Origin of the sequence: Streptomyces sp. NPDC051563 (assembly GCF_044454225.1) — a bacterium.
Lineage (GTDB): Bacteria > Actinomycetota > Actinomycetes > Streptomycetales > Streptomycetaceae > Streptomyces.
The window spans coordinates 168,822-224,333 of the sequence record NZ_JBITDL010000001.1; the positions used below are offsets into that span (position 1 = coordinate 168,822).

At 70.1% G+C, this 55,512-nt stretch carries 53 protein-coding genes, 1 pseudogene and 1 riboswitch (2 of these 55 running past the window's edge); of the genes and pseudogenes, 25 read left to right on the forward strand and 29 right to left on the reverse strand.

The features are described 5' to 3' along the window. From ACIA8F_RS00815 to dnaA (ACIA8F_RS00840), 6 genes and pseudogenes are all read right to left on the reverse strand, one after another. Positions 1 to 516, reverse strand: partial view of a DUF721 domain-containing protein gene (locus ACIA8F_RS00815; RefSeq protein WP_399376016.1) — the 5' portion only. 36 nt of this gene lie to the left of the window's left edge; only the first 516 of its 552 coding nucleotides appear in the window; its start codon is at positions 514 to 516; its stop codon lies off the left edge, out of view. Continuing rightward, a complete protein-coding gene (recF, locus tag ACIA8F_RS00820) occupies positions 513 to 1,649 on the reverse strand; it encodes a DNA replication/repair protein RecF (protein WP_399376017.1) in 1,137 nt (378 codons plus the stop codon). Before recF ends, ACIA8F_RS00815 begins: the two co-directional genes overlap by 4 nt. Positions 1,650 to 1,773: 124 nt before the next feature. Further along, positions 1,774 to 2,649, reverse strand: a complete 876-nt coding sequence (gene gnd, locus ACIA8F_RS00825) for a phosphogluconate dehydrogenase (NAD(+)-dependent, decarboxylating) (protein ID WP_399376018.1) — start codon at positions 2,647 to 2,649, stop codon at positions 1,774 to 1,776. 295 nt (positions 2,650 to 2,944) lie between these two features. Next, positions 2,945 to 4,075 (reverse strand): DNA polymerase III subunit beta, encoded by a 1,131-nt coding sequence (gene dnaN / locus ACIA8F_RS00830; protein ID WP_243331110.1) that lies wholly within the window; start codon positions 4,073 to 4,075, stop codon positions 2,945 to 2,947. Between the two features lie 880 nt (positions 4,076 to 4,955). Continuing rightward, positions 4,956 to 6,194 (reverse strand): chromosomal replication initiator protein DnaA, encoded by a 1,239-nt coding sequence (dnaA, locus tag ACIA8F_RS00835; RefSeq protein ID WP_399376246.1) that lies wholly within the window; start codon positions 6,192 to 6,194, stop codon positions 4,956 to 4,958. Between the two features lie 35 nt (positions 6,195 to 6,229). Beyond that, a pseudogene (gene dnaA / locus ACIA8F_RS00840) lies at positions 6,230 to 6,758 on the reverse strand (chromosomal replication initiator protein DnaA); the annotation flags it as partial. A 363-nt stretch (positions 6,759 to 7,121) separates the two neighbouring features. Here dnaA (ACIA8F_RS00840) and rpmH point away from each other — a divergent pair. The 9 genes from rpmH to ACIA8F_RS00885 all read left to right on the forward strand — a co-directional run bounded on the left by rpmH (position 7,122) and on the right by ACIA8F_RS00885 (position 13,591). Continuing rightward, positions 7,122 to 7,259 carry a 50S ribosomal protein L34 gene (rpmH, locus tag ACIA8F_RS00845; protein WP_100597229.1) on the forward strand — a complete coding sequence of 46 codons (138 nt, stop codon included), beginning with the start codon at positions 7,122 to 7,124 and terminating at the stop codon, positions 7,257 to 7,259. A gap of 22 nt (positions 7,260 to 7,281) precedes the next feature. Next, positions 7,282 to 7,656, forward strand: coding sequence for a ribonuclease P protein component (rnpA, locus tag ACIA8F_RS00850; protein ID WP_250738642.1), 375 nt, complete (start codon positions 7,282 to 7,284; stop codon positions 7,654 to 7,656). Then, the gene (gene yidD / locus ACIA8F_RS00855) at positions 7,653 to 7,934 is read left to right on the forward strand and encodes a membrane protein insertion efficiency factor YidD (RefSeq protein ID WP_076043740.1); all 282 of its coding nucleotides are present in this window, start codon (positions 7,653 to 7,655) and stop codon (positions 7,932 to 7,934) included. The genes rnpA and yidD overlap by 4 nt, the downstream gene beginning before the upstream one ends. Before the next feature lie 3 nt (positions 7,935 to 7,937). Further along, entirely contained in the window at positions 7,938 to 9,044 is a 1,107-nt protein-coding gene (gene yidC / locus ACIA8F_RS00860; protein WP_399376020.1) for a membrane protein insertase YidC, read from the forward strand. 15 nt (positions 9,045 to 9,059) lie between these two features. Then, the gene (locus ACIA8F_RS00865; RefSeq protein ID WP_243331117.1) at positions 9,060 to 9,569 is read left to right on the forward strand and encodes a R3H domain-containing nucleic acid-binding protein; all 510 of its coding nucleotides are present in this window, start codon (positions 9,060 to 9,062) and stop codon (positions 9,567 to 9,569) included. A 95-nt stretch (positions 9,570 to 9,664) separates the two neighbouring features. Then, a complete protein-coding gene (gene rsmG, locus ACIA8F_RS00870; protein WP_399376021.1) occupies positions 9,665 to 10,426 on the forward strand; it encodes a 16S rRNA (guanine(527)-N(7))-methyltransferase RsmG in 762 nt (253 codons plus the stop codon). Between the two features lie 263 nt (positions 10,427 to 10,689). Then, complete coding sequence (locus ACIA8F_RS00875; RefSeq protein WP_399376022.1) at positions 10,690 to 11,781, forward strand: ParA family protein; 1,092 nt, start codon at positions 10,690 to 10,692, stop codon at positions 11,779 to 11,781. After that, on the forward strand, positions 11,778 to 12,872 hold the full coding sequence (locus tag ACIA8F_RS00880) for a ParB/RepB/Spo0J family partition protein (RefSeq protein WP_399376023.1): 1,095 nt from the start codon (positions 11,778 to 11,780) through the stop codon (positions 12,870 to 12,872). Before ACIA8F_RS00875 ends, ACIA8F_RS00880 begins: the two co-directional genes overlap by 4 nt. 101 nt (positions 12,873 to 12,973) lie before the next feature. Next, entirely contained in the window at positions 12,974 to 13,591 is a 618-nt protein-coding gene (locus ACIA8F_RS00885) for a GNAT family N-acetyltransferase (protein ID WP_399376024.1), read from the forward strand. A 105-nt stretch (positions 13,592 to 13,696) separates the two neighbouring features. Here ACIA8F_RS00885 and trxA read toward each other — a convergent pair whose 3' ends face one another. The 7 genes from trxA to ACIA8F_RS00920 form a co-directional block, all read right to left on the reverse strand. Then, positions 13,697 to 14,035: a thioredoxin gene (gene trxA / locus ACIA8F_RS00890; protein WP_399376025.1), complete on the reverse strand. Its 339-nt coding sequence runs from the start codon at positions 14,033 to 14,035 to the stop codon at positions 13,697 to 13,699. Between the two features lie 53 nt (positions 14,036 to 14,088). After that, complete coding sequence (gene trxB / locus ACIA8F_RS00895; RefSeq protein ID WP_399376027.1) at positions 14,089 to 15,048, reverse strand: thioredoxin-disulfide reductase; 960 nt, start codon at positions 15,046 to 15,048, stop codon at positions 14,089 to 14,091. A gap of 125 nt (positions 15,049 to 15,173) precedes the next feature. Next, positions 15,174 to 16,148: a hypothetical protein gene (locus ACIA8F_RS00900; protein ID WP_399376028.1), complete on the reverse strand. Its 975-nt coding sequence runs from the start codon at positions 16,146 to 16,148 to the stop codon at positions 15,174 to 15,176. Next, complete coding sequence (gene sigM, locus ACIA8F_RS00905) at positions 16,145 to 16,846, reverse strand: RNA polymerase sigma factor SigM (RefSeq protein WP_399376029.1); 702 nt, start codon at positions 16,844 to 16,846, stop codon at positions 16,145 to 16,147. Before sigM ends, ACIA8F_RS00900 begins: the two co-directional genes overlap by 4 nt. Positions 16,847 to 16,872: 26 nt before the next feature. Then, positions 16,873 to 18,597 carry a protein kinase family protein gene (locus ACIA8F_RS00910; protein WP_399376030.1) on the reverse strand — a complete coding sequence of 575 codons (1,725 nt, stop codon included), beginning with the start codon at positions 18,595 to 18,597 and terminating at the stop codon, positions 16,873 to 16,875. Positions 18,598 to 18,714: 117 nt separating this feature from the next. Next, positions 18,715 to 20,892 carry a murein biosynthesis integral membrane protein MurJ gene (gene murJ / locus ACIA8F_RS00915; RefSeq protein WP_399376032.1) on the reverse strand — a complete coding sequence of 726 codons (2,178 nt, stop codon included), beginning with the start codon at positions 20,890 to 20,892 and terminating at the stop codon, positions 18,715 to 18,717. Positions 20,893 to 20,938: 46 nt separating this feature from the next. Beyond that, positions 20,939 to 23,209, reverse strand: coding sequence for a DUF6049 family protein (locus tag ACIA8F_RS00920; protein WP_399376033.1), 2,271 nt, complete (start codon positions 23,207 to 23,209; stop codon positions 20,939 to 20,941). Between the two features lie 187 nt (positions 23,210 to 23,396). On the opposite strand from ACIA8F_RS00920, the gene ACIA8F_RS00925 reads away from it, so the two are divergent. Beyond that, positions 23,397 to 24,863: a CCA tRNA nucleotidyltransferase gene (locus ACIA8F_RS00925; protein WP_399376034.1), complete on the forward strand. Its 1,467-nt coding sequence runs from the start codon at positions 23,397 to 23,399 to the stop codon at positions 24,861 to 24,863. Positions 24,864 to 24,925: 62 nt separating this feature from the next. On the opposite strand, the gene ACIA8F_RS00930 is transcribed toward ACIA8F_RS00925, so the two are convergent. The 3 genes from ACIA8F_RS00930 to ACIA8F_RS00940 form a co-directional block, all read right to left on the reverse strand. Then, complete coding sequence (locus ACIA8F_RS00930; protein WP_399376035.1) at positions 24,926 to 26,206, reverse strand: MFS transporter; 1,281 nt, start codon at positions 26,204 to 26,206, stop codon at positions 24,926 to 24,928. A 105-nt stretch (positions 26,207 to 26,311) separates the two neighbouring features. Next, positions 26,312 to 27,394: an inositol-3-phosphate synthase gene (locus ACIA8F_RS00935; RefSeq protein WP_250738618.1), complete on the reverse strand. Its 1,083-nt coding sequence runs from the start codon at positions 27,392 to 27,394 to the stop codon at positions 26,312 to 26,314. Between the two features lie 49 nt (positions 27,395 to 27,443). After that, a complete protein-coding gene (locus tag ACIA8F_RS00940; protein ID WP_250738617.1) occupies positions 27,444 to 28,046 on the reverse strand; it encodes a PadR family transcriptional regulator in 603 nt (200 codons plus the stop codon). A gap of 275 nt (positions 28,047 to 28,321) precedes the next feature. Here ACIA8F_RS00940 and ACIA8F_RS00945 point away from each other — a divergent pair, with 275 nt between their 5' ends. Next, positions 28,322 to 30,868 (forward strand): transglycosylase domain-containing protein, encoded by a 2,547-nt coding sequence (locus ACIA8F_RS00945; RefSeq protein ID WP_399376036.1) that lies wholly within the window; start codon positions 28,322 to 28,324, stop codon positions 30,866 to 30,868. Between the two features lie 90 nt (positions 30,869 to 30,958). Next, positions 30,959 to 32,419 carry a glycosyltransferase family 87 protein gene (locus ACIA8F_RS00950; protein WP_399376037.1) on the forward strand — a complete coding sequence of 487 codons (1,461 nt, stop codon included), beginning with the start codon at positions 30,959 to 30,961 and terminating at the stop codon, positions 32,417 to 32,419. A gap of 1 nt (position 32,420) precedes the next feature. On the opposite strand, the gene ACIA8F_RS00955 is transcribed toward ACIA8F_RS00950, so the two are convergent. The 3 genes from ACIA8F_RS00955 to ACIA8F_RS00965 form a co-directional block, all read right to left on the reverse strand. Continuing rightward, positions 32,421 to 33,452, reverse strand: a complete 1,032-nt coding sequence (locus tag ACIA8F_RS00955) for an alanine racemase (RefSeq protein WP_399376038.1) — start codon at positions 33,450 to 33,452, stop codon at positions 32,421 to 32,423. A 66-nt stretch (positions 33,453 to 33,518) separates the two neighbouring features. Further along, on the reverse strand, positions 33,519 to 34,637 hold the full coding sequence (locus ACIA8F_RS00960; RefSeq protein ID WP_266879257.1) for a peptidoglycan bridge formation glycyltransferase FemA/FemB family protein: 1,119 nt from the start codon (positions 34,635 to 34,637) through the stop codon (positions 33,519 to 33,521). A gap of 128 nt (positions 34,638 to 34,765) precedes the next feature. Further along, positions 34,766 to 35,080, reverse strand: coding sequence for a hypothetical protein (locus tag ACIA8F_RS00965; RefSeq protein ID WP_383939955.1), 315 nt, complete (start codon positions 35,078 to 35,080; stop codon positions 34,766 to 34,768). Between the two features lie 250 nt (positions 35,081 to 35,330). Between ACIA8F_RS00965 and rpsF the strand changes: the two genes are divergently transcribed. The 4 genes from rpsF (at position 35,331) to rplI (ending at position 37,041) form a co-directional block, all read left to right on the forward strand. Continuing rightward, complete coding sequence (gene rpsF, locus ACIA8F_RS00970) at positions 35,331 to 35,621, forward strand: 30S ribosomal protein S6 (RefSeq protein WP_015034882.1); 291 nt, start codon at positions 35,331 to 35,333, stop codon at positions 35,619 to 35,621. 72 nt (positions 35,622 to 35,693) lie between these two features. Next, entirely contained in the window at positions 35,694 to 36,296 is a 603-nt protein-coding gene (locus tag ACIA8F_RS00975; protein ID WP_399376039.1) for a single-stranded DNA-binding protein, read from the forward strand. A 43-nt stretch (positions 36,297 to 36,339) separates the two neighbouring features. Then, entirely contained in the window at positions 36,340 to 36,576 is a 237-nt protein-coding gene (gene rpsR / locus ACIA8F_RS00980) for a 30S ribosomal protein S18 (RefSeq protein ID WP_005315025.1), read from the forward strand. An 18-nt stretch (positions 36,577 to 36,594) separates the two neighbouring features. Beyond that, positions 36,595 to 37,041, forward strand: coding sequence for a 50S ribosomal protein L9 (gene rplI / locus ACIA8F_RS00985; RefSeq protein ID WP_243331152.1), 447 nt, complete (start codon positions 36,595 to 36,597; stop codon positions 37,039 to 37,041). Positions 37,042 to 37,210: 169 nt separating this feature from the next. Here rplI and ACIA8F_RS00990 read toward each other — a convergent pair whose 3' ends face one another. Continuing rightward, positions 37,211 to 38,548, reverse strand: coding sequence for an MATE family efflux transporter (locus tag ACIA8F_RS00990; protein WP_399376040.1), 1,338 nt, complete (start codon positions 38,546 to 38,548; stop codon positions 37,211 to 37,213). A 452-nt stretch (positions 38,549 to 39,000) separates the two neighbouring features. On the opposite strand from ACIA8F_RS00990, the gene dnaB reads away from it, so the two are divergent. Further along, complete coding sequence (dnaB, locus tag ACIA8F_RS00995; protein ID WP_351371810.1) at positions 39,001 to 40,464, forward strand: replicative DNA helicase; 1,464 nt, start codon at positions 39,001 to 39,003, stop codon at positions 40,462 to 40,464. Positions 40,465 to 40,474: 10 nt separating this feature from the next. Then, entirely contained in the window at positions 40,475 to 41,860 is a 1,386-nt protein-coding gene (locus tag ACIA8F_RS01000; RefSeq protein ID WP_399376041.1) for a serine hydrolase domain-containing protein, read from the forward strand. A gap of 9 nt (positions 41,861 to 41,869) precedes the next feature. On the opposite strand, the gene ACIA8F_RS01005 is transcribed toward ACIA8F_RS01000, so the two are convergent. From ACIA8F_RS01005 to ACIA8F_RS01015, 3 genes are read right to left on the reverse strand one after another with little or no spacing between them, the layout of a single operon-like run. Beyond that, the gene (locus tag ACIA8F_RS01005; protein WP_399376042.1) at positions 41,870 to 43,045 is read right to left on the reverse strand and encodes a winged helix DNA-binding domain-containing protein; all 1,176 of its coding nucleotides are present in this window, start codon (positions 43,043 to 43,045) and stop codon (positions 41,870 to 41,872) included. A gap of 51 nt (positions 43,046 to 43,096) precedes the next feature. After that, the gene (locus tag ACIA8F_RS01010) at positions 43,097 to 43,561 is read right to left on the reverse strand and encodes a GNAT family N-acetyltransferase (RefSeq protein WP_399376043.1); all 465 of its coding nucleotides are present in this window, start codon (positions 43,559 to 43,561) and stop codon (positions 43,097 to 43,099) included. A gap of 17 nt (positions 43,562 to 43,578) precedes the next feature. Then, complete coding sequence (locus ACIA8F_RS01015; protein ID WP_399376045.1) at positions 43,579 to 44,466, reverse strand: GNAT family N-acetyltransferase; 888 nt, start codon at positions 44,464 to 44,466, stop codon at positions 43,579 to 43,581. Between the two features lie 124 nt (positions 44,467 to 44,590). Between ACIA8F_RS01015 and ACIA8F_RS01020 the strand changes: the two genes are divergently transcribed. Continuing rightward, the gene (locus tag ACIA8F_RS01020; RefSeq protein ID WP_399376046.1) at positions 44,591 to 45,241 is read left to right on the forward strand and encodes an HAD family hydrolase; all 651 of its coding nucleotides are present in this window, start codon (positions 44,591 to 44,593) and stop codon (positions 45,239 to 45,241) included. Positions 45,242 to 45,362: 121 nt separating this feature from the next. Continuing rightward, positions 45,363 to 46,649 carry a globin domain-containing protein gene (locus ACIA8F_RS01025; RefSeq protein ID WP_399376047.1) on the forward strand — a complete coding sequence of 429 codons (1,287 nt, stop codon included), beginning with the start codon at positions 45,363 to 45,365 and terminating at the stop codon, positions 46,647 to 46,649. Between the two features lie 29 nt (positions 46,650 to 46,678). Here ACIA8F_RS01025 and ACIA8F_RS01030 read toward each other — a convergent pair whose 3' ends face one another. From ACIA8F_RS01030 to ACIA8F_RS01045, 4 genes are all read right to left on the reverse strand, one after another. Then, the gene (locus tag ACIA8F_RS01030) at positions 46,679 to 47,158 is read right to left on the reverse strand and encodes an NUDIX domain-containing protein (RefSeq protein ID WP_399376048.1); all 480 of its coding nucleotides are present in this window, start codon (positions 47,156 to 47,158) and stop codon (positions 46,679 to 46,681) included. Positions 47,159 to 47,274: 116 nt separating this feature from the next. Continuing rightward, the gene (locus tag ACIA8F_RS01035) at positions 47,275 to 48,438 is read right to left on the reverse strand and encodes a cystathionine gamma-lyase (protein ID WP_399376049.1); all 1,164 of its coding nucleotides are present in this window, start codon (positions 48,436 to 48,438) and stop codon (positions 47,275 to 47,277) included. Further along, positions 48,435 to 48,926 carry a low molecular weight protein-tyrosine-phosphatase gene (locus ACIA8F_RS01040; protein WP_399376050.1) on the reverse strand — a complete coding sequence of 164 codons (492 nt, stop codon included), beginning with the start codon at positions 48,924 to 48,926 and terminating at the stop codon, positions 48,435 to 48,437. Before ACIA8F_RS01040 ends, ACIA8F_RS01035 begins: the two co-directional genes overlap by 4 nt. Positions 48,927 to 48,938: 12 nt before the next feature. Next, positions 48,939 to 49,322, reverse strand: coding sequence for a phage holin family protein (locus ACIA8F_RS01045; protein ID WP_399376051.1), 384 nt, complete (start codon positions 49,320 to 49,322; stop codon positions 48,939 to 48,941). A gap of 90 nt (positions 49,323 to 49,412) precedes the next feature. On the opposite strand from ACIA8F_RS01045, the gene ACIA8F_RS01050 reads away from it, so the two are divergent. The 4 genes from ACIA8F_RS01050 (at position 49,413) to ACIA8F_RS01065 (ending at position 51,688) form a co-directional block, all read left to right on the forward strand. Beyond that, positions 49,413 to 49,730, forward strand: a complete 318-nt coding sequence (locus ACIA8F_RS01050; protein ID WP_399376247.1) for a cupin domain-containing protein — start codon at positions 49,413 to 49,415, stop codon at positions 49,728 to 49,730. A 163-nt stretch (positions 49,731 to 49,893) separates the two neighbouring features. Next, positions 49,894 to 50,112, forward strand: a complete 219-nt coding sequence (locus tag ACIA8F_RS01055) for a DUF5326 family protein (RefSeq protein ID WP_243331368.1) — start codon at positions 49,894 to 49,896, stop codon at positions 50,110 to 50,112. A gap of 291 nt (positions 50,113 to 50,403) precedes the next feature. Continuing rightward, positions 50,404 to 51,141 (forward strand): IclR family transcriptional regulator, encoded by a 738-nt coding sequence (locus tag ACIA8F_RS01060; RefSeq protein WP_399376248.1) that lies wholly within the window; start codon positions 50,404 to 50,406, stop codon positions 51,139 to 51,141. A gap of 97 nt (positions 51,142 to 51,238) precedes the next feature. Further along, a complete protein-coding gene (locus tag ACIA8F_RS01065) occupies positions 51,239 to 51,688 on the forward strand; it encodes an SsgA family sporulation/cell division regulator (protein ID WP_399376053.1) in 450 nt (149 codons plus the stop codon). A gap of 180 nt (positions 51,689 to 51,868) precedes the next feature. On the opposite strand, the gene ACIA8F_RS01070 is transcribed toward ACIA8F_RS01065, so the two are convergent. Continuing rightward, positions 51,869 to 53,284 (reverse strand): YibE/F family protein, encoded by a 1,416-nt coding sequence (locus ACIA8F_RS01070; RefSeq protein WP_399376054.1) that lies wholly within the window; start codon positions 53,282 to 53,284, stop codon positions 51,869 to 51,871. 72 nt (positions 53,285 to 53,356) lie between these two features. Further along, a riboswitch (TPP riboswitch) is annotated at positions 53,357 to 53,501 on the forward strand. On the opposite strand from ACIA8F_RS01070, the gene thiC reads away from it, so the two are divergent. Further along, a complete protein-coding gene (gene thiC, locus ACIA8F_RS01075) occupies positions 53,496 to 55,283 on the forward strand; it encodes a phosphomethylpyrimidine synthase ThiC (RefSeq protein ID WP_399376055.1) in 1,788 nt (595 codons plus the stop codon). (Overlaps the previous riboswitch by 6 nt.) 70 nt (positions 55,284 to 55,353) lie before the next feature. Here the strand turns inward: thiC and ACIA8F_RS01080 are convergent, their stop codons facing one another. Beyond that, positions 55,354 to 55,512: the end of a glycosyltransferase gene (locus tag ACIA8F_RS01080; protein ID WP_399376056.1), read on the reverse strand. Its footprint extends 954 nt past the window's final position; only the last 159 of its 1,113 coding nucleotides appear in the window; its start codon lies beyond the right edge, outside the window; it ends in the stop codon at positions 55,354 to 55,356.

Below are 55,512 nucleotides of genomic sequence, written 5' to 3' on the forward strand. Positions count from 1 at the left end.
CGCCCGCAGGGGCCCGTACCGCTTCGGCCCGCCGCCCGGACCGTGCACCTTGATCAGCCGTACGGTGCCCTGCCCCAGATCGGCGTTGAGCCGCGCCACCAGCTGCGGGGCCAGCAGCTTCAGCTGCGCCGCCCACGCCGAGGAATCGCAGCGCACCACCAGCTCGCGGTCCTCGTACCGGTCCGGCACGCAGTGCGCCGCGATGTCCTGCCCGACGATCTCGGGCCAGCGCTCCATCACGCCCGCCACCGCCATCGGCATCTCCCAGCCGCGCTCCGTGCGCAGCCGGTCCAGGGCCGCCATCAGCGGCATCGGGTCCCGGCCGTCCGCACGGGCGCCCGAGCGCAGCCCCGGCTGGTGGCGGCCCTTCTTGTTCTGCGCCGCATTGCCGCGGGCCCGCGCCTGCTCGCGCGCCGCCGCCAGCGCCTGGCGGGCCAGGTCCACCCCGGAGGGCTCGGCCGCCCTGCGCGGCGGCTCCTGGGGTTCCTGCGGCGAGCCCTGCTCCCTGCCACTCACAGCCGGGTCACCTCCCCGCCGGACACCGCGAACCGGGTCCCGACCAGCACCCCGGGCACGTCGTCGTCCACCGCCGCCGTCACCAGCACCTGCTCCCCGGGCGCGACCAGCTCCGCGAGCCGCTCCCGGCGCCGGGAGTCCAGCTCCGCGAACACGTCGTCGAGGATCAGCACCGGCTCGCTCCCCTCGGAGCGCAGCAGCTCGTAGGAGGCCAGCCGCAGGGCCAGCGCGTAGGACCAGGACTCGCCGTGGCTCGCGTACCCCTTGGCCGGGAGCTCGCCGAGGCGCAGCACCACGTCGTCGCGGTGCGGGCCGACCAGGGTCACCCCGCGCTCGATCTCCTGCTTGCGGACCTCCGCGAGCGCGCCGAGGAGGACCTCGTACAGGGCCTCGCGGGTGCGGGCCTCGCCGCTGTCCACCTGCTCGCCGGCGGAGGACTTGTAGGCCACGCCGAGCGGGCCGCCGCCGGGCGCGAGCTGTTCGTACGCCTTGTCCGCCAGCGGCAGCAGGGTCGCGATCAGGTCGAGCCGGTGGGCGAGCAGCTCCGCGCCCGTGCGCGCCAGGTGCTGGTCCCACACGTCGAGCGTGGACATGTCCATGGAGCGGCCGCCGTGCCGGCGGGCCATCGCCGCCGACTTCAGCAGGGTGTTGCGCTGCTTGAGCACCCGCTCGTAGTCCGAGCGGACGGCCGACATCCGCGGCGAGCGGGCCGTGACGAGCTCGTCGAGGAACCGGCGCCGCTCCCCGGGGTCGCCCTTGACCAGGGCCAGGTCCTCGGGGGCGAACAGCACCGTGCGCACGATGCCCAGCACGTCCCGCGGCCTGACCTGCGAGGACCTGTTGATGCGGGCCCGGTTGGCGCGGCCCGGGTTCAGCTCCAGCTCCACGAGCTGCTGCCGCTCGCCCTGGGTGACCGCGGCCCGGATGACGGCGCGCTCGGCGCCCATCCGCACGAGCGGGGCGTCCGCGGAGACCCGGTGGCTGCCCAGGGTCGCGAGGTAGCCGATCGCCTCGACGAGATTGGTCTTGCCCTGCCCGTTGGGGCCCACGAAAGCGGTGACGCCCGGGTCGAGGGGAACCTCGGCCCGGGCGTACGAGCGGAAGTCGGCCAACGAGAGATGCGAAACGTGCATACGGCGCCGACCTCCCCCGGCTTCCTGCTGCTCTGCCGTGCTCCCGCTCCACAGGCTGTGCACATCGGACCGTGCACTTCGGGCTGTGCACATGTGCACGGTGGACCTGTGGAGCGGTTGTGGATTACTTCTTCTCGACCGCGTGGCCGCCGAACTGGTTGCGCAGCGCGGCGATCATCTTCATCTGCGGGGAGTCGTCCTGGCGGGACGCGAACCGCGCGAAGAGGGAAGCCGTGATCGCGGGCAGCGGCACGGCGTTGTCGATCGCGGCCTCGACCGTCCAGCGGCCCTCGCCGGAGTCCTGCGCGAAGCCGCGCAGCTGCTCCAGGTGCTCGTCCTCGTCCAGCGCGTTCACGGCCAGGTCCAGCAGCCAGGAACGGATGACCGTGCCCTCCTGCCAGGACCGGAACACCTCGCGGACGTCGGTGACCGAGTCGACCTTCTCCAGGAGCTCCCAGCCCTCGGCGTAGGCCTGCATCATGGCGTACTCGATGCCGTTGTGGACCATCTTCGCGAAGTGGCCGGCGCCGATCTTGCCGGCGTGCACGGCGCCGAACTCGCCCTCGGGCTTGAGGGCGTCGAAGATCGGCTGGACGGTCGCGACGTGGTCCTTGTCGCCGCCGTACATCAGCGCGTAGCCGTTCTCCAGGCCCCAGACGCCGCCCGAGACCCCGCAGTCCACGAAGCCGATGCCCTTGGCGGCCAGCTCGGCGCCGTGCTTCTCGTCGTCGGTCCAGCGCGAGTTGCCGCCGTCCACGACGATGTCGCCGGGCGAGAGCAGGCCGGCGAGCTCGTCCACGGTGGACTGCGTCGCCGCGCCGGCCGGGACCATGACCCACACCACGCGGGGGGCCTGCAGGCTGTCCACGAGTTCCGACAGGCTGTGGACATCGGCGAGGTCCGGGTTGCGGTCGTATCCGATGACGGTGTGGCCGCCGCGGCGGATGCGCTCGCGCATGTTGCCGCCCATCTTGCCGAGACCGACGAGACCAAGCTCCATCAGAGGTTCCTTAAGCGTTGTGGCCGTCTGTGCCGGGGTTCACCCCTGCCCGGGGGCATCCCCCCGTGCCGAGCCTACGCCGGGCCGTGTCGCCCGGCGCCACGGGCACTCCGGGTGTCGGCGCCGAGCGGCGGTGCGGGCCGCGCACGAGGCTCCGTAGAGGCTCCTGCACGGCCTCCGCACGGCCACCAGGGGGCCTCTACGGGGCTGCGCGGGCGGGGCTGCAACGCCCTCGGGCCCGGTCCCGCGGTAAGCGGGGCCGGGCCCGAGGGGGCCTGCCGCGTCGGGTCCGGCGTCAGCCGGAGAGGCGGACCGGCATGATCAGGTACTTGTACGCCTCGTCGGCCTCGGCGTCGACCGCCGGGCGGCCGCTGAGCAGCGCCGGCTTGGTGGACGTGGTGAAGCTCAGCTGCGCGGCCGGCGAGTCGATCGCGCTCAGCCCGTCCAGCAGGAAGGTCGGGTTGAAGGCGATCGAGATGTCGTCGCCCTCCAGCTTCGCGTCAACGCGCTCCACAGCCTGTGCGTCGTCGGAGGAGCCGGCCTCCAGGATCAGCACGCCCTGCTCGAAGCTGAGGCGGACCGGGGTGTTGCGCTCGGCGACCAGGGCCACGCGCTTGACGGCCTCGACGAACGGGGCGGTCTCGATCACGGCGACCGAGTTGAACTCCGTCGGGAAGAGCGTGCGGTACTTCGGCAGGTCGCCCTCGAGGAGACGGGTCGTGGTGCGGCGGCCGGCGCCCTCGAAGCCGATGAGCCCCTCGCCCTGGCCGGAGCCCGACAGCGCGATGGTGACCGTGTCGCCGCTGGTGAGCGACTTGGCGGTGTCCAGGAGGGTCTTGGCGGGCACCAGGGCCACGGCCGAGGCCTCGGGGTCCTCGGGCTTCCACAGGAACTCGCGGACCGCGAAGCGGTAGCGGTCGGTGGAGGCGAGGGTGACCTTGTCGCCCTCGATCTCGATGCGGACACCGGTCAGCACGGGCAGCGTGTCGTCGCGGCCTGCCGCGATGGCGACCTGGGCGGCGGCGGAGGCGAAGACCTCACCGGGCACGGTGCCGGTCGCGGTGGGCATCGTCGGCAGCGCCGGGTATTCCTCCACAGGCAGGGTGTGGAGTGTGAATCGCGAGGAGCCGCAGACCACGGTCGCCCGTACACCGTCTGTGGAAATCTCCACCGGGCGGTTGGGCAGGGCCCGGCAGATGTCGGCGAGCAGCCGGCCGGAGACCAGGACGGTGCCGTCCTCCTCGACGTCCGCCTCGACGGAGACGCGGGCCGAGACCTCGTAGTCGAAGCCGGAGAGGGACAGCTTGCCCTCCTCGGCCTTCAGCAGCAGGCCCGCGAGAACGGGCACCGGCGGCCGGGCCGGGAGGCTACGGGCAGCCCAGGCCACCGCCTCCGCGAGTACGTCGCGCTCCACCCGGATCTTCACCGGAAACCGCCTCCTGCTGTTGCTCGCTCGTCCTGCCGGCCTTCGTCGTCGGCTCGTCGATGCCTCGACCGATGCCGGGGACCAGTCTGACGTACGGCGCCGACAGTCGTCGCTGCTGGCGGTCAAGTCGGGAGCGAGGTGTCGGGGAGGGCGATCCACCGAGTTGTGCACAGGACCCGCTTGAAAACCGAAACCGGGCTAACTCTCTATGGGGGTAGTAGTAGGGCCTGTGGAAACGGTGGATAACAGTGTGTTCGCAGGTCAGGCGCCGTTTTTTATGCACACACCCTGTGGGCGACACCGGTGGACAACCAGGTGTCTCTGTGGAGAACGAAAACTTCTGCACAGGCCATCCCCAGATGACCCCGACTACTCCACAGGTGCGTCCCCAGGTTTTCCCGAGTACTCCACAACCCAAACGTCGACTTCGGTGTGACGGCTTTCACTCGGGGCGGTGACGGGGGGTTCCCGGTTGCCGAACAGTGGACAACGGTGTGGGGAAGTCGTCTGATCCTGTGCACAGGACCCGGGAAGCTGTGGACCGCCGGTGGACAACGCGGTGGACAGACCTGTGGATGAATATTTCGTCCACAGCCTGTGGACAGTCGTTGCGCACAATTCCACAGGGGCCTGACCAGCCCTGATGGGGCCTCACACCTGGGCCCTGTGGACAGTCTTGTGGGTTGGGGAACCCGTCCCCAGCCTGTGGACGGAAGAAAGTCGCCCAATCTGTGGATGAGTTGCCTCCCAGGGGGCGTATTCGAACAGACAAGGGGCGCACGCATGAAGAAGGGCGCCCCCGAAGTGACCCGGAAGCGCCCTCTCACGGCGTTTGGAGGGGCCTCGACGGCGCCCGTACGACACGTACACAGAGCCGGCGTCAGCCGTTCTTGATGCGGTTGGTGAGCTCGGTCACCTGGTTGTAGATGGAGCGGCGCTCCGCCATCAGGGCGCGGATCTTGCGGTCCGCGTGCATGACGGTGGTGTGGTCGCGGCCGCCGAACTGCGCCCCGATCTTGGGCAGCGACAGGTCCGTGAGCTCCCGGCACAGGTACATGGAGATCTGCCGGGCGGTGACCAGCACCCGGCTGCGCGAGGAGCCGCACAGGTCGTCCACGGTCAGCCCGAAGTAGTCGGCGGTGGCCGCCATGATGTCGGTGGCGGTGATCTCGGGGGAGCTGTCCTCGCCGCCCGGGATCAGGTTCTTCAGGACGTCCTCGGTCAGGCCGAGGTCCACCGGCTGCCGGTTCAGGCTCGCGAAGGCCGTGACCCGGATCAGCGCCCCCTCCAGCTCGCGGATGTTGCGCGAGATGCGGGAGGCGATGAACTCCAGCACCTCCGGCGGGGCGTTGAGCTGCTCCTGGACGGCCTTCTTGCGCAGGATCGCGATGCGGGTCTCCAGCTCGGGCGGCTGGACGTCGGTGATCAGACCCCACTCGAAGCGGTTGCGGAGCCGGTCCTCCAGGGTGGCGAGCTGCTTGGGCGGCCGGTCGGAGGAGAGCACGATCTGCTTGTTGGCGTTGTGGAGCGTATTGAAGGTGTGGAAGAACTCCTCTTGCGTCGACTCCTTGCTCGCCAGGAACTGGATGTCGTCGACGAGCAGGATGTCCATCTCGCGGTAGCGCTTGCGGAACGCGTCGCCCTTGCCGTCGCGGATCGAGTTGATGAACTCGTTGGTGAACTCCTCGGAGCTCACGTACCGCACGCGGGTGCCGGGGTAGAGGCTCCGCGCGTAGTGCCCGATGGCGTGCAGCAGGTGCGTCTTGCCGAGGCCCGACTCCCCGTAGATGAAGAGGGGGTTGTACGCCTTCGCCGGCGCCTCGGCGACGGCCACCGCGGCGGCGTGCGCGAAGCGGTTGGAGGCGCCGATGACGAAGGTGTCGAAGAGGTACTTGGGGTTCAGCCGGGCGGTCGGCTCGAGCGGTCCCGAGGTGGAACCGCCGGACGGTGCCGAGGGCGCGGGCCGGCTGGGGGCCGGGCGCGGGGCGGACTGCTGCTCGTACTGCTGCTGCTCGTACGGGCGGGAGGAGCGCTGCTGCTGGCCCTCGTACTGCTGCTGCTCGTACTTCTGCTGTTCGTAGGAGCCCTGGTCGTAGGAGGAGGGCTCGGACTGCTGCATGTAGCCGGGCTGCGGGGAGGCGTACGGGTCGCGCTCGGGGAAGCCGCCGAGGCGGGGCTGCTGCCAGCCGTAGTCGTCCTGCTGGCCGCCGCGGGGCCAGGCGCCGGGCTCGGAGCGCTGCTGCTGGTAGTCCGGGTAGGCGGGGCGGGCGCTGGGCAGCTGTTCGTCGCCGGGGCCGGGGCCGGTGTGGCCGCCGGGGCCCGTGTGACCCATCGGTCCGGTGTGCCCGCCGTACGGTTCGTAGCCGTCGCGGGAGGGAGAGGCGGACGGGGCCGGGGGCGAGGGCTCGCCGGCGGAGTCGTCGACCGTGATCGCGATCCGGATCGGGCGGCCGCACTCGCGGCTGAGGGCGTCGCTGATGAGCGGGGCGAGCCGGCCCTCGAGGATGCGCTTGCCGTACTCGTTGGGGACGGCGAGCAGGGCGGTGTCCGCGACCAGGGCCAGGGGCTGGCAGCGCTCGACCCACTGCTTGTCCTTGGGCTCGATGCTGTTCTGTCCCTCCCCGAGGAGCTCTTCGAGCACCCTTGGCCACACTGCGGCAAGATCGGCAGGTACGTCAGCCACAGAGCACGCTCTCTCAGAGGGGGTCCCACGAATGTGTGGTTCTTTGGGACGGTCGGGACAAAAAATCCAGGGTCAGGCAACGGTAGTCAGGCCAGCGGGTACGGTTCAAGTCGTTGTCCACAGCCTGTGCACAGTGTGCGGCACCGTCGGCTCGGTTTGACCGGATGGCGTAGCCGCGCGTACCGTAACGAGGTCGAGTTGTCGATGGCTGCTGCCGCCTGCCTACCGATGGGCGAAGATCACTGGTTGTGATCGTTTTGCGGTGCCACTCGGGCGTACACGCGAGAGTTCTCCTCGTGGGCGCACGGTGACAGCCAGGCGAGCGATGTCCCGCCATAACGATTTATTCTCTGGAGCCCCCGAGTGAGCAAGCGCACCTTCCAGCCGAACAACCGCCGTCGTGCCAAGACCCACGGCTTCCGTCTCCGGATGCGTACCCGTGCCGGCCGCGCCATCCTCGCGAACCGTCGTGGCAAGGGCCGCGCCGAACTCTCCGCGTAACTGACGGGCGGATCGTGACGTCGTGCTGTCTCCCGAAAATCGGCTGAGGCGGCGCGAGGACTTCGCGAGCGCGGTACGTCGAGGTCGCCGGGCCGGTCGCCCGCTCCTCGTCGTCCACCTACGTACAAGCGGTGCAACGGACCCGCACGAGCCGGGGGAGATCGATCCCTCGACGCGTGCGGGTTTCGTCGTCAGCAAGGCTGTCGGCATCGCCGTCGTACGCAACCGGGTCAAGCGCCGTTTGCGCCATCTCGTCCGCGAGCGGCTGTCTCAGCTGCCCGAAGGTAGCCTGATGGTGGTACGGGCTCTGCCCGGAGCGGGTGATGCCGGTCTCGACGAGCTGGCCCGGGACCTCGATGCCGCACTGCTGCGGCTCTTGGGAGGCGTGGCTCGATGAAGTACCCGCTGCTCGCATTGATCAAGCTGTACCAGTGGACGATCAGTCCGCTGCTCGGGCCGGTGTGCCGCTACTACCCCTCGTGTTCGCACTACGGGTACACGGCCATCGACCGGCATGGTGCGGTGAAGGGGACGGCTCTGACCGCCTGGCGGATCCTGCGGTGCAATCCGTGGTCCCCGGGCGGCGTGGACCACGTCCCACCCCGGAAACGCCCGCGTTGGCACGAGCAGCTGCGCAGTGCGTTGCGTAGATCTCGCAATGCTCAAGGAGCCTGATTAGTGGACACGATTGCCAGTCTGTTCAGCTTTATTACCACGCCTGTCTCGTGGATCATCGTCCAGTTCCACAAGGTGTACGGCGCCATGTTCGGCGCCGACAGTGGCTGGGCCTGGGGCCTGTCCATCGTCTCCCTGGTGATCTTGATCCGTATCTGCCTGATCCCGCTCTTCGTGAAGCAGATCAAGGCGACGCGCGGCATGCAGGCGATCCAGCCGAAGATGAAGGCGATCCAGGAGCGCTACAAGAACGACAAGCAGCGCCAGTCCGAAGAGATGATGAAGCTGTACAAGGAGACGGGTACCAACCCGCTCTCCTCGTGCCTTCCCATCCTGGCGCAGTCCCCGTTCTTCTTCGCGCTCTACCACGTGCTCGCCGGCATCGCCAACGGCACGCCGATCGGCAAGATCGACGGCCCGCTGCTGGAGAGCGCCCGTAACGCGCACATCTTCGGCGCCCCGCTGGCGTCCAAGTTCACGGACAGCGCCGACAAGGTCGCCACTCTGGGCGCCTCGATCACGGACGTGCGGATCGTTACCGCCGTCATGATCGTGATGATGTCGCTGTCGCAGTTCTACACGCAGCGCCAGCTGATGCAGAAGAACGTCGACCTCTCGGTCAAGACGCCGTTCATGCAGCAGCAGAAGATGCTGATGTACGTCTTCCCCCTGATCTTCGCGGTCATGGGCATCAACTTCCCCGTCGGCGTCCTCGTCTACTGGCTGACCACCAACCTGTGGACCATGGGCCAGCAGATGTTCGTGATCAACCGCAACCCCACGCCGGGCAGCCTGGCGCAGGACCAGTACCTGACGCGCCTGCTGAAGCAGATCACCACGCACGGCGAGCTCAAGAGCCGGGGCAAGAAGAAGATCGTCGCGGCGATCGTGGCCAAGGGCCCGGACCGCAACGACAACGAGCGCAAGTTCATCACCGGTCTGAGCAAGCAGGGCCTGGCCGCGCAGGCGGACGGCTCGGTGGCGAAGAGCGTCGAGGCGACCGTCGACTCGGATGCGGCCGGCGGTGGTGGCCAGAAGCGCCAGCAGCCCAAGCGGCAGTCGAAGTCGCAGCGTCAGACGCCCCCCAGCAAGCCCTCTCCCAAGAAGTAAGAAGGAGTCCCTCCCGTGACGGAAGGCACCACCACCGCCGCCGCTGAGAGTGGCGACACCCTGACCCGCCTCGAGCAGGAGGGTGAGATCGCGGCCGACTACCTCGAGGGTCTGCTGGACATCGCCGACCTGGACGGCGACATCGACATGGACGTCGAGGCGGACCGCGCCTCGGTCTCCATCGTCAGCGAGTCCGCGCGCGACCTGCAGAAGCTCGTGGGCCGCGACGGCGAGGTGCTGGAGGCTCTGCAGGAGCTCACCCGCCTCGCCGTGCACCGCGAGACCGGGGACCGCAGCCGGCTGATGCTGGACATCGGCGGCTTCCGGGCGAAGAAGCGCGAGGAGCTGACGGCCCTCGGCGCCAAGGCCGCGGAGGACGTGAAGACGTCCGGCGAGCCCCTCAAGCTGGACCCGATGACCCCCTTCGAGCGGAAGGTCGTCCACGACGCCGTGGCCGCCGCGGGTCTGCGCAGCGAGTCCGAGGGCGAGGAGCCGCAGCGCTTCGTCGTCGTACTTCCGGCCTGACCGGAAGCCTGTGTGTCCGGCCCCGCCTGTCTCGCAGGCGGGGCCGATCTTTGTCAGCCTGGCAGTGGCGACAGTGACGATGTGGGTTCACCACCATGCGGTACGGAAGGACGGTCCCCGTGACGGAGGCAGCTGAGCTTCCCCCGACGCCCGAAGAAGCGCCCCAGGCACCCGAAGAGGCGCGCGCGGTGTTCGGCGAGCATTTCCCGGAAGCTGTGCGGTACGCGGAGCTGCTGGCGGACGCGGGTGTCAAGCGGGGCCTGATCGGGCCGCGCGAGGTGCCGCGGCTCTGGGAGAGGCACCTGCTGAACTGCGCCGTGCTCTCGGAGGTGGTGCCCGAAGGCGTCACCGTGTGCGACGTGGGTTCGGGTGCCGGCCTCCCCGGCATTCCGCTGGCGCTGGTCCGCCGGGACCTGAAGATCACCCTGCTGGAGCCGCTGCTGCGCCGCACGAACTTCCTCCAGGAGGTCGTGGAGCTGCTGGGGCTCGACCACGTGACGGTGGTGCGCGGGCGGGCCGAGGAAGTCCTCGGCAAGCTCCAGCCGGTGCATGTGGTGACGGCGCGGGCGGTGGCCCCGCTCGACCGGCTCGCGGGATGGGGCGTGCCCCTGCTGCGTCCGTACGGCGAGATGCTGGCGCTGAAGGGCGACACCGCCGACGAGGAGCTGGTGGCGGCGAAGGCCGCACTGACCAAGCTCGGTGTGGTGAAGACCTCGGTGCTGCACGTGGGCGAGGGGATCGTGGACCCGCTCTCCACCGTGGTCCGGGTCGAGGTCGGGGAGAGCCCCGGTGGGGTGCGGTTCGCGGCGAAGCGGGCCAAGGCCGCCCGTACGAGCCGCACGCGCCGGCGGCGCTGAGCCCGCGCGGGCAGCGTTCGCAGGCTTACCGCAGGGGTGTTGAGCCCTATAGGTATGGATTTCGGAGTGTCGTAGCGGCCGGATGACTCCGTCCGGGCATCGTGTTTCACGTGAAACGTCGCTCTCTGCTGCACGGAATCATCAGCCGCGGTCGTGCGGCCACGTCCCCCCGTCTCCGCAAGGGCGAAGGGGGGACGGAGTTGTCCACATCGGTGGATTCATCCACAGGAGTACGGGCCCCGCTGGTTCGCGACCCCGGTGACATGGCAGGCTCTGTTCATCGCGAGCCTGATGCCGAGGAGAGTGACACCGTGCGGTCAGACGCCAACCTTGCGGGGCCGATGGCCGATCCGGTCCCCGGTCCCCGCTCTGAATCCCCGGGCGCCGATGTTTCACGTGAAACATCGGCCCCGCCCCTCGTGGACAACGAGGACACGCCCATCGGCCGGGCCGCCCAGATCGCGGTCGAGGCACTGGGCCGTGCGGGTGAGGGCCTGCCCAGACCCCCGAAGACGCGGATCATGGTGGTGGCCAACCAGAAGGGCGGCGTGGGCAAGACCACGTCGACCGTGAACCTGGCCGCCTCCCTGGCCCTGCACGGTGCACGGGTCCTGGTGGTCGACCTCGACCCGCAGGGCAATGCCTCGACGGCGCTGGGCATCGACCACCACGCGGACGTGCCGTCCATCTACGACGTGCTGGTGGACAGCCGCCCGCTGATGGAGGTCGTCCAGCCGGTCGCCGATGTGGAGGGCCTCTTCTGTGCGCCGGCCACCATCGACCTGGCGGGTGCGGAGATCGAGCTCGTGTCCCTCGTGGCACGGGAGAGCCGTCTCCAGCGGGCCATCCAGGCGTACGAGCAGCCGCTCGACTACATCCTGATCGACTGCCCGCCCTCGCTGGGCCTGCTGACGGTGAACGCCCTGGTCGCGGGCGCCGAGGTGCTGATCCCGATCCAGTGCGAGTACTACGCGCTGGAGGGGCTCGGTCAGCTGCTGCGCAACGTGGACCTGGTGCGGGCCCACCTGAACCCGACGCTGCACGTGTCCACCATCCTGCTGACGATGTACGACGGCAGGACCCGGCTGGCCTCGCAGGTGGCGGAGGAGGTGCGCACCCACTTCGGCAAGGAGGTGCTGCGCACGAGCATCCCGCGGTCGGTCCGCATCTCCGAGGCTCCGAGCTACGGGCAGACGGTGCTGACCTACGACCCGGGTTCCAGCGGTTCCCTCTCCTATCTGGAGGCGGCGCGGGAGATCGCGCTGCGCGGGGCCGGATTCCAGTACGACCCCCAGCACCCCCATCAGGGTGCGGGCATGAACCACACGCAGAGCATGGCGGAGGGGATCCAGTGAGTGAGCGACGTAGGGGGCTGGGGCGGGGGCTCGGCGCGCTGATTCCCGCGGCTCCCCAGGAGAAGGTGCCGCCGGTGATCGGCAGTGGGTCGACGTCTCCGTCGGCGCTGCCGGTGCTGAACTCGGAGCGGGGCATCGCGGCGGCGAAGCTGGCTTCGCTGGCGCAGGCCGATGTTTCACGTGAAACATCGGCGGCTGCCGCCTCCGTGAGCGAGCCGGAGCCGGTCGCGGCTCCGGAGTCGGGTGAGGTGGCGGGGGCCACGTTCGCGGAGCTCCCGATGGACTCCATCACGCCGAACCCGCGGCAGCCGCGCGAGGTGTTCGACGAGGACGCGCTGGCCGAGCTGGTGACCTCCATTCAGGAGGTGGGTCTGCTCCAGCCGGTGGTGGTGCGCCAGTCCGGACCGGGCCGCTATGAGCTGATCATGGGCGAGCGTCGCTGGCGGGCGTGCCGGGAGGCCGGTCTGAACCGGATTCCGGCGATCATCCGGGCCACGGACGACGAGAAGCTGCTGCTGGACGCCCTCCTGGAGAACCTGCACCGGGCGCAGCTGAACCCCTTGGAGGAGGCGGCCGCGTACGACCAGCTGCTCCAGGACTTCAAGTGCACGCACGACCAGCTGGCGGACCGGATCGGGCGTTCGCGTCCGCAGGTCTCGAACACGCTGCGTCTGCTGAAGCTCTCCCCGCCCGTGCAGCGGCGGGTGGCGGCGGGTGTGCTGTCGGCGGGGCATGCGAGGGCCCTGCTGGCGGTGGACAACTCCGAGGAGCAGGACCGGCTGGCGCACCGGATCGTGGCCGAGGGGCTGTCGGTGCGTGCGATCGAGGAGATCGTGGCGCTGATGGGCGCGGAGTCGCCGAGTGCGGTGAAGCCGAAGGGCCCGCGTGCGGGTGCCCGGGTGGCGCCCGCGCTGAACGAGCTGGCGACGCGGCTGTCGGACCGGTTCGAGACGCGGGTGAAGGTGGACCTGGGCCAGAAGAAGGGCAAGATCACCGTGGAGTTCGCGTCGATGGAGGACCTGGAGCGGATTCTGGGGACCCTGGCGCCGGGCGAGGGCCGGGTGCTGGACCAGGGCGCGGGCGGGGAGTAACCCACAGCCTGGGGGCGGGTCGTGCCGGCGGAAGCCGGTGCGGTCCGCCCCTTTGCCTTGTTGCGGTTTCGGGTGATTCGAGCTCTGGATACGATGCGGTCATGGGTCGTCGGCTGGTACCGCTCACGCTGGACAACCTTCAAGACCTGCCCCGGCGTTGCCGGTCCTGTGTCTTCTGGGAGCTTGACCCCGTCAGCGGCGAGGCGGCCGTGAAGGCGGGGAACCCCGCCGAGGAGAAGGAGGCGTGGATCTCCGCCGTCCTCCTGGAATGGGGCTCGTGCGGCCGGGTGGTCTACGTGGACGAGGTCCCCGTGGGCTTCGTTCTGTACGCGCCGCCGGCCTACGTGCCGCGTGCGACCGCGTTCCCGACCAGCCCGGTGTCCCCGGACGCCGTGCAGCTCATCACCTCGTGGATCATGCCGGGGTATCAGGGCCAGGGGCTGGGGCGGGTGATGGTCCAGACGGTGGCGAAGGACCTGTTGCGCAGGGGGTTCCGGGCGATCGAGGCGTTCGGGGACGCCCGCTGGGAGGGGCCTGCCTGTCTGCTGCCCGCGGACCATCTGCTGGCCGTGGGCTTCAAGACGGTGCGCCCGCATCCGACGCGTCCCCGGCTGCGGTTGGAGCTGAGGTCGACGCTGTCGTGGAAGGAAGACGTGGAGCTGGCCCTGGACCGGCTGCTGGGTGGGGCCCGGAAGGAACCGGCGCTGCGTCCGCTGTAGGGCGGTGCGGCCTGTTCCCGTACCGCCGGGGAACGCGAACGGGGCCGCCCCTGGCAGGGGGCGGCCCCGTGTCACGCGGTCGCGTCCGGTCCGGACGCGGGTGCGTCAGGCCTTGATCGTGACGTAGTCGTCGAGGTCGCGCAGGATGGCGGCCTTCGGCTTGGCGCCGACGATGGTCTTGACGACCTCGCCGCCCTTGTAGACGTTCAGGGTCGGGATGGACATGACGCCGTACTTGGCCGCCGTCTCCGGGTTCTCGTCGATGTTGAGCTTGACGATCTCGATCTCGTCGCCGTACTCGGCGGCGATGGCCTCGAGGGACGGGGCGATCTGGCGGCACGGACCGCACCAGGCGGCCCAGAAGTCCACCAGGACGGGCTTGTCGCTCTTGAGGACGTCGTCATCGAAGCTTGCGTCGGTGACGGTCTTGAGGGTGCCGGCCACAGCGGCCTCCTTCTTTTCCTGCGGGGAGTGGGGTGTGGTGCTGCTTGAGGGTGTCAGACCGCGGCGTGTGCCTTCTCGGCGTCCGCGAGGACGGCGAGGAAGCGCTCGGCGTCGAGGGCCGCGGAGCAACCCGTGCCCGCAGCGGTGATGGCCTGACGGTAGGTGTGGTCGACCACGTCGCCCGCGCCGAACACACCGGTGACGCTGGTGCGGGTGGAGGGGGCGTCGACCTTGAGGTAGCCCTCGTCGTCGAGGTCGAGCTGGTCCTTGAACAGTTCGGTGCGCGGGTCGTGGCCGACGGCGATGAAGAGGCCGGTCACGGGCAGCTCGGAGGTCTCACCGGTCTTGGTGTTGCGCAGGGTGAGGCCGGTGAGCTTCTGCTCGCCGTGGATCTCGGCGACCTCGCTGTCCCAGGCGAACTTGATCTTCGGGTCGGCGAAGGCGCGGTCCTGCATGGCCTTGGAGGCGCGCAGGGAGTCGCGGCGGTGGACGATCGTGACGGACTTGGCGAACCGGGAGAGGAAGGTCGCTTCCTCGATCGCGGTGTCACCGCCGCCGATCACGGCGATGTCGTGCTCCTTGAAGAAGAACCCGTCGCAGGTCGCGCACCAGGAGACGCCGCGGCCCGAGAGGGCGTCCTCGTTGGGAAGGCCGAGCTTGCGGTGCTGCGAACCGGTGGTCACGATCACGGCCTTGGCGCGGTGCACGGTGCCGGCGGTGTCGGTGACGGTCTTGATCTCGCCGGTGAGGTCCACGGCCACGACGTCGTCCGGAACCAGCTCGGCGCCGAAGCGCTCGGCCTGGCCGCGCATGTTGTCCATGAGGTCCGGCCCCATGATCCCGTCCTGGAAACCGGGGAAGTTCTCCACCTCGGTGGTGTTCATCAGCGCGCCGCCGGCGGTGACGGCGCCTTCGAAGACCAGGGGCTTGAGCGAAGCGCGTGCGGTGTACAGGGCGGCGGTGTAACCGGCCGGCCCGGAGCCGATGATGATCACGTTTCGTACGTCGCTCACGGGTTGATTCCTCGTCTCTGCGGACTGCCTGCTGCCTACCGGGGGGCCGGTGTGGACTCTCACCCCACCCAACGGATCCTACGGCGCCCGCATTCCCGAGTTGTCCCCCCGGGCTTTGCGGTCTCTCAGCTCCGCGGATAGGTCCTGGTGAGCAGCGGCTTTCCGGGAGCGGCCGAGGGGTCGGTGACGCAGGCGGAGCCGATGAGATAGGCGTCCACGGAGGTGGGGTCGCCGGCGTGGGGCAGGACGAGGAGGAAGACGTCCTTGCCCTCGTAGGTGCCGGACTCGGAGCCCAGCGGGGTCTCGGTGCGGCCGGTGGCTTGCCGTACGCAGGCGGGTGCCCCGGGTGCCAGGCCGTCGGTGGGTGCGCCGCTCGGTGCGGTGCTCGGTGCGGCCGGGGGGCTGTTCTCCATGCCGAAGGTGTTGTTCCGCTCCCCCGCCGCCTTGTCTCCGGGGGCGGTGGACGCGAGGAGCTCGCGCACCGTGCCGGGGAGTCCCTGAGCGGTGTACTCGGGCGTGCCGGACCCGGATCGTGCGGCGGACGCGTCGCTGCGCGCGGACATGTCCTGCGCGGGGTGGTCTCGGGAGGCCAGGCCGAACACGAGGACGCCTGCGGCGCACGCCGCGAGCAGTCCGCCCGCGAGGGCGATCCGGCGGCGTGCGCGACGCCGTCCGGGGCCGGTTGCGCCGGTCGGGTGACCGGAGGGCCGGGGGGCGCCTGTCTCACCGAGCGGGGCGGGGCGTGTTTCACGTGAAACACCGGGACCCGGGGCCCCGTCGGCCGCCGGGGCGGGCGGCTCGGCTCCGGGCTCGCCGTGCGGGGCGGTGGCGTCGAGGAGGGCTTCGGCGGCGAGGGCCGCGTCGATCCGGCCGGAGATGTCGGCGGGCATCCGGGCGGGGCCCGGCAGGGTGCCGAGCAGGGCCCGGATTTCCTCCAGCGAGGCGCGGACGTCCGCGCACAGGAGGCAGCCGAGGAGATGGCTGCGGACCTCCGCGGTGCGGGACGGGGAGAGGAGGCCTTCCGTCAGCTCGGAGATCTCCGAGACGTCGGGGTGCCCGATCGTGCCGGTCGCGCCGGCCGTGCCGGTTGTGGGGCTCACGCTCGTCCACCTCCGCCCTTCACTGCGTTGGGATCCGGGGCCGGGTCCCCGCGGTCTGCCGCCGGTGGGACGGTTGTCCCCGGTGTCCGGTTCCTTCCCCGCTCGGTATCGGGGTTATCCCCGGTCTGTGTGCGCAGATGAGTGAGGAGCGGGGCGAGTTTGGCCCGGCCGCGGGCGCAGCGGCTCTTCACGGTGCCGGTGGGGACGTCGAGGATGCGGGCGGCCTCGGCGACGGGGTAGCCCTGCATGTCGACGAGGACCAGAGCGGCCCGCTGCTCGGAGGGGAGGGTGCTCAGGGCGGCCAGGAGCTGCCGGTGGAGGTCCTGGCGCTCCGCGGGGGCCTCGGCGGACTCGTGGGGCTCCAGGAGGCGCTCCAGGCGGTCCGTGTCGTCGAGGGGGGAGGTCCTGCGGGAGGCGGCCTTGCGGGCCCGGTCCAGGCAGGCGTTCACGGTGATGCGGTGCAGCCAGGTCGTGACGGCGGATTCACCGCGGAAGGTGTGCGCGGCCCGGTAGGCGGAGACGAGGGCGTCCTGCACGGCGTCGGCGGCTTCCTCCCGGTCGCCGAGGGTGCGCAGGGCCACGGCCCACAGCCGGTCGCGGTGCCGGCGTACGAGCTCGCCGAAGGCGTCCGGGTCTCCGGCGGCGTGCAGCGCCAGGAGCTCCTGGTCACTGCGGCCGCCGGGTGTGGCTTCGTCCAATGCGGGCCCCCTCCCCCTGCTGTCGGTCAGCCCGTGAACTTCACGTCCGTGATGGCTTGCTTGTACCCCTCGCCGCTGTAGGTGTCGGTGGGTGCCCACGGCATCGCGGTGATCCAGAGGAGGACGTACCGGGTGGTGACCGGCTTCTCCGCGGTCAGGTTGAAGCTGCTGTTCGTGGTCTTGGCCGTGGCGATCTTCGGCATGGCGGAGATCTTGCCGGACGGGTCCAGGGAATCGACTGCGTAGAGCGTGGTGGTGGTGTGGTCGCCCGCGAACCGGAGCGCTATCGAGGCGCTGCTGACCTCGTGTTCGGCGCCGAGGTCGTAGACGATGCCGACGCCGGCCTTGTAGTCCGTCTTGAGGTCGGGGCCGTCGCGGTAGGACTTGGTGCGCCAGTACGTGGAGGAGTCCCCGTCGTAGGTGTTCTTGACGCCTCCGGGGTCCTGGTCCCGGTCGTCCACGGAGTACTCGCGGGCGTTGGCGATGGCCAGAGGACCGGGTGCCGGCTTCTCCTGGGTGTCTTCTGCCTTCTCGCGGCTGGTCTGGCTGCCGCTGGTGCTGCCCTGGTTGCTCCGGTTGAGCAGGGTGTCGGCGAGCTGCCAGCTGCCCAGGCCGAGGGCGGCGATCAGCAGGGCGGCCACGCCCCACTTGAGGACGCGCCCGGTGCGGCTCTGCAGGGGCGGCGGCGGGGGCACGGCGCTGACCTGGGTGGTGGGCATGCCGGGGGCCTGGGGCCTGCCGTAGCTGCCCTGCTGGTACGTGGTGTGCTGGTACTCCGGAGGGGCGGTGAAGGTGGGCTCCGGCGGCCGGATGCGGGGCATCGCGGCCACGGCCTTGGAGAGCTCTTCCGGGGTGGTGCAGGCGGGTTCCTGCCGTGAGGCGGTGGCCCCGTCGTTGGCGAGGGCGCGCATGGCCAGCTCGCCCAGACCGCGGTGCACGCCTGCGCGGACCTGGTCGGGGGCGATCAGGCCGACGCCCTTGGGGAGGCCGGTGAGGCCGTAGGCGTCGTTCTCGTAGGGCCAGCGCTGGGTCAGCGAGGCGTACAGGAGGGCGCCGATGGCCTCGGTGTCGGAGCGCTGCGGGGTTTCGCTGGTGATGCCGCGCAGGGCGGCGTTCACGGCGAGGCCGCGGATGCGGTACTGGCCTGTGGAGGTGCGCAGTATCGCGCTGGGGGTCAGCCGCAGGTGTGCCAGGCCCTCGCGGTGTGCGGCGGCCATGGCCTGGGAGACCTGGCTGACGAGCTGGTAGGCCTCGTGCGGCTCCATGGGGCCGGCGGCGAGGACCGCGGTGAGCTCCGTGGCGTCGGGGAGCCACTCGTGGACGACGTAGACGAGGTCGTTCTCCTCCACGGCGTCGAGGACCTGGACGAACCGGGGGTCACCGAGGAGGGCGGAGGAGCGGGCGGCGGCGAGGACGGCGCGGGCCCGTGCGTGGTCGGCGGGGAGCAGGTGGACGCCCACGGCGCGGCGCAGCTTCTCGTCCATGGCGCGCCAGCTGCTGAATCCGTCCAGACGGGTGACGCATTCTTCGAGCCGGTAGCGTCTGGCCAGCTTGTGGCCGCTGTGCAGTTCGGGTGCGGCAGCGGGTGCCGGGTTCCTGCGTTCGCCGTCCTTCTCGGGCATGGTTCCGTCCGCGGCTCGTCCGTCCTGGGTGTCCACCCCGTCGGCCGTGGCCTGGGCCGTCTCCGCGGCCAGCGGCTCGTCGCCGCTGTTGTCGGCCACGTCGACGGCAGCCGTGCTACGTTCCGCCACCGTCGTCCCCGCCTCCCCATCCGTTGCGCGCTGTCGGCCAGTCTGCGAAGCCATGCCAATTGTGCCCACAGTCCACCGATCTGCACGACACGCCAGGGGGCAGGATGGTTGTACGCATCAGCGCCCCAGGCGCCCGCGGACCATCCCGACCATGGCGTTGAGTTCTTCGATCCGCATCCGCTTGGCGGCGACGAGGAACACCGCCGCCAGGGAGATGCCGCCGGCCACCAGGGCGGTGACGGAACCGAGGGCTCCGCTGCCGATGAAGTGCAGGACGGCGAAGGCGACGGCGCCGGCCACGGCGGCGGCGGGGACGCAGGCGCCGATGAGCCGGGTGTAGGTGCGCATCACGTGCGCACCGTCGAGGTCGCCGCCGAGGCGGGTGCGCAGTCGGCGCCAGGCGACACCGACGCCCACCGCGTAGCCGAGGCCGTAGGCGGCGGCCATGCCGACGACGGCCCAGCGGGCGGGGAGCACGAGGAAGGCGACGGCGGACATGCCCGCGTTGACGGCGGCCACGATGACCGTGTTGTAGAAGGGCGTCCGGGTGTCCTCGTAGGCGTAGAAGCCGCGCAGGACCACGTACTGGACGGAGTAGGGGATCAGTCCGAGGCCGAAGGCCATCAGGATGAAGCCGATGTTCTGGGCACTCTCGGTGCCGGAACCGGCGTACAGCAGGCCGGCCATGGGGACGCCGAGGGCGAGGAACGCGAAGGCGCAGGGCACGATCGCGACGGCCGAGGTGCGCAGTCCGTAGGAGATGTCGTCGCGGACGGCGGCGGCGTCGCCGTCGTGGGCGGACCGGGAGATGCGCGGCAGGACGGCGGTCATGACGGAGACGGTGATGATGGCCTGGGGCATCTGCCAGAGCAGCAGGGCGTAGTTGTAGCCGGTGATGCCGGTACCGCCGTGGCCCTGCTTGTCGGCCACCTCGCCCGCCCAGGTGGCGAGTTGGGTGACGACGATGAGGCCGAGCTGGTTGGCGAGGACGAAGAAGAACGTCCACTTGGCCAGGCCGGCGGCCTTTCCGAGGCCGTGGCCCTTCCAGTCGAACCGCAGGCGCGGCCTGAAGCCGGCTTCGCGCAGGTACGGGACCATCGCCAGGGACTGGACGACGAGGCCGAGCAGGGTGCCCAGGCCCAGGAGCCGGACTCCTTCGGGGGTGATGCCGGCTTCGGTGACGCCCGTGGTGGTGAAGCCGCCGAAGGCCCAGATGAAGGCGCCGAAGGTGGCGATGACGACGATGTTGTTGAGGACCGGGGTCCACATCATGGCGCCGAAGCGGCCGCGGGCGTTGAGGATCTGACCGAGGACCACGTGCACGCCCATGAAGAACATGGTGGGCAGGCAGTAGTGGGCGAAGGCGACGGCGACGTCCAGGCGCTGCGGGTCGTCGGCGATCTTCTGCGACATCATGCCGATGAACAGCGGGGCCGCGAGCACGCAGACCAGGGTGACGGCGCCGAGCAGGACCATGACGAGGGTCAGCAGCCGGTTGGCGTACGCCTCTCCCCCGTCTTCGTCGTTCTTCATCGCGCGCACCAGCTGCGGGATGAAGACGGCGTTGAGGGCGCCGCCGCCGACCAGGACGTAGATCATCGTCGGCAGGGTGTTGGCGACCTGGTAGCTGTCGTTGAGGGTGGCGACGCCGATCGCCCCGGCGATCACCAGGGTCCGCATGAAGCCGGTGATGCGGGAGACGATCGTGCCGGCGGCCATCAGGGCGCTGGACTTGAGCAGGCTGGAGGCGCGTCCGGCGGGCTTGCTCGGGGCCGGGGCGGCCACGGGCGCGTCCTCGGCGGAGGTGCGGGGCGCCGCGTCCTGGTCCCGGTAGAGGTGCGCGAAGGCGTCGGGGCGGGGGTCCTGGTCGGCGGCCTTGGTCACGAGGGAGTCCACGCCGACGAACTGGGTGGTCGTGGCGTGGTCGCCGTAGGGAAGGTGCCGGGAGGGGCCGTCCGGTTCGGGCGGCGGGGTCTGTGCCCATACCCGCGGGTCCGGGGCGTAAGGGGGGGCCGGCGGCGCCGCGTAGAGCGGACCGGGCTCCTGGAACGTCCCGGGCGGGGGCGGCGGGTGCGAGGCCCGGTCGTAGAGGACCTCCGCCACCGGGTCCTGGGCGGAGAGGTCCTGCGCCCGGTACGGGTCGTAGGCGTAGGCGTCCTGGACATAGGGGTCGTGATCCGGCGCTGGCGCGGGCGCGGGCACCTGTCCCGGCACCGGGGCACCGGGGGCGGTGCCCTGGGAGGGCGCGGGCCCGCCAGTGCCCTGCGCGCGGTCACCTTCGTACGGCGCGTTCATCGAAACCCCACCTCATCGTCCCCAGGCCGACCGGCCACGGCATCGCTCAACGGTCCACTGTCTCACCCGTGCCGGACGGGTCCGCGCTTTGCGGTCCGGTGTCCGGGGACTCGTCACTCTGCTGCGTGCTCTCCTCGGCGGCGGCGCGGGCCGCGACGCGCTTGCGGCTGGCGTACATCTTGATGCCGGCCAGCACGAGGAGCAGGACGCCGCCGGCGATGACGAGCATGACGGTCGGGGTCACCTCGGTGGCTTCGACGGTGAACTTGCGGGCCTTGCCGTAGGGCACGCCGTCGGTGGTGAAGAGCTGCGCCGTCACCGAGACCGGGCCGCTCGCGGTGGCGTTGGCGGGGAACTTCACGGTCTGGCTGTGCCCGCGCTGGATGGAGACCTCCTGCTGGGCCTCGCCGCTGTCGCCGAACATCAGGCGGGTCGGGTTGGCGGACTGGAGCCGCAAGACCAGGTTCTGGGTGTCCTGGACGAGGCTGTTCTGGACGGTGACCGGGATGGTCGCGCTGTGTCCGGAGAGCGTCGCGTCGGACTTCGGGATGATCTTGACCTTCTCGGTGAGCCGGATCAGGTACTGCTGCACCTGGTCCCGGTAGGCCCGTGCCTCGTCGGGGCGGCCGCGCCAAGAGGAGGACATCTCCCGGTTGGTGGTGTTGCCGAAGGGGATCTCCACGCGGTCGGGCGCGGTCAGGATCACCTTGAAGTGGTCGAGGGTGTTCTCGGTGGTGCGGATCTTCTCGAAGGCGGAGACCGGCAGTTCCTGCTTGCTCAGCGCCTCGGGGTACTGGCCGGCTCCCGGGACCTGGGTGGCGGCGCGCGGGTCGGGCGTCGCGGCGGCGGCCGCCTCCAGGTCCACGCCCTGGCTCCAGCGGCCCGACTGCAGGCCGCGGATGGCGGCGGCCATCGTCTGGGCCTGGCTGGCGCTGGGGGTCCGCTGCGGAGCGACGACGAAGCTGCGCTGGTTGCCGGTCTTCTGCAGGTTCAGGGCGAGGGTCTGGGCGAGGAACTGCTGCACGGCGAGCGTGGAGTTCCCGGCGCGGAGCATGTCGCCCTGGAAGGCGGTGGAGAGATCGGCGTCGGCGACGACGGCCGTGGTGCCCGCGCCGATGGGCCGCGCGGCCGACGGGGTGTAGCCGAGGGCGCCGGTCTCCTGCAGGCTGTCGCTGCGGGTGAGGACGTTGTGGGCACCGGCCGAGGTCGCGACGTTGACGATCGACGGGTCGATCGCGCCGTTCACGGGCCAGGAGAAGTCGGTGCTGGCGGGGACGTGCAGGATGGTTTCGACGGCCTGCTTCGCCTTGTCCGTGGCCGGCTGGAGCTGTCCCAGGGTGCCGGAGACGTCCTTGCCGCGGTGGGCGAGCGAGGCGATGTCCGGGTCGGCGAAGGGCAGTGCGATGACCTTCTTGCCCTGGACGGCGGCCTCCAGTGAGCTCAGCCACTGTTCGGCGATCGCCTTGTTCTTGCCCGGAACGGTGCGGCCATCGGGCGTGCGGACCCGGTAGCCCTTGGTCATGGCGTCGACGGTGTAGAGCAGGTCGGGATCGATGACCCAGGTGATGGGAAGGTCCTTGCCGAGGGTGACCATCTGTTCCAGGCTGCCGCCGGTCCTCAGCTCCTCGGCGAGGCTGTCGTCGAGGAAGACCGGGGTCTGCAGCTCGTCGGAGCCGGTCTCCGAGGTCAGGTGCGTGCTGGAGATCAGCGGCCACACGTACGCGAGCTGGGAGCGCTTGGCGGCCGGTTCCGGCTGCCAGGGCATGAAGGTCCGCTTGATGCCGAGGACCTGTTCGTACGGGCGGCTCTCGGTCTCCCCGGACACGGAGACGCCGAGCTGGTAGACGCCGTCCTCGTCCAGGTCCAGCTTGTTCACCGGAACCTTGAGGGTGAAGGTCTGGCTGACCTTCGAGGGCAGCGAATCGATCTTCACGGCGAACTCGGGGCCGACCTCCGCCGGGTCGGTGCCCGCCCGGAATCCGCCGCGCTCGGCGGCCTCGTCGATGGAGCTGCGGTCCCCCAGCGCCGGCCCGACCCGCAGACCCACGTGTGCGTCGGTGATCTTCTCGGAGCCCTTGTTGACCACGGTGCCCGAGATGGTGAGGGTGTCGCCCTTGACCGGAGCGCTCGGCGTCAGGCCTTCGAGCTGGATGTCGACCGCGGTGGCCGCCGTGTCGGCGGCCTGGGCTTCGGGAGCGTGCGAGTAGACCAGGCCGGCGAGTACCGGTGTCCCGGCGAGCAGGACGACTGCGCGGCGCAGCCAGCGTCGCCGGGCAGGAGCGGGGGGCGCCCCCTGGATGTCTGCCGCCTCGGCCAACGCGCTCGCCCGTCCCTCGGAGTGTCAGTGGTCGTCGTTTGTGCGTCCACGCATGGTAACGAGGCCCGCTGTGCGCGAGTGCCGCGCCTTGCTCCACATGATCGGGCCCGCCCCGGAGCGGCCGTGGGCCGGGGTGGCCGCAAAACACGGGAGCTCGCGGCGGGCCGGGCACGTACCCTTTTCTGTTGTGCCGAACGCCAACGAAGACAACCCCAGTGTCCTGAATCACGGGCAGGCCCGCGCGGTGAGCGAACTGCTGCGGATCGCCCCTGTCGCCGACGAGCTCGGCCGCCGTTTCCAGGAGGCGGGTTTCCGCCTCGCCCTGGTCGGCGGGTCCGTCCGCGACGCGCTGCTCGGGCGCCTCGGCAACGATCTCGACTTCACCACCGATGCCCGGCCCGAGGAGGTTCTCAAGATCGTCAGGCCGTGGGCCGACTCGGTCTGGGACGTCGGCATCGCCTTCGGCACGGTCGGGGCGCAGAAGGAGGCCCGCGTCGGGGACGCCGACAGAAGCTTCCAGATCGAGGTGACCACGTACCGCTCGGAGTCCTACGACCGGACCTCGCGCAAGCCCGAGGTCTCCTACGGCGACTCCATCGAGGAAGACCTCGTCCGCCGGGACTTCACGGTGAACGCGATGGCCGTCGCGCTGCCCGAGAAGGAGTTCGTGGACCCGCACGGCGGTCTGGAGGACCTCCGGGCGGGCGTGCTGCGCACCCCGGGCACCGCCGAGGACTCCTTCTCCGACGACCCGCTGCGGATGCTGCGGGCGGCGCGGTTCGCCGCGCAGCTCGACTTCGAGGTCGCCCCGGACGTGGTGGCGGCGATGACGGAGATGTCCGGCCGCATCGAGATCGTCTCGGCCGAGCGGATCCAGGGCGAGCTGAACAAGCTGATGCTGTCCGCGCACCCGCGCAAGGGCCTGGGCCTCCTCGTGGACACGGGGCTGGCCGCGCACGTGCTGCCCGAGCTGCCGGCGCTGCGGCTGGAGAGCGACGAGCACCACCGGCACAAGGACGTCTACGACCACTCCCTGATCGTGCTGGAACAGGCCATCGCGCTGGAGGAGGACGGCCCGGACCTGGTGCTGCGGCTCGCGGCCCTGCTGCACGACATCGGCAAGCCCCGGACCCGCAAGTTCGAGAGCGACGGACGGGTCTCCTTCCACCACCACGAGATGGTGGGCGCGAAGATGACCAAGAAGCGCATGACCGCGCTCAAGTACTCCAACGACATGGTCAAGGACGTGTCCCGGCTGGTGGAGCTGCACCTGCGCTTCCACGGCTACGGGGACGGGGAGTGGACCGACTCGGCCGTGCGGCGCTACGTCCGCGACGCAGGGCCCCTGCTGGACCGCCTGCACAAGCTGACCCGGTCCGACTGCACGACGCGCAACAAGCGCAAGGCGAACGCGCTCTCCCGCACCTACGACGGTCTGGAGGAGCGCATCGCCCAGCTGCAGGAGAGGGAGGAGCTGGACGCGATCCGGCCCGACCTCGACGGCAACGAGATCATGCGGGTCCTCGACGTGGGCCCCGGCCCGGTGATCGGCAAGGCGTACGCGTTCCTGCTGGAGCTGCGGCTGGAGAACGGTCCCATGGAGCACGACGCCGCGGTGGCCGCCCTCAAGGAGTGGTGGGCCGCTCAGGCCTGAGGGCCCGAGCCCCTCGATGTTTCACGTGAAACATCGAGGGCGGGGCGCCGGTGGTACTGCGGTCAGGGCGATGTTTCACGTGAAACATCGCCCTGACGCATGAGGAGCACCGCGGTCACGGCGTAGAGCATCGCCACCCCGAGGATCAGGGAGACGGAGTGCCCGTCGAGGGGCAGCACGAGGGCGGCCACCCCGGCGGCGCCGACGAAGGCGGCGTTGAAGAGCACGTCGTAGAGGGAGAAGACGCGGCCGCGGAAGGCGTCGTCCACCTGGGACTGCACGAGGGTGTCGGTGGAGATCTTGGCTCCCTGGGTGGCCAGGCCCAGCACGAAGGCGGCCACCAGCATCGGTCCCGGTGCGAAGAACAGGCCGAGCGCCGGCACCAGCACCGCGGCGCCCGCGGCGCACAGGGTGATGGAGCCGAGGGCGCCGAGCCGGCCCACCAGCCAGGGGGTGACGAGGGCCGCGGCGAAGAACCCGGCCCCCGAGACGCCGACCGTGATGCCCAGCAGGGCCAGTCCGTCGGCCTCGTTGTCCGACCAGGCGTAGCGGCAGAGCATGAGCAGCGTGACGAACAGGGCCCCGTAGCAGAACCGCATGACGGTCATGGCGGTGAGCGCCCGGGCCGCCTCCCGCCGGGAGGCCAGGTGGCGCAGGCCCTCGGCCAGGCCCCGCACGGTGAGGGCGACCCCCTCGCGGACCGTCGGGTTGATCCGCCCGGGAGGGTGGTCGGGCCCCAGGAGCTCCAGGGCCAGGCGCAGGGAGGCCAGGGCCGCGCACAGGTAGAGGCCGGCTCCCAGGAGGACGACCAGGGCGTCGGAGTCGTCGGCCAGGACGCGGACGAGGAAGGCCAGGCCCCCGCCGGCGACGGCGGCGAGCGTTCCCGCGGTGGGTGAGAGGGCGTTCGCGGTGACCAGCTGGGCGGGTGCGACGACCCGCGGCAGGGCGGCGGCGAGCCCGGCCAGGACGAAGCGGTTGACCGCGGTCACGGACAGGGCCGAGGCGTAGAAGAGCCAGTCGGGAACGTGCGCGACGATCAGCATCCCGGTGACGCAGGCGAGGAAGGCCCGCAGCAGGTTGCCGTAGAGGAAGACCTGGCGGCGGCGCCAGCGGTCCAGCAGGACTCCCGCGAAGGGGCCGATCACCGAATAGGGCAGCAGGAGCACCGCCATGGCCGAGGCGATGGCCGCGGGCGAGGCCTGCTTCTCGGGGGAGAAGACGACATAGGCGGCCAGTGCGACCTGGTAGACCCCGTCGGCGGCCTGGGAGAGCAGCCGTACGGCGAGCAGGTTGCGGAAGTCCCGCAGACGCAGGAGTACGCGCAGATCACGTACGACAGCCATGAGGGAAAGGGTCACATACGCGGAGGGTCCCCGGGCACATTGCCCGGGGACCCTCCGCGGAAGAACTGCCGAAGTCCAGGTGTCCTTGCGGACGCCGGGGTCCGACTAGCGCTCGACCTCGCCCTTGATGAACTTCTCGACGTTCGCGTAGGCCTCGTCGTCGAAGTACTGCACCGGCGGGGACTTCATGAAGTAGCTCGAGGCCGACAGGATCGGGCCACCGATGCCGCGGTCCTTGGCGATCTTCGCGGCGCGCAGCGCGTCGATGATGACACCGGCGGAGTTCGGGGAGTCCCACACCTCGAGCTTGTACTCGAGGTTCAGCGGAACGTCGCCGAAGGCGCGGCCTTCGAGGCGGACGTAGGCCCACTTGCGGTCGTCGAGCCACGCCACGTAGTCGGACGGGCCGATGTGGACGTTCTTCTCGCCGAGCTCGCGGTCGGGGATCTGCGAGGTGACGGCCTGAGTCTTGGAGATCTTCTTCGACTCGAGGCGGTCGCGCTCCAGCATGTTCTTGAAGTCCATGTTGCCGCCGACGTTGAGCTGCATGGTGCGCTCAAGACGGACACCGCGGTCTTCGAACAGCTTCGCCATCACGCGGTGCGTGATGGTGGCGCCGACCTGCGACTTGATGTCGTCGCCGACGATCGGGACACCGGCCTCGGTGAACTTGTCGGCCCACTCCTTGGTGCCGGCGATGAAGACCGGGAGGGCGTTGACGAAGGCGACCTTGGCGTCGATGGCGCACTGGGCGTAGAACTTCGCCGCAGCCTCGGAACCGACGGGCAGGTAGCAGATCAGGACGTCGACCTGACGGTCCAGAAGGGTCTGGACGATGTCGACCGGGGTCTCGGCCGACTCCTCGATCGTCTCGCGGTAGTACTTGCCCAGACCGTCCAGGGTGTGGCCGCGCTGAACGGTCACGCCCGCACTCGGGACGTCGCAGATCTTGATGGTGTTGTTCTCGCTGGCGCCGATGGCGTCCGAAAGGTCGAGGCCGACCTTCTTCGCGTCGACGTCGAACGCGGCGACGAACTCGATGTCGCTCACGTGGTAGTCGCCGAACTGGACGTGCATCAGACCGGGGACCTTGGCCGCCGGGTCGGCGTCCTTGTAGTACTCGACGCCCTGCACCAGCGAGGCGGCGCAGTTGCCTACGCCGACGATGGCTACGCGAACCGAACCCATTCCGGTTGCTCCCTGTTTGTTCTCGGACGAGGCCTGCGAGATGCAGACCTCACTTTGCAGTTTCGTCGGACGGACCGGGTCGTCTCTGATCCCGTCCCGCCCGCTCACTCTCGATGAGCTCGTTCAGCCAGCGCACTTCGCGCTCCACGGATTCCATGCCGTGGCGTTGCAGCTCGAGCGTGTAGTCGTCGAGCCGCTCGCGTGTGCGAGCCAGCGAGGCGCTCATCTTCTCCAGGCGCTCCTCAAGGCGGCTGCGACGGCCCTCCAGTACCCGCATGCGCACGTCTCGTTCGGTCTGGCCGAAAAAGGCGAAGCGTGCGGCGAAGGACTCGTCCTCCCAGGCATCGGGGCCCGTGTGGGAGAGGAGCTCCTCGAAGTGCTCCTTGCCTGCTGCCGTCAACCGGTAGACGATCTTGGCGCGGCGCCCTGCGAGTGAAGCGGCGAGAGCGTCTTCCGGGGCATTGCCCGGCTCTTCGATCAACCAGCCGTTGGTGACGAGCGTCTTGAGGCAGGGGTAGAGCGTCCCGTAGCTGAACGCCCTGAACACTCCCAGCGAGGTGTTGAGCCGCTTGCGCAGCTCGTAACCGTGCATGGGGGATTCGCGGAGCAGGCCGAGAACAGCGAACTCGAGGATGCCTGAGCGCCTGCTCATCCGCCTGCCCTTTCCCCCGCCTCGGAGTCTTTATGTCGAGCTGATGTATCGGCTCGATACATCCAGACGATAGAACGGGTAGCCCTCGGCTACAAGTGGTGACACGGTGACCGGCGTCACATCACTGATTTGCCTGAGGCAAGTTGCCTGATTTGGGGTGAACTTCGGCACTGATTGGCTTTTGCGCGTGCGTAGTCTGTGCGCCATGACACCGGGGGGACCGGAACTCACCTGCCGCTTCCAGGCCACTCGCCTGCCCGAGGAGTAGTCGTTCGATGAGCGAGCACCGCCGCAAACCGCAACAGCCCCAGGGCGGCGGCCGCGCAGCCGCCCGCAAGGCCGCCCAGCAGCGCCCCGCCAGGGGCGCCGGTTCCGGGCGTGACGTCCCCACCGCGTCCCCCAGCGGGCCGTACGGACAGCAGCCGGGTCACGGCGGCCGGTCGGACGCCCGGAGATCCGCCGGCCGCGCCCCGGCAGGACGGGGCAGGGGCGCCGCGGGCGCCGGCCGCCCCAAGCGGTTCATCAACTACCCGCGCGGCGAGAAGACCGGCTGGAAGCGGTTCGTCCCCTCCTGGAAGCTCGTCTGCGGCACTGCCCTGGGCTTCTTCGCGATCATCACGGCGGGCGCCGGCATCGGCATCGCCATGGTGAACAAGCCCGACGCGAACAAGACGGCCGATGCGCAGAACAACGTCTTCTACTGGGCCGACGACACCCAGATGGTCGCGACCGGCGGATCGGTGAACCGCCAGATCGTCCCCATCGGGAAGATCCCCCGCTCGATGCAGAATGCCGTGATCGCGGCGGAGAACGAGTCCTTCGACTCGGACAAGGGCGTCGACCCGATGGGCATCGCCCGCGCCGTGTGGAACATGGCCAAGGGCGGATCCACCCAGGGCGGCTCGACGATCACCCAGCAGTACGTGAAGAACACGTACCTCGACTCCGACCAGACGCTCAAGCGGAAGGTCACCGAGCTCTTCATCTCGATAAAGCTGGGTGTGAGCGAGGAGAAGAACACGATCCTCGCCGGCTATCTGAACACCGCCTACTACGGCCGTGACGCCTACGGGATCCAGGCCGCCGCCCGTGCCTACTTCGGCAAGGACTGCGACCAGCTGACCCCCTCCGAGAGCGCCTTCCTCGCCGCCGTGCTCAAGGGCCCGAACCTCTACAACCCCGACGGCGGCATCGGTACCGCGGCCACGCCCGAAGCGAACACGGCGCGGGCCAAGGAGCGCTGGGCCTGGGTGCTGGACCGCGAGGTCAAGGTCGGCCGCATGCAGAAGGCCGAGCGGGACCAGTTCAAGGAGTTCCCCGCCCTGATCGACGCTCCCGAAGCCGCCGGCATGTCCGGCCAGATCGGCTACCTGGTCGAGACGGCCAAGCTGTACATGCTCAAGACCAACGGCATCAAGGTCGAGGACCTGGCCAAGGGCGGCTACCAGATCCACACCACCTTCGACAAGACCAAGGTGGACGCGCTGGTCAAGGCCGTCGAGGGCACCCGCGACGGACTGATCGACGAGAAGAAGCGGCCCGACACCGACACCTTCGTGCAGTTCGGCGCGGCCTCGGTGGACGTGAAGACCGGAGCCCTCGTCGCCCTGTACGGCGGCCCCGGCATCGACAAGAAGCACTTCAACAACAACGCCAACACCTCCGGTGTCCAGGTCGGCTCGACCTGGAAGCCGTTCGTACTGGCGGCGGCCATGCAGTACGGCACCCAGAACTCCAAGGGCAAGGGGATCTCGGCCGAGAGCAAGTACCAGGCGAACGACCTCACGGTCATCAACAACCGTGCGGGCCAGCCGCTGCGCGACGGCTCCGGCAAGCCGTTCCGGCAGAAGAACGAGAACCCGGCCGCCTACGGCTACGTGACCCTGAACGAGGCGATGGAGAAGTCCATCAACGTCCCCTTCGCCCAGCTCGTGTTCGACGTCGGCCACGACAAGGTGAAGCAGGTCGCCGAGTCCACCGGCATCCTGAAGGAGTCCTTCGACCCGAACGACAACGCCTCCTTCGCGCTGGGCACCTCGACCCCCAGCGCCATCCGGATGGCCGACTCGTACGCCACCTTCGCCGCCTCCGGCACCCACCACGACCCGTACTCGGTGCGCAGCGTCCAGAAGAACGGCAGGGACGTCCCCGGCTTCGAGGCACCCAAGGCCCAGCGGGCCATGGACAACTCCGTCGCGGACAACATCACCAAGGTCCTGCGCAACGTCGTCGAGAACGGCACCGGCACGAAGGCCAAGAAGCTCGGCCGGCCCGCCGCGGGCAAGACCGGTACCACCGACAAGAACATGTCGGCCTGGTTCGTCGGCTACACCCCCGAGCTGTCCACCTCGGTGGCGCTGTTCCGCTCGGACCCCAGCGCGGCGAAGAAGGAACTGATCTCCATGCGGGGCGTGGCGGGCATTCCCTCCCTCCACGGTGGTGACATCCCGGCCGAGATCTGGACGAAGTACATGAAGGAGGCGCTGAACGGCGTCCCGGAGTCGAAGTTCCCGGAGCCCGACGAGATCGGCGTGGTCGCGGACGCCTCCGGCGCTCCCTCGCCCTCCCCCTCGCCGTCCCCCTCGCCCTCGCCGTCCCCTTCGCCGTCCCCGTCGAACTCCCCGTCCCCCAGCCCGAGCCCTTCGCGCAGCGGCGGCAAGCCGACCTGCAAGCCGTGGGCCATCTGCGAGCCGGACCCGAGCCCCAGTACGTCCCGCTCGCCCTCGCCCTCGGCCAGCAAGTCGGGCAGCGGCCGGCCCGGCGGCATGACGAACGGCGGCGGCAACGGAGGCTTCCCGATAGGGGGCTCCACGGGCGGCTGACCGGGCGCCCGGGAACAGGACGGGAGAGGGCCGTCGCACCTTGTGCGGCGGCCCTCTCCCGTGGGCGGCGCCGTACGGCAGGATGTGCGCATGACGAAGGTGCACGAGGACAGCCCCGTACTGCCCACTCAGCAGGACGAGGTGGCCGCCGCGGGGAGCGAGCTCATCGGCGGCCCGCTGGGCCGCTACGCCCGGCTGGGCGGCCACTGGCTGACCCCGGTGCGGGTCGTCGTGCTCGTGGCCCTGGGGATGTTCGCACTCGGCATGGTGCAGAAGCTGCCCTGCTACGACTGGGCGTGGTTCCGCGGGGCCGGCTCCCAGTACACCCACGCCTGCTACTCGGACATCCCGCACCTCTACGTGGTCCGCGGCTTCGCCGACGGCCTCACCCCGTACTTCGACCGGATCCCGGGCGACATGCAGTTCCTGGAGTACCCGGTGCTCACCGGGCTCTTCATGGAGATCGCCTCCTGGATGACCCCCGGCAGCGGCTCCATGCAGCACCGGGAGCAGATGTACTGGATGGTCAACGCGGGCATGCTGATGGTCTGCGCCGCCGTGATCGCGGTGTGCGTGGCCCGTACCCACCGCCGGCGGCCGTGGGACGCGCTGCTCTTCGCCCTCGCACCCGCCTTCGCCCTCACCGCGACCATCAACTGGGACCTGCTGGCCATCGCGCTGACCGCCGCCGCGATGCTCATGTGGTCCCGGGGCAGAACGGTGGCCTTCGGCGTCCTGATCGGCCTGGCCACCGCGGCCAAGCTCTATCCCGTCCTGCTGCTCGGAGCCGTGTTCGTGCTCTGCTGGCGGGCCGGGAAGTGGCGGGCGTTCGGCGAGGCCGTCGGCGGCGCCGTGGTCGCCTGGCTCGTGGTGAACCTGCCCGTGATGCTCTTCGCCTGGGAGGGCTGGCAGAAGTTCTACACCTTCAGCCAGGAGCGGCCCATCGACTTCGGCTCCGTGTGGCTGCTGATCTCCCAGCGCTCCGGGAACCCCCTCGAAGGCGCCAACACCTACGCGACGGGCCTGACGCTGCTGCTGTGCGCGGGCATCGGACTGCTCACGCTCACCGCGCCCCGCCGCCCCCGCTTCGCACAGCTGGCCTTCCTGCTGGTCGCCGCCTTCATCCTCGTCAACAAGGTCTACTCGCCGCAGTACGTGCTCTGGCTCATCCCGCTCGCCGCGCTGGCCCGGCCGCGCTGGCGGGACTTCCTGGTCTGGCAGGCCGGCGAGGTCGTCTACTTCCTGGGGATCTGGTTCTACCTCGCCTACACGACCAGCGGGGACAAGCACCAGGGCCTGCCCCTGGAGGGCTACCAGCTGGCGATCACGGCCCACCTGCTGTGCACGCTCTACCTGTGCGCGGTGGTCGTGCGCGACATCCTGCTGCCCGACCGGGACGTGGTGCGGCGCGACGGCTCGGACGACCCCTCCGGGGGTGTCCTGGACGGCGCCGAGGACGTCTTCACGCTCCCGCGCACGCCGAAGGCGCCGCAGGAAGCGGCGCCTTCGGAGGGGCAGCGCGTGGACTGGGGCGTACGCCCCGGGGAGTGACTCAGGCGTCGAGCACCCGGTCGAACTGCGTGGTGGTGTGGCGCAGGTGCGCCACCAGCTCGTCGCCGACCTTCGGCTCGGGCGAGTCCGACGGCACGAACAGGATGGACACCTGCATGTGCGGCGGCTCGGCGAACCAGCGCTGCTTGCCCGCCCACACGAAGGGCGACAGGTTCCGGTTGACGGTGGCGAGGCCCGCGCGGGCCACGCCCTTGGCGCGGGGCATCACCCCGTGCAGGGCCTTGGGGGCCTCCAGGCCGACTCCGTGGGACGTGCCGCCGGCGACGACGACCAGCCAGCCGTCGGAGGCGGCCTTCTGCTGCCGGTAGCCGAACCGGTCGCCCTTGGAGACGTGGGTGACGTCCAGCACCGCCCCGCGGTACTCGGTCGCCTCGTGGTCGCCCAGCCACAGCCGGGTGCCGATGCGGGCCCGGAAGCGCGTCTGCGGGAACTGCTGCTGCAGCCGCGCCAGCTCCGAGGCCTTCAAGTGGCTGACGAACATGGTGTGCAGCGGCAGCCTGGCCGCGCGCAGCCGGTCCATCCAGCCGATGACCTCCTCGACGGCGTCCGAGCCGTCCGGGCGGTCCAGCGGCAGGTGCAGGGCGAAGCCCTCCAGCCGGACGTCCTCGATGGCCGAGTGGAGCTGGCCGAGCTCCTGCTCGGAGATGCCGTGCCGGCGCATCGAGCTCATGCACTCGATGACCACACGGGCGCCGACCAGGCCGCGCACCCCGTCCAGCGAGGACACCGAGCGGATGACCCGGTCCGGCAGCGGCACCGGGTCCTCGCCCCGCCGGAACGGGGTGAGGACGAGCAGGTCACCGCCGAACCAGTCCTTGATGCTGGCGGCCTCGTAGGTCGTGCCGACGGCGAGGACGTCGGCGCCCATCCGGGTCGCCTCCTCGCAGAGCCGCTCGTGACCGAAGCCGTAGCCGTTGCCCTTGCAGACGGGGATCATCCCCGGGAACTGGTCCTGGATCTGCTTCTGGTGCGCACGCCAGCGCGCGGTGTCGACGTAGAGCGTGAGCGCCATGCCCGTCCGGAGCCTCTCTCGAAAAGCTGCGTGGTGCAGCGGTGCGGTGTGTGTGGATGAGCTGGGTCAGCGACGCGACATGTAGATGTCGAGGGCCTTGTGCAGCAGCTTGTTGAGCGGGAAGTCCCACTCGCCGACGTACTCGACGGCCTCGCCGCCCGTGCCGACCTTGAACTGGATCAGGCCGAACAGGTGGTCGTTCTCGTCCAGGGTGTCACTGATGCCGCGCAGGTCGTAGACGCTCGCACCGAGCGCGTAGGAATCGCGCAGCATGCGCCACTGCATGGCGTTCGAGGGGCGGACCTCGCGCTTGTGGTTGGCGGAGGCGCCGTACGAGTACCAGACGTGCTGGCCGACGGTGAGCATCGTGGCGGCGGCCAGCGGCTCCCCCTCGTGCGTGGCGATGTAGAGCCGCATCCGGTTGGGGTCCTCGGAGTTGAGGGCCGTCCACTGGCGCTGGAAGTAGCTGAGCGGGCGCGGGCGGAACTTGTCGCGCTCGGCCGTGACCTCGTACAGCTTCTGCCAGGTCGGCAGGTCGTCGTAGCCGCCCTGGACGACCTCGACGCCGGCCTTCTCGGCCTTCTTGATGTTGCGGCGCCACAGCTGGTTGAAGCCCTTGAGGACGTCGTCCAGCGAGCGGTTGGCCAGGGGTACCTGGAAGACGTACCGGGGCTGGACGTCGCCGAAGCCGGCGCCGCCGTCCTCGGCCTGCTGCCAGCCCATCCGGCGCAGCTTGTCGGAGACCTCGAAGGCGCGGGGCTCGATGACCGAGGCCTCCACGTCGCGCAGGCGCTTGACCTCCGGGTCCTGGATCCCGGCCTTGATGGCGGTCGAGTTCCAGCGGCGGATGACGACGGGCGGGCCCATCTTCACGGTGAAGGCGCCCTGCTGCTTGAGGTGCGCCAGCATCGGCTGGAGCCACTCCTCGAGGTTGGGGGCGTACCAGTTGATGACCGGGCCCTCGGGGAGGTACGCGAGGTACCGCTTCACCTTGGGCAGCTGTCGGTACAACACGAGTGCGGCGCCGACGAGTTCGCCGGACTGGTCGAACCATCCGAGGTTCTCGGAGCGCCATTCGTTCTTGACGTCGGCCCACGCCGGGACCTGGCAGTGGCTAGCCGAGGGCAGGCTCTGGAGGTAGCCCAGGTGCTGCTCTCGGCTGATGGTCCTCAGGGACAGGCTCATGCGGGGCGTCTCCTCGGCGGCTTCGCTGGCTATGGCGCGAAGCCTACTGCGACGGGGGCGCCACCCATCTGGGGGACAGGCCGTGCCTGGGCCGGTGGGAGGCCGGCGCCCCGTCGCGAGACACCCGGTCAGCCCAGCCAGCCGCCGAAGAGACCGCCGTGCGCCATGCCGAGGAAGAAGCCGATGGCCGAGGCTCCGAGGCCGATGATCAGTGCTGTGCGCTCGCGTGTCGTGACGGAGATGAACTGGCCGTAGAGCCCGGTGACGATCCCGATCAGCCCCGTCCAGGAGCTGAGCAGGTGCAGGTGGTGGAAGAAGCCCGTGACGAACGCCACGGCGCCGAGGACCAGGGTGACGGCCACCAGGGTGTCCTGGAGCGGATGGGGCTTGCCGTCGGTCGCGAAGAGCGAGATGGAGGACTGAGGACGCATTGCCTGTGCCATCGGAAGGCACCTCCTGGCTGCAGCAGAGCGGTGCTGCGGGCTTCCCGCGGCAGGAGCCGAAGGCATAGCACCGAGCACACCCGATGCATACAGATTGTGGCCTCCTCCTGCCGGATTTCAACCGGAAGGAGTGGAGGAGGTAGTCTGTACAGCTGCGCGGTGTCTGCTCTGCAGATGCCGTGCGCACGCATCACGACCCTCCTGCCACGGAACGACCGTGGCCGCTGAGTCCAAAGGAGGTGGGTTCCACATGCGTCACTACGAAGTGATGGTCATCCTCGACCCCGATCTCGAGGAGCGCGCTGTCTCCCCGCTGATCGAGAACTTCCTTTCTGTCGTCCGTGAGGGCAACGGAAAGGTCGAGAAGGTCGACACCTGGGGCCGTCGTCGTCTCGCTTACGAGATCAAGAAGAAGCCCGAGGGCATCTACTCGGTCATCGACCTCCAGGCCGAGCCTGCGGTCGTCAAGGAGCTTGACCGACAGCTGAACCTGAACGAGTCGGTTCTCCGGACCAAGGTCCTTCGCCCCGAGACCCACTGAACTTCGGTTCAGCGGTAATCGGGACCGAGTAGCACAGCAGCCCAGCAGCAATCCCCGCCGAGAGGTTCATCCATGGCAGGCGAGACCGTCATCACGGTCGTCGGCAATCTCGTCGACGACCCCGAGCTGCGCTTCACCCCCTCGGGTGCGGCGGTCGCGAAGTTCCGTGTCGCGTCCACTCCCCGCACCTTCGACAAGCAGACCAATGAGTGGAAGGACGGCGAAAGCCTGTTCCTGACCTGCTCGGTCTGGCGCCAGGCGGCTGAGAACGTCGCCGAGTCCCTTCAGCGGGGCATGCGCGTCATCGTGCAGGGCCGGCTGAAGCAGCGGTCGTACGAGGACCGTGAGGGTGTCAAGCGCACGGTCTACGAGCTGGACGTCGAGGAAGTCGGCCCCAGCCTGAAGAACGCCACGTCCAAGGTCACCAAGACCACTGGTCGCGGTGGCCAGGGTGGATACGGCGGCGGTGGCGGCGGTCAGCAGCAGGGCGGCGGCGGCGGCAACTGGGGCGGAGCCCCCGGTGGCGGCGCCCCCCAGGGCGGCGGAGCTCCCTCCGACGACCCCTGGGCGTCCAGTGCGCCGGCCGGCGGCCAGCAGCAGGGCGGCGGCGGTGGCGGTTGGGGCGGAAGCTCCGGCGGCTCCGGCGGTGGCTACTCGGACGAGCCGCCCTTCTAGGGCAGCTCGCACCCCCACTTCTTGATTTCACAGGAGAGACACCATGGCGAAGCCGCCTGTGCGCAAGCCTAAGAAGAAGGTCTGCGCGTTCTGCAAGGACAAGACCGCGTACGTGGACTACAAGGACACGAACATGCTGCGGAAGTTCATTTCCGACCGTGGCAAGATCCGTGCCCGCCGCGTCACCGGCAACTGCACGCAGCACCAGCGTGACGTCGCCACGGCTGTGAAGAACAGCCGTGAGATGGCACTGCTGCCCTACACGTCCACCGCGCGATAAGGAAAGGGTGACCGAATAATGAAGATCATCCTGACCCACGAGGTCTCTGGCCTCGGCACCGCCGGCGACGTCGTCGACGTCAAGGACGGCTACGCCCGCAACTACCTGGTCCCGCGTGGTTTCGCGATCCGCTGGACCAAGGGTGGCGAGAAGGACGTGGCGCAGATCCGCCGCGCCCGCAAGATCCACGAGATCGCGACGATCGAGCAGGCCAACGAGTTCAAGGCCAAGCTCGAGAACGTCAAGGTCCGTCTGGCCACCCGCGCGGGTGACGCCGGTCGTCTCTTCGGTTCCGTCACGCCCTCCGACATCGCCACGGCGATCGAGGCGTCCGGTGGCCCGAAGGTCGACAAGCGCCGCGTGGAGCTGGGCTCCCCGATCAAGACCCTCGGCTCGTACCAGGTCTCCGTGCGTCTGCACGCGGACGTGGCCGCGACCGTCGGCATCGAGGTCGTCGCCGCCTAAGGGCTGCGCATGAAGGGCCGCACCCCTGTGGGGGTGCGGCCCTTCTTCGTTGCTCCGGCAGTTGCTCCGGGTGTTGCTTCAGCCGCTGGTTCAGCAGCTGGTTCAGCCGTTTTCGGTGGATGTTTCACGTGAAACATCGCCCCGGGCGGGCCCCGGGGCGGGCTGCTGCCTACCGGGTGGCTCCGGCGACCAGCCAGCGTCCCGAGCGGGCCCGCAGCTGGAGGGTGACCATCCGGACCAGCATCATGAGCGTCATGGCGCACCACAGGGCCGTCAGGCCGCCGCCCAGGGACGGTACGAGCAGGGCGGCCGGGGTGAAGACGGCGAGGGTCAGGAGCATGGCCCAGGCCAGGTAGCGGCCGTCGCCCGCGCCCATCAGGACGCCGTCGAGGACGAAGACGATGCCGGAGACGGGCTGTGAGAGGGCCACCACGAGCAGCGCCGGCAGGAGGGCGTCTTCCACGGCGGGATCGCTCGTGAAGAGCGGGATGAACACCGGGCGGGCCGCGATCACCAGGAGGCCCAGGACGATGCCGGAGGCGATCCCCCACTGCACCATGCGGCGGCAGACGGCCTTGGCCCCGTCGGTGTCGCCCGCGCCGAGGTAGCGGCCGATGATGGCCTGCCCGGCGATCGCGATCGCGTCGAGGGCGAAGGCGAGCAGGCTCCACAGGGAGAGCAGGATCTGGTGGGCGGCGATGTCGGCGTCCCCGAGCCGTGCGGCCACCGCGGTCGCGATCAGCAGGACGGCCCGCAGGGACAGGGTGCGGACCAGCAGGGGAGCGCCGGCCTGCGCGCAGGCCCGGATGCCCTCGGCGTCGGGCTTCAGGGAGGCGCCGTGCCTGCGGGCGCCCCGGACGACCACGACGAGGTAGGCGGCGGCCATGGCGCACTGAGCGATCACCGTGCCCCAGGCGGAGCCGGCGATGCCGAGTCCGGCTCCGTAGACGAGGGCGACGTTCAGGGCTCCGTTGAGGGCGAAGCCGCCGATCGCGACGTACAGCGGCGTGCGGGTGTCCTGGAGGCCGCGGATGACGCCCGTGGCGGCGAGCACCATGAGCATCGCCGGGATGCCGAGGGCCGAGATCCGCAGGTAGGTGACCGCGTACGGGGCGACGGTGTCGGAGGCCCCGAAGAAGGAGATCAGGGTGGGCGCCGTGGGCAGCACGACGGCGACGACGACCGCGCCGAGGAGCAGGGCGAGCCAGATGCCGTCCATGCCCTGCCGGATGGCGGCCTGGAGGTCGCCCGCGCCGACGCGTCGGGCGACGGCCGCGGTGGTGGCGTAGGCGAGGAAGACGAAGATGCTCACGGCCGTGGTGAGGAGTGCGGCGGCGATGCCGAGACCGGCCAGCTGGGGGGTGCCGAGGTGGCCCACGATGGCGCTGTCGGCCATCACGAAGAGGGGTTCGGCGACGAGGGCGCCGAAGGCGGGGACGGCGAGTGCGAGGATCTCGCGGTCGTGCCGTCTCGGGGCAGCCTTCGGTGCGGTGGGGGCCAGTCTCATGTGCTCAATCTAATCTTCCACAGGTAATAGACGCAAGGGCCCTGGAGTCCTTACTGATACGCCGATTCGAGCGTTCGTCCCACCTCATTGGAGGCGATCTTGAGACAGTGGCGAAGAATTTTCTCCCCCACAGCCGGTGGAGGGAGAAATGCCAGGTCAGGTGGGGTAGGTGGGTAGGGCAGGTGATTTTGTCCACAGCACCGTCCCCCGGTCCGTGCACAGCTTCCGGGGAGTTACCCACAGCATTGGCGTCGTCATCCACACCTCATCCACACAGCCTGTGGATAACAAGATTGGCTGACGTCGCTCCCGGCCCTACCGTGGGTCGTTGTCCGACTCGCCGAAAGCCGATTCGGGTGCCCCAAATGTCAGAGCCGTGTCGTAGAAAGAGTGACACGGCAAGGTCCGCGTTGCGGACGGGAGGAGGCGGCCCGGTGAGCATGTCCGAGCCCATGGACGACCCCTGGGCCGACAGCGGTCCTGGTGACCGTCTGCCCGCCCGTCCGCGCCGGGGCGGCGAAGGCCGTGGCCGCGGGGACGAGAAGAACGACCGGGACCGCGAGGGCGGCTCCTGGGACGGCGGTGGCGGCGGCTTCGAGCGGGTCCCGCCCCAGGATCTCGACGCCGAGCAGTCGGTCCTGGGCGGCATGCTGCTGTCCAAGGACGCGATCGCCGACGTGGTCGAGGTGATCAAGGGGCACGACTTCTACCGCCCGTCGCACGAGACGATCTTCCAGGCCATCCTCGACCTCTACGCCAAGGGCGAGCCGGCCGACCCGATCACCGTCAGCGCCGAGCTGACCCGGCGCGGTGAGATCAGCAAGATCGGCGGGGCTCCCTACCTGCACACCCTGGTCCAGTCGGTCCCCACGGCGGCCAATGCCGAGTACTACGCGGAGATCGTCCACGAGCGGGCGGTCCTCCGCCGGCTGGTCGCGGCCGGTACGAAGATCACGCAGATGGGCTACGCCGCCGACGGGGACGTCGACGAGATCGTCAACAGCGCCCAGGCCGAGATCTACGCCGTCACCGAGCAGCGGACATCCGAGGACTACCTGCCGCTCGGCGACATCATGGAAGGCGCGCTCGACGAGATCGAGGCGATCGGTTCGCGCAGCGGCCAGATGTCGGGCGTGCCGACCGGCTTCACGGACCTGGACTCGCTGACCAACGGCCTGCACCCGGGCCAGATGATCGTCATCGCGGCCCGCCCCGCCATGGGAAAGTCCACCCTCGCGCTGGACTTCGCCCGTGCCTGCTCCATCAAGGCCAATCTGCCCAGCGTCATCTTCTCCCTCGAAATGGGGCGCAACGAGATCGCGATGCGCCTGCTCTCGGCGGAGGCCCGGGTGGCCCTGCACCACATGCGCTCCGGCACGATGACGGACGACGACTGGACCCGGCTGGCCCGCCGGATGCCGGACGTCTCCGCGGCCCCGCTCTACATCGATGACTCCCCCAACCTGTCGATGATGGAGATCCGGGCCAAGTGCCGCCGCCTCAAGCAGCGCAGCGACCTCTCGCTCGTCGTCATCGACTACCTCCAGCTGATGCAGTCGGGCGGCTCGCGCCGGCCCGAGAGCCGCCAGCAGGAGGTCTCGGACATGTCCCGAAACCTCAAGCTCCTGGCGAAGGAGCTGGAGGTCCCGGTGATCGCGCTGTCGCAGCTGAACCGTGGTCCCGAGCAGCGCACCGACAAGAAGCCGATGGTCTCCGACCTGCGTGAGTCCGGCTCGATCGAGCAGGACGCCGACATGGTGATCCTGCTGCACCGCGAGGACGCGTACGAGAAGGAGTCCCCCCGGGCCGGTGAGGCGGACCTGATCGTGGCGAAGCACCGTAACGGCCCGACGGCCACCATCACCGTGGCCTTCCAGGGCCACTATTCGCGGTTCGTGGACATGGCCAACACGTAGCATCCGCCCCATGGATGCCGTATCTGAAGATCTTGTCCTGCTGCCCGCGACCCGCCGTGCGCTGAGCCACCGGATCGCGGTCGCCCAGCGCGAAGGCCGTGCTCCGTCCCTGGTGGCCGCCGTGGTGCGGGGTGGAGAGGTGGTCTGGGAAGGGTCCCGGACCATGGTCGAGGGACACGGCCCCGACGGAGACGTGCAGTACCGCATCGGGTCGATCACCAAGACGTTCACCGCCGTGCTCGTGATGCGGCTGCGGGACGAAGGCCTGCTGGAACTGGGCGACCCGATCGAGAAGTTCCTGCCGGGAACGGGAGTCGGCGAGGTGACGGTGGGCCAGCTGCTGGCCCACACGTCCGGACTGGCGGCGGAGACGCCCGGCGAGTGGTGGGAGCGCACGGCGGGCACGCTGCGGCCGGAGCTCTCGGACGTCCTGGGCGAGCGCCCCTTCCGCTTCGAGCCCGGACGGCGCCACCACTACTCCAACCCCGGCTACACCCTGCTCGGTTCGCTCGTGGAAGCCGTCCGGTCCAGGCCGTGGGAGGAAGCGCTCCGGGCCGAGGTGCTGGAGCCGCTGGGGCTGGGGCGCACGACGGCGCAGCCGGTGGCCCCGCACGCCGGCGGCTGGGCGGTGCACCCGTGGGCGGACGTGATGATGCCGGAGCCCCTGGAGGACCTCGGGCTGATGGCCCCGGCCGGGCAGCTGTGGTCCACCACCGGTGATCTGGCGAAGTTCGCCGCCTTCCTCGTACGGGGCGACGCGCGCGTGCTGAGCGCCGAGTCCGTACGGGAGATGCGCACGTCGGCCACTCCCCCTGAGCCGGGCTTCGCCGACCTCGGTTACGGGCTCGGGATGCAGCTGACGCCGAGCGGCGGCCGCCGGCTCGCGGGCCACAGCGGCTCGCTGCCCGGCTTCGTCGCCGGGCTGTGGCTGAGCGAAGCGGACGACGTGGCCGCGGTGGTGCTGGCCAACTGCACCTCGGGGCTGCCCGCTTCGACGCTGGCGGCGGACCTCCTGGGCATCGTCGCGGACGCCGAGCCGCGGATCCCCGAGCCGTGGCGGCCGCTGCGCGAGGCCGATCCGGTCGCGCTGGAGCTGTGCGGCCCCTGGTACTGGGGCACGTCGGCCCAGGCCGTGCGGCTGACCTACGACGGGTTCCTGGAGCTGGGACCGGTGGGCGGGAACGGCCGGTCCGCGCGGTTCCGGCCGGAGCCGGACGGCAGCTGGACCGGGCTGGGCGGCTACTACGCGGGGGAGTCGCTGCGGGCCGTGCGGCGGCCGGACGGATCGGTGAGCCACCTCGACCTCGGCTCGTTCGTGTTCACCCGCGAGCCCTACGACCCGCAGGCACCGGTGCCCGGCGGGGTCGACCCGCAGGGCTGGCGGGGCATCGGCTGACGGACCGCCTCACCCCGCTGCGAGTTCGCGCTCCAGCGGGGTGCGGAAGCGCGGGGTGATGCGGGCCTCTCCCAGCCAGGCGGCGAGCCGGACGGCCTCGGCGGCGACGGCCTTCCCGGCTTCGCCGCCCCGGTCGCCCAGCAGCCGGTGGACGATCTCCCCGTCGGCGCGCTGGGCCCAGCCGCCGACGATCTCGCCGTTCCACCACACCGTGGGGCCGATGTTGCCGGAGCGGTCGAAGAGCGGCGCCCGGTGGGCGGGGTCGAGCTGGAAGCCCCGGTCCGCCCAGCCCATCGCGCTCGGGTCGAGGGAGGGCAGCAGGGCGGCCCAGGGCTCCTGGGCCGGCTCGGGTCCGGTGTCCCCGGGGCAGACCAGCGCGGTGGAGCCGTCCTCCAGCCGGACCTCGTCGGGGCCGACGGCCGCGAGGGCCTTGCGGACCTCGGTGAGGGTCCAGCCCGTCCACCACTTGAGGTCGGCCCCGGTGGCCGGGCCGTAGGCGTGGAGCCAGCGGCGGGCGATCTCGGCGCGGGCCTCGGCCGCGGGCACGGCGGGCCACGGCCGGGTGTGGACCCAGCGGTACTGGCTGGAGGTCCACGAGCCCCGGGGCCGGTCCCGCCGGATCCGGCCGTCGGCGGCCAGCAGTCGGATGACGCGGGTGGCGACGCCGGTCTCGGTCTCGTACTTCTTGCCGCGGCCGTAGACGAACTTCCGGCGCAGGGCGGGTACCGCCGCGGAGAGCTGGCTGCCGGTGGAGGGGCCGTGGGCGTCGAGCGCGTCGAGCACGGCACCCTCCACCTCGGCCAGCCAGTGGGCATCGAGGCCCTGACCGTCCTCGTCGAGGTGCTTGAGGAAGGTGCGGCGCTCCTTCGCGGCGATCCCGCGGGCCGTGGAGGCGTCGACGTACGGGGCGAGTTCGGTGGAGACCGCGAAGAGCGTGTTGCGCATGCTGAGCAGCCGTACGAGGCTCACGTCCTCGTAGAGGGCCCGTTCGATCGTTGCGGTCGCGCCCTCGCGCAGCCGGGCGCGGGCGGAGAGGAAGACGGTCGCGGCATCGGTGGCGTGCAGGGCGACGACGGAGTCCGCGGCCTCGGACACGGTGGCGGCGTGCGCCGACGGGGCCAGGCGGTGCCGGCGGCCGAGACGGCGGCGTCGCTCCGCCGTGCTGACGAGGGGAAGGCTGCTCATCCTCCCGATCGTAGGCCGGGCCCCCGGCGGCGGCCCGGCCCCCACGGGATCTCAGAGCTGGAGCTTGAAGCCGACGTGCGAAGCGGTGAAGCCGAGCCGCTCGTAGAAGCGGTGGGCGTCGGTGCGGGTCACGTCCGAGGTGAGCTGGACGAGCGAGCAGTTCTCCGTACGGGACCGTTCGATCGCCCATTCGATGAACCGGGTCCCCAGCCCGCTGCCGCGCTCGTCGGCGTGGACGCGTACGCCCTCGACGATCGAACGGGTGCTCCCCTTGCGGGACAGCCCGGGGACGATGGTCAGCTGGAGGGTGCCGACGACGCGGCCCTCGCGGACGGCGACGACCACGTGCTGGTGCGGGTCCTCCGTCAGCCGTTTGAGCGCCGCGGTGTACGGGGTGAGGTCGTCGGGGGACTCCCGGGTGGCGCCGAGGGGGTCGTCAGCGAGCATGGCGACGATCGCGGGCAGGTCCTCCTCGGTGGCGGGACGGATGAGCAGGCCGGAACTGGTGTCGGTCATGGGCGGATCCTCCTGGCTCAGCCGGCCGCCACGGTGAGCGGGGCCCACCGGCGGGTCCAGTCACCGGGCAGTGCGGGGATGTCACGGGTCATGACGGCGTTGAAGGCCACGGAGCCCAGACCGCGCTCCTTGAGCCAGCCGAGCAGCTCCTCGTGGCGGACGTCGACATCGGTGCGCAGGGGCCGGTCGGTGGCCGCCGCGAGGGCGGTGACCAGGGCGCGGGCCGCGCCGGTGTCGCGGGCCACCAGCGGGCCGATGACATGGGTCTCCATGTTCGGCCAGATGGCTCCGTAGCCGATCAGCTCACCGGAGGCGTCCTCGGCGACGAGCAGCCGGTCCGTGAAGGCCGGCAGCCGGGTGACCAGGTGGGTCCGGTCGGTGCCGAAGACCTCGGCGTCCAGCAGCAGGATCCGCGCGATGTCCTCGCCGCCGGCGGGCCGGACGCGGACGGTGTCCCGGGCGGGACCGGCGGCGTCCGGGCTGAAGGAGCCCCGGAGCATCTCGGCGCGGCCGGTGGTCTCGAAGCCGAGCTCCTCGTAGAGCGGGCGCCCGTACGGGGTGGCGTGGAGGGTGAGCGGAACGCCCTTGAGTACCTCGTCGCAGATGTACGTCATCAGGCGCCGGCCCAGGCCCTGGCGGGCGTAGCGCTCGGCGACCAGGACCATGCCGATGGCGGCGAGTTCGGGATCGGCCTGCGGAGGCCCGTAGTGGGTGACCACGCAGGCGGTGGCGAGACCCGCGCCGTCGGGGGCGTCGATGCCGTAGCCGTGCCCGGCGGCGAGCAGCAGCCCCCACTTGTGGTCCTCGCGGGGCCAGCCGCGGTCCTCGGAGAGATCGGCGCAGTGGCGGAGGTCGTCCACGGTCAGTGCGCGGATGGGAAGGGCGGTGAGATGGGGTGGTGTCACGGCCTCAGGGTGGTTCATCGGACCGGGCGTGGTCCAGAGGATTTGGGTGGATGTTTCACGTGAAACATCGCGGCGGCGGCAACGCGCTGTTTCACGTGAAACCAAGGCATTAGCCTCGATGGCTATGACACGCCTCCACCTTTTCGACCTCGACGGGACGCTGATGTACGGCTCGGCCTCGCCGGTCGAGATCTCCCGTCAGCTCGGGCTGTCCAACGAGATCACCCTGCTGGAGCGGGCCTTCGTCGCGCGGGAGCTCCAGCCGCACCAGTTCGCCCTGGCCGTGCAGGAGCTCTGGGCGGAACTGACTCCGGCACACGTCCGGGCGGCCTTCGACGGGGCTCCGTGGCTCGCGGGGATCCGGGAGGTCTGGCAGGAGATTCGGGAGCGGGGGGACTACTGCGCGGTGATCTCGCTGTCGCCGTCGTTCTTCGTGGAGCTCCTGCTGGAGTGGGGCGCGCACGCCGCGCACGGCTCGGTCTTCCCGGAGGTGCCCTTCACCCGGCTGGTGGACGTGGCCGGGATCCTGACGCCGGCGGCGAAGGTCACGGTCGCCGATCGGCTGTGTGCGCAGTTCGGTGTCACGCGGGCCGACTGTGTCGCGTACGGCGACTCCAGTACCGACGTGGAGCTCTTCAAGGTGGTCCCGCTCTCGGTCGCGGTGAATGCCCGGCCCTACCTGCTGGAGCAGGCGACGCACGTCTACGAGGGCCGGGACCTGCGCGAGGCATACCAGCTGACAGGGGTGGCACGCACGGGAGTTGAGGCATCTTAAGGGGAAAGTGGGTTCGAAACGCGGAATTCCCGCATTTCCCCGCAGGCTCTGGGGCGGACTGGCACGCTGTGAAACCCGGAACCACGGATTCGAAGGCCGTGGCGTGTGCAGACCTACCGAGATGCTCGAAGCGAGGCACCGCATGGACGCTCCGCCCACCAGATCGGCAAGACGGGGGCCGTCCCGGATACCGTCCGGGGACGGTGAGCCCGAGCCCTCCCCCGAATCCCCCGGACCTTCTCCCGAATCCGCCGGACCTTCCCCCGGATCGGCCGGACCTTCTCCCGCGCCGTCCCCCGACGCCGTGCTCATCCGCCGGACCCTCGCGGACATCGCGCCCGTCGCCGACCGGGTGACTTCCTACTTCTACGCCCTCGTGTTCACGGCCCACCCGGATCTGCGGGGGCTGTTCCCCGCGGCGATGGACGTACAGCGCGACAGGCTGCTGAAGGCGCTGCTGACGGCCGCCGAGCACATCGACAACCCCGAGGTGCTCACCGCCTACCTGCGCCGGCTGGGCACGGGGCACCGCAAGTACGGCACCCGGCCCGAGCACTATCCGCCGGTGGGAGAGGCCCTGCTGGGGGCGCTGGCCAGGTACGCGGGGGACGGCTGGGGGCCGGAGACCGAGGCCGCCTGGGTGCGGGCCTACACCGCGATCTCCCAGATCATGATCGACGCGGCGGCCGAGGACGAGCCCAAGGCGCCGCCGTGGTGGCACGCGGAGGTGGTGTCCCACGATCTGCGCACCTCCGACATCGCGGTGATCACCGTCCGCCCCGACCAGCCCTACCCCTTCCTCGCGGGCCAGTACACGACCCTGGAGACCCCGTGGTGGCCGCGGATCTGGCGGCACTACTCCTTCGCCTCGGCGCCGCGTGCGGACGGACTGCTGTCCTTCCACGTCAAGGCCGTACCGGCGGGATGGGTCTCCAACGCCCTCGTGCGGCACGCCCGGCCCGGCGACGTGCTGCGCCTCGGGCCCCCGGCGGGATCGATGGTGGTCGACCACACCACCGACAACGGAATGCTGTGCCTGGGCGGCGGCACGGGCATCGCCCCGATCAAGGCACTGATCGAGGACGTGGCCGAGCACGGAGAGCGCCGTCCGGTGGAGGTGTTCTTCGGGGCCCGCAGCGACGACGACCTGTACGACAAGGACACCCTGCTGGGGCTGCAGCGCTCGCACCCCTGGCTGTCGGTGCGCCCGGTGGTCTGCGACGAGGGGCTCGCCGGACAACTCCCGCAGGCGGTCGGCACCCACGGGCCCTGGAGCTCGTACGACGCGTTCGTCTCGGGACCGGCCGCGATGATCCGCAGCGGGGTGGACGCGCTGAAGAGGATCGGGATCCCCGGTGAGCGGATCCGGCACGACGAGGTGGAGGAACTGGCGGGCGTCGCCGGCTGATGACGGCGGCGGCGCCCGCGTGCGGTGGGTCAGCCCAGGTCGGGGGCGTGCATCGCGCGCACGCCCTCGATGTTGCCGTCGAGGTAGTGGCGCAGGGACAGCGGGACGAGGTGCACGGCGGCGATGCCGACACGGCTGAAGGGCACGCGGACGATCTCGTACTCGCCCTCGGGCTCGTCGATCTCGGGGCCGTGCCGCTGGCTGGGGTCCATGGATTCGAGATGGCAGACGAAGAAGTGCTGCACCTTGACGCCGGTCACTCCCCTGTCGGCGATGTGCTCGACGGTGTCGACGAAGCAGGGCACGACATCGGTGATCTTCGCGCCGAGTTCCTCGTGGAGTTCCCGGTGGAGGGCGTCGACGACGGTCAGGTCCGTGGGCTCGACGCCGCCGCCGGGGGTGAGCCAGTACGGGTCGACGCCGGGCTTGGTCCGCTTGATGAGGATCAGGTCGCCACCGTCGAGCAGGATCGCGCGGGCGGTGCGTTTGACCACTGGACGTTCGGTCATGGGAGAAGAGTGGCCCAGACGTCCGCTTCTGAAACGCGTCCGGTGAAACCGCCGGGCGGGAACCCGGGCGGTCCGAGCCGCCGGACGGCGTGCTCGGACCCCACCCGGACGGCCGGTCAGCTCTCCGCGGCCGCCAGGTCGAGCGCCCGCAGCACGTCCGCGACCAGGTCCTCGGTGTCCTCGGCCCCCGCGGAGAAGCGGATGAAGCCCTCCGCGACGGCGTCGCCGCCCCACCGCCGGCGGCGCTCCGCGGTGGACCGCACGCCGCCGAAACTGGTGGCGTCCTCGACGAGACGCAGGGCGGCCATGAACCGTTCCGCATGCGCGCGGCCGGCCAGGTCGAAGGAGACCACGGAGCCGAAGCCCCGCATTTGACGTGCGGCCGTCTTGTGGGACGGGTCCGACGGCAGGCCCGGGTAGCGCAGCCCGGTGACGTCGGCGCGGTCGGCGAGGGCCTCGGCGACGGCGAGCGCGTTGGCCCACTGGCGCTGCGCGCGCAGCTGGATGGTCGACAGGGACCGGTGGGCGAGCCAGGCCTCCATGGGGCCGGGGATCGCGCCGACCACCTTGCGCCAGCGGCGGATTCCCGCGGCGAGTTCGGCGTCGCGGCAGACGACGTAGCCGAGCAGCAGGTCGCCGTGGCCGGTCAGCCCCTTGGTGCCGCTGGCCACCGAGAAGTCGGCGCCCAGTTCGAGGGGGCGCTGGCCGAGCGGGGTCGCGAGGGTGTTGTCGACGGCCACGAGGGTTCCGCCGGCGTGCGCCGCGTCCACCAGGCGGCGTACGTCGCAGACGTCGAGCCCCGGGTTGGACGGGGTTTCCAGCCACAGCAGCCGGGCCCCGTCGAGCACCGAGAGCTGGGCCTCCTCGCCGGTGGGGGCGGTGCGCACGTGGACCCCGTACGCCTCCAGCTGTTCCCGTACGAGGGGCAGGACCTGGTAGCCGTCGTCGGGCAGGACGACGGTCTCGCCGGCGCGTGCCTGGGAGAGCAGGACGGCGGAGACCGCTGCCATGCCGGAGGCGAAGACGACCGTCTCGGCCCCGTCCAGACCGGGGGCTTCCAGCTCACCGATGGCCCGTTCCAGCAGGGTCCAGGTGGGGTTGGTGTCGCGGCCGTAGGCGTAGGGACCCTCGACGTCGCCGGGAAGGTGGAAGTGGGCGGCGAAGACGGGACCGGGCAGTGGAGGCTCGTTCTTGACGGGCTCCGGCAGGCCTGCACGGACGGCGACGGTGCCGTCGCCGAGCCGCTGCGCCTTCGGCTGCACGGGGTCGGGGGCGCTCATGGGGTGTGCTCCTTCACGGCTTCGCTGACGGCGGCCAGCAGGCCGGGGCTCGCCGCCTCGACCAGCTGAAGGCACTCCTCGAATCCGTCGAGGGGGCCGTAGTAGGGGTCCGGTACGTCGGTCTGGGCAGCGGAGGCCGCCGGGTCGTAGGACCGCAGCAGCCTGACTTTGGCGGCGTCCTCGGGGGTGGGAGCGAGCGCCCTCAGGTCCCGCAGGTGACCGGCGTCGAGGGCGATGACGAGGTCGAGGCCGGCGAACCACGAGGCCCGGAACTGCCGGGCCCGGTGGCCCGGCTCGTACCCGGCGGCTTCCAGGACGGCCATGGTGCGCGGGTCGGCCCCGTCCCCCTCGTGCCAGCCGCCGGTGCCGGCGCTGTCGACCTCGACCAGGCCCGAGAGCCCGGCGTCGGCCACGTGGGAGCGGAAGACCGACTCGGCCATGGGCGAGCGGCAGATGTTGCCGGTGCAGACGAAGCACACGCGGTACATGGACGCCCGGCCTCAGTTCTTGTCGGGCAGGACCATGTTCAGGGCCCAGGAGACGATGGAGATGATCAGGGCGCCGACGATCGCCGACCAGAAGAAGTCGTCGACGTGGAAGCTGAGGTCGAACTGCCTCGCCAGCCACGAGGTCAGCAGCAGCATCGCCGCGTTCACCACGATGGTGAAGAGGCCGAGGGTGAGGACGAAGAGCGGCAGCGAGAGCAGCTTGACCACGGGCTTGACGATGAGGTTGACCAGGCCGAAGATCAGCGCGACCAGGATCAGGGACAGCACGCGGTGACCCATGCTGCTGCCGTCGTTCAGCGTGATGCCCGCGACGAGCCAGATGGCGACGCCCAGGGCTGCCGCGTTGGCGAGGGTCTTGACTACGAAATTCGTCATGTGTCTGATCGTTGCAGAGAAGGTCGCGGCGGAACATCAGCTGATCTGCGGATGCTTGCCGGACTCAAGAGCACAAGGGGTACGAAGACGATGAAGGCCTTCCGGCTGGACGACCTCGAGGCCGAGCGGGCCGCGAACCAGGGTGCCTACCTGCAGTTCCTGCGCGAGCGGAACATGTCGGTCGGGCTGTACGCGTTGGATGCCGGGCAGAGCGATCCCCAACAGCCGCACGGCCAGGACGAGGTGTACTTCGTCGTGAGCGGCCGGGCCTCGATCACCGTCGGGGAGGAGACCACGACGGTGGCCAACGGGAGCGTGATCTACGTGCCGGCGGGGGTGCCGCACAAGTTCCACCACATCACCGAGAACCTGAAGGTCATGGTCGTCTTCTCTCCGCCGGAAGGGTGAACGGACCCCGGTTCTGAGGGTCCGGAGCCCCGTCCCCCTAGGGGTCGGATCAGGGGACTACGGGGGCTCGCGGGCCCCCGCCGCGAGCCGTGGCCTCCTAGCATCGAGAGCAGGAAGTCACGGACAGACGGACGAGGAAGAAGAGGTCGAGGACATGGAAGGCATCCGAGGGATATTCGAGGGCATGCCCTGGTGGGTCAAGTGGGTCGCGGTCCCGCTGCTGGTGCTGTTCGTCTTCGGTGGTGTGATCACCAGCATCATCGGTGCGCTGATCGGCTTCCTCTTCAAGGCGCTGCTCCTCGTGGCCCTCGTCGGAGGCCTGATCTTCGTCGTCAGGAAGTTCAAGGGCACCGAGTCGAAGTCCTCCGCCGGAGAGTGGTAGAACTGGCGCAACCAGGGTCACACCGGGATTAACCCAGCTGAGGGAACGTGAAGCCCTAAACCGCTCACGGCCCGGGAATCGGCGGATAGAGTGGCAATCTGTGCCGTTCCCTGGGCACCGAACGCCGGTACTGCCGCCCTGACCTGCGGTTCTCTGTTACAGACACCGAGCACGACCCCCAGGAGTCACGGCACACGCGGGGGCGGCCCCCGCAGGGCGGGCCCTCCCAAGGCTCGCCGCCACGCCTGGGGGTGAGCTTTGTCTTCGGTTCACAACGCCGGTGTGCCGACTCTGATCGGTTCGGTGCAGCGGGCACTGAGGCTGCTCGAAGCGGTGGGTTCCCATAGTGAGGGAGCCCCGGCGAAACAACTGGCGCGCGAGGCCGGGCTCCCGCTTCCCACCGCGTACCACCTGCTGCGCACCCTGACGCACGAGGGCTATCTGCGACGGGAGAGCGGGGTCTTCGTCCTGGGGGACGCCGCGGGCCGACTGGCCGGTGGCGGACTTCAGCAGAAACGTCGCAGCATGATCCTCGACTCCCTCGCGCACTTCCGCGACGCGGTCGGGGCCCCCGTCTACTTCGCCGTCTACCGCGAGGGTGAAATCGAGGTCGTGGGTGTCTCGGACACTCCGGCCCACCCGGCCTGCGAGGAGTGGGCCGATTTCCGCGAGACCGGCCACGCGCACGCGATCGGGCAGTGCCTGCTCGGCCAGCTCGACGAGAAGACGCGCAGGGACTACTACGACCGTCATCCGGTCGAGGCCATCACCTCCTACACCGTGCGGGATCTACGGGCTCTGGAGCAGCGCATCGCCTCCATGGAGCGGATGCAGCCGGTGACGGAGAGGCAGGAATACTCCCTGGGCACGGTGTGCGCGGCCATCCCCATCACGGCCGGCGACACCGCCGCGACGATGGCGATTTCTCTCCCCCTGCACCATGAAGACCGATTGCTGTATGCGGTCGATCGGCTACGGAGTGAAGTAGGCGCGCTGTTGAGCACCCTCTCGTTCTCTATCAGTATCTGAAAACTCACTCCTTGTGATCTGCAAGCGCTTACACCACTCTTGTCAAGAGGGCCTTGGGGGATCATTCCTGGCCACTTCCACTACAGCGGGGTAGGCAATGCGCGAGTCGGTACAGGCAGAGGTCATGATGAGTTTCCTCGTTTCCGAGGAGCTCTCGTTCCGGATTCCGGTGGAACTCCGGTACGACGCTCGTGACCCCTACGCAGTCCGCCTGACCTTCCACCTTCCCGGAGATGCGCCCGTGACCTGGGCGTTCGGCCGGGAGCTTCTTCTGGACGGCATCAACAAGCCGTGCGGTGACGGCGATGTGCACATCGCCCCGACCGAGCCGGAGGAACTGTCCGATGTCCACATCAGGCTGCAAGTAGGCGCGGACCGGGCTCTCTTCCGCGCGAGCGCGGCGCCACTCGTGGCGTTCCTCGACCGCACCGACCGGATCGTTCCGCTCGGCCAGGAGCGCAACCTCGGGGACTTCGAGGAGAACCTCGACGAGGCGCTCGACAAGATCCTGGCGGAGTCGCAGCAGAACGAGCAGAACGCGGGCTGACGCCGGCCCGGCCGGAGACCCGACGGCACGACCTGCATGACGGCACCATCCGCACCACCCGCACCACCGAAGCTACGCACCGCGGCTCAGCGTGCCGACGCGCTGAGCGCTCCACCCTGCCGTTCCTCACGACCGGCCGAGTGCGCGAACTGACCCGTCGCGCCCGCCGGTCCGCACGTTTCAGCGCTTGCGCCGCCGACCCCGGCCGCCGCGGAGCGGCCCCGAGGCCGCTGTGGCCGCCGGGGATTGCGTGCGGTCCGCGGACACCACCAGCGCGGCCAGGGCCGTCGTCACGGGGACCGAGGCGACCAGGCCGATCGAGCCCACGAGGGTCCGCACGATCTCCTCCGCGACCAGCTCGCTGTTGGCCACCGACCCCATGCTGCTGTTCGCGATGGAGAACAGCAGGAGCAGCGGCAACGCCGCGCCCGCGTAGGCCAGTACCAGCGTGTTCACCACCGAGGCGATGTGGTCGCGCCCGATCCGGATGCCCGCCCGGTACAGCCCGCGCGGTCCCATCGACGGGTCGGCCTGGTGGAGTTCCCACACCGCCGAGGTCTGCGTGACGGTCACGTCGTCGAGGACGCCGAGCGATCCGATGATGACACCCGCAAGCAGCAAACCGCTCATGTCGATGTTCGGGTAGAGCCCGTGGATCAGCCCGGTGTTGTCGTCCGTGTTGCCGCTCAGGAACGCCCAGTCGATGAACAGCGAGCCCAGCAGGCCGATCAGGAGCAGCGAGATGATCGTGCCGAGCACCGCCACCGAGGTGCGTGCCGTCAGCCCGTGGCACATGTAGAGCGCGATCAGCATGATCGCGCTGGCTCCGACCACGGCCACGACCAGCGGATTCGACCCCTGCAGGATCGCCGGGAGGATAAAGAGGGTCAGCACGGCGAAGCTGACGACGAGGGCGATGAGCGCGAACAGCCCGCGCATCCGCCCGACGATGACGACGGAGAGGGCGAAGATGCCGGCGAGCAGGGCCATCGGCAGCTTGCGGTTCACGTCGATCACGGAGTACTGGAGGTCCCGGGGCGCGTCCGGCGCGTAGGCGACCACCACGTCCTGGCCGTCCGTCAACTGCCTTGGGGCGCCCGGCTGGACGATCTCGACGAACTCGCGGCCCTTGTCGGGACCGCTGCCCACCCTGACCGTGGCCTTCTTGCACTCGCCGTTCTGCGCGGCGATGGCCTCGCGCCCCTCGGGGGTGGAGGCGTCACCGGTCGGCGGGACCTGTGCGGCGTTCACGGATTTGCAGTCGACGTGCTGGAGCGCGACGACCGTGCCCTGCTGGGTCTGCCGGTCGAAGCCGACGCCGGTGCGCTCGTGGCCCGGCGCACCGCCCGGCCAGAGCACGACCATGCCGATCACGACGGCGGCGGCGAAGGGGATCAGTACGGCCGCGATCACCTTGCGCAGGTGCTTCGAGACGGGGGCCGCCGGGCCATGGCTGTGCGCATGGCCGTGGGAGTGGCCGGAAGGGGCGGCGGGCGAATGGCCGGGGTCCGCGTGCGCGTGGCCTGCGTGGCCGGCATGACCTGCGTGGCCGGCGGGATCCGTGGGTTCGGTGGGGGGCTGCGGCGAGGACGTCACTGGCTGATCATCGCAACAGATGAGGGGGCCCACTGTTCAGCACGCCACACATGACGCTAGCGTGGGGGCTACTTTGCACAACGCGGGAGCTCGGAGCACCGGGCTGAGAGGGCGCTGATCACCGTTCGCATTCGAAGATGCGTACGGGAGGAGGCTGCGTCGACCGCCGAACCTGTTACCGGGTAATGCCGGCGTAGGGAGATTAGGTCTCATGACCATTCAGGACGCACGCACGCCTGCCGTCAGCCAGGACGCCGACGGCCAGAACGAGCGCCAGCCCGGCTGGCACAAGGGATATGTGGCGGGCTCCCGCCCCGACATCCGGGTGCCGGTTCGCCAGGTCCACCTCACCAACGGCAAGGACGTGACGCTCTACGACACGTCCGGGCCGTACACCGACCCGCAGATCGAGACCGACGTGCGCCGCGGCCTGCCGCCGCTGCGCGAGAACTGGATCATCAGCCGCGGCGACACCGAGGAGTACGCGGGCCGCCCCGTGCGCCCCGAGGACGACGGCATCAAGCACACCTCGCCGCGCGGTGGCCTCAAGAACCTCGACGCGGTCTTCCCGGGCCGTCCCCGCCAGCCCCGCCGAGGCCGTGGCGGCGCCGCGGTCACGCAGCTCGCGTACGCCCGCCGCGGCGAGATCACCCCGGAGATGGAGTACGTCGCGATCCGCGAGAACGTCTCCCCCGAGGTCGTCCGCGAGGAGATCGCCGCAGGTCGCGCGGTCATGCCGGTCAACGTGAACCACCCCGAGATCGAGCCGATGATCATCGGCAAGCGGTTCCTGGTGAAGGTCAACGCCAACATCGGCAACTCCGCGGTCACTTCCTCGATCGAGGAGGAGGTGGACAAGATGACCTGGGCGACCAAGTGGGGCGCCGATACGGTCATGGACCTCTCGACCGGCCGCAACATCCACACCACCCGCGAGTGGGTGCTGCGCAACTCCCCCGTGCCGATCGGCACCGTGCCGCTGTACCAGGCGCTGGAGAAGGTCGACGGCCGCGCCGAGGACCTGACCTGGGAGATCTACAAGGACACGGTCATCGAGCAAGCCGAGCAGGGCGTCGACTACATGACGGTCCACGCCGGCGTGCTGCTGTCGTACGTGCCCCTGACCGCCCGCCGCAAGACCGGCATCGTCTCGCGCGGCGGCTCGATCATGGCCGCCTGGTGCCTGGCGCACCACAAGGAGAACTTCCTCTACACGAACTTCGAAGAGCTCTGCGAGATCCTCGCGGCGTACGACGTCACGTACTCCCTGGGTGACGGCCTGCGCCCCGGTTCCATCGCGGACGCCAACGACGCGGCGCAGTTCGCGGAGCTGAAGACGCTGGGCGAGCTCAACACGATCGCCAAGCGCCACAACGTGCAGACGATGATCGAGGGCCCCGGGCACGTCCCGATGCACAAGATCAAGGAGAACATCGACCTCCAGCAGGAGATCTGCGAAGAGGCGCCGTTCTACACGCTCGGCCCGCTGACCACCGACGTCGCGCCCGCGTACGACCACATCACCTCGGGCATCGGCGCAGCGATGATCGCCTGGTGGGGCACCGCGATGCTCTGCTACGTCACGCCCAAGGAGCACCTGGGCCTGCCGAACCGCGACGACGTGAAGACCGGTGTCATCACGTACAAGATCGCGGCCCACGCGGCGGACCTGGCCAAGGGCCACCCGGGCGCCCAGGAATGGGACGACGCCCTGTCGGACGCGCGGTTCGAGTTCCGCTGGGAGGACCAGTTCAACCTGGCCCTCGACCCGGACACGGCCCGTGAGTTCCACGACGAGACCCTCCCGGCCGAGCCGGCCAAGACCGCGCACTTCTGCTCCATGTGCGGTCCGAAGTTCTGCTCGATGAAGATCTCCCAGGACATCCGCCGCCAGCACGGCGGCGATCTGGGCGCCGAGGAGATCGAGGCGGGCATGGCGGAGAAGTCCGCCGAGTTCGCGGCCGCGGGCAACCGCGTGTACCTGCCGCTGGCGGACTGACCTCCCGTCCACGGCACGAACGGACGGCCCGCGACACCGAGGGGGGAGTCGCGGGCCGCCGTCGGGTGCGTCAGGCGAAGCTCGGGGAGCCCACGCCGAGCTTGCGCCGCGCGAACTCGAGGTTCGCGAGGACCCGGTCCTGCTGGTCCTCGGGCAGCTTGCCGTCCCGGAGCAGGAGTGCGCAGCAGTCCGCGGACTCCTTGTACTCCCCGGTCCAGTAGGCGGCCAC

Excerpts from the sequence above, each read along its gene's own strand:
- ACIA8F_RS00930 (WP_399376035.1), bottom strand. The coding sequence starts at position 26,206 with ATGGCTGTCGTACGTGATCTGCGCGTACTCCTGCGTCTGCGGGACTTC.
- recF (WP_399376017.1), bottom strand. The coding sequence starts at position 1,649 with ATGCACGTTTCGCATCTCTCGTTGGCCGACTTCCGCTCGTACGCCCGG.
- ACIA8F_RS00960 (WP_266879257.1), bottom strand. The coding sequence starts at position 34,637 with ATGAGCCTGTCCCTGAGGACCATCAGCCGAGAGCAGCACCTGGGCTAC.
- ACIA8F_RS01030 (WP_399376048.1), bottom strand. The coding sequence starts at position 47,158 with ATGACCGAACGTCCAGTGGTCAAACGCACCGCCCGCGCGATCCTGCTC.
- ACIA8F_RS00875 (WP_399376022.1), top strand. The coding sequence starts at position 10,690 with ATGGCAGGCTCTGTTCATCGCGAGCCTGATGCCGAGGAGAGTGACACC.
- ACIA8F_RS01045 (WP_399376051.1), bottom strand. The coding sequence starts at position 49,322 with ATGACGAATTTCGTAGTCAAGACCCTCGCCAACGCGGCAGCCCTGGGC.
- ACIA8F_RS00940 (WP_250738617.1), bottom strand. The coding sequence starts at position 28,046 with ATGAGCAGGCGCTCAGGCATCCTCGAGTTCGCTGTTCTCGGCCTGCTC.
- rpsF (WP_015034882.1), top strand. The coding sequence starts at position 35,331 with ATGCGTCACTACGAAGTGATGGTCATCCTCGACCCCGATCTCGAGGAG.
- ACIA8F_RS00945 (WP_399376036.1), top strand. The coding sequence starts at position 28,322 with ATGAGCGAGCACCGCCGCAAACCGCAACAGCCCCAGGGCGGCGGCCGC.
- ACIA8F_RS01025 (WP_399376047.1), top strand. The coding sequence starts at position 45,363 with ATGCTCGAAGCGAGGCACCGCATGGACGCTCCGCCCACCAGATCGGCA.
- ACIA8F_RS01000 (WP_399376041.1), top strand. The coding sequence starts at position 40,475 with ATGGATGCCGTATCTGAAGATCTTGTCCTGCTGCCCGCGACCCGCCGT.
- thiC (WP_399376055.1), top strand. The coding sequence starts at position 53,496 with ATGACCATTCAGGACGCACGCACGCCTGCCGTCAGCCAGGACGCCGAC.
- rplI (WP_243331152.1), top strand. The coding sequence starts at position 36,595 with ATGAAGATCATCCTGACCCACGAGGTCTCTGGCCTCGGCACCGCCGGC.
- ACIA8F_RS00955 (WP_399376038.1), bottom strand. The coding sequence starts at position 33,452 with ATGGCGCTCACGCTCTACGTCGACACCGCGCGCTGGCGTGCGCACCAG.
- gnd (WP_399376018.1), bottom strand. The coding sequence starts at position 2,649 with ATGGAGCTTGGTCTCGTCGGTCTCGGCAAGATGGGCGGCAACATGCGC.
- murJ (WP_399376032.1), bottom strand. The coding sequence starts at position 20,892 with ATGAACGCGCCGTACGAAGGTGACCGCGCGCAGGGCACTGGCGGGCCC.
- ACIA8F_RS01035 (WP_399376049.1), bottom strand. The coding sequence starts at position 48,438 with ATGAGCGCCCCCGACCCCGTGCAGCCGAAGGCGCAGCGGCTCGGCGAC.
- rpsR (WP_005315025.1), top strand. The coding sequence starts at position 36,340 with ATGGCGAAGCCGCCTGTGCGCAAGCCTAAGAAGAAGGTCTGCGCGTTC.
- ACIA8F_RS01005 (WP_399376042.1), bottom strand. The coding sequence starts at position 43,045 with ATGAGCAGCCTTCCCCTCGTCAGCACGGCGGAGCGACGCCGCCGTCTC.
- ACIA8F_RS00990 (WP_399376040.1), bottom strand. The coding sequence starts at position 38,548 with ATGAGACTGGCCCCCACCGCACCGAAGGCTGCCCCGAGACGGCACGAC.
- ACIA8F_RS01040 (WP_399376050.1), bottom strand. The coding sequence starts at position 48,926 with ATGTACCGCGTGTGCTTCGTCTGCACCGGCAACATCTGCCGCTCGCCC.
- yidD (WP_076043740.1), top strand. The coding sequence starts at position 7,653 with ATGAAGTACCCGCTGCTCGCATTGATCAAGCTGTACCAGTGGACGATC.
- dnaA (WP_399376246.1), bottom strand. The coding sequence starts at position 6,194 with ATGCAGCAGTCCGAGCCCTCCTCCTACGACCAGGGCTCCTACGAACAG.
- ACIA8F_RS00935 (WP_250738618.1), bottom strand. The coding sequence starts at position 27,394 with ATGGGTTCGGTTCGCGTAGCCATCGTCGGCGTAGGCAACTGCGCCGCC.
- ACIA8F_RS01050 (WP_399376247.1), top strand. The coding sequence starts at position 49,413 with ATGAAGGCCTTCCGGCTGGACGACCTCGAGGCCGAGCGGGCCGCGAAC.
- ACIA8F_RS01010 (WP_399376043.1), bottom strand. The coding sequence starts at position 43,561 with ATGACCGACACCAGTTCCGGCCTGCTCATCCGTCCCGCCACCGAGGAG.
- ACIA8F_RS00885 (WP_399376024.1), top strand. The coding sequence starts at position 12,974 with ATGGGTCGTCGGCTGGTACCGCTCACGCTGGACAACCTTCAAGACCTG.
- ACIA8F_RS00950 (WP_399376037.1), top strand. The coding sequence starts at position 30,959 with ATGACGAAGGTGCACGAGGACAGCCCCGTACTGCCCACTCAGCAGGAC.
- ACIA8F_RS01065 (WP_399376053.1), top strand. The coding sequence starts at position 51,239 with ATGCGCGAGTCGGTACAGGCAGAGGTCATGATGAGTTTCCTCGTTTCC.
- ACIA8F_RS01020 (WP_399376046.1), top strand. The coding sequence starts at position 44,591 with ATGACACGCCTCCACCTTTTCGACCTCGACGGGACGCTGATGTACGGC.
- rsmG (WP_399376021.1), top strand. The coding sequence starts at position 9,665 with ATGCGGTACGGAAGGACGGTCCCCGTGACGGAGGCAGCTGAGCTTCCC.
- ACIA8F_RS00975 (WP_399376039.1), top strand. The coding sequence starts at position 35,694 with ATGGCAGGCGAGACCGTCATCACGGTCGTCGGCAATCTCGTCGACGAC.
- ACIA8F_RS00965 (WP_383939955.1), bottom strand. The coding sequence starts at position 35,080 with ATGGCACAGGCAATGCGTCCTCAGTCCTCCATCTCGCTCTTCGCGACC.
- dnaB (WP_351371810.1), top strand. The coding sequence starts at position 39,001 with ATGGACGACCCCTGGGCCGACAGCGGTCCTGGTGACCGTCTGCCCGCC.